The organism is Silvanigrella paludirubra, assembly GCF_009208775.1.
GTDB lineage: Bacteria > Bdellovibrionota_B > Oligoflexia > Silvanigrellales > Silvanigrellaceae > Silvanigrella > Silvanigrella paludirubra.
This window is the reverse complement of sequence record NZ_WFLM01000003.1, coordinates 349196-406866: the sequence shown is the minus strand read 5'-3', so window position 1 is coordinate 406866 and position 57671 is coordinate 349196. Positions and strand designations below refer to the sequence as shown.

Here is a 57671-nt window from a genome sequence, read left to right as displayed (position 1 = left end):
TTTTAAAGTTGCAGTTCCTTTAGCTGTATCTTGCATATTTATCTATATTATTTTTAATAACCCTACAAATGCTGCCCATAATTTATCTACAGATATGTTTAGCAGTGGTGTAGGCGGAATGCTCACAGCTATTTCAACTTGTGGCATAGCCTTTTCTTTTATTGGTTTTCAGACCGCTATATTTCTAGCAAATGAAACTGAAAATCCACAAAAAAACGTTCCCTATGCCGTTTTTGGTTCTATATTAATTGCATGTGTTATCTATTTATTAGTTCAAATTTCTTTTAACCTATCTATTCCTTCTGAGTATTTAAAAGGAGGGTGGGCGAATTTAAATTTTGCTGGAGATTCAGGTCCGATTGCAGGATTGCTTGCTATATTTGGATTTGCTTCTATTGCATTATTTTTATATGTTGATGCTGCAATATCTCCTTTTGGTACTGGATTAAGTTACAAAATTGCAGCATCACGTGTATTGAGTAACTTAGGGGAATCAAAAATATTTCCAAGTATTTTATCAAAAAGAAATAAATACTCTTCTCCATACATTGCAAATTCGATAAATTTTATTATTGGTGTGATTTTTATTTTTTCGGTTTCAGGCTGGCAAAATATGATTACAATTTTATGTGCCTTAATTATTTTAACCATGTCTTATGTCCCAATTTATGTAATTTATGCAAGAGTAAGCAATAATTTTAAAGGAACATTTAAAGTTAAAAACTATAATATTATTTCATTTTTAAGCTTTTATTTTTCAAATTTAATGCTTATTTGGTGTGGATGGAATGCTGTAAAAAATGCTTTAATTATATTTGTAGTATTTTTTGTATTTACAATAATAAAAGATATTTATAAAAAAACCTTTCAATTAAATTTAGTTTTTCATTTTATTATTCCTTTTCATATTGTTTCAATCGCCATATGTACATTTTTAAAAGCCAACTATGAATCCATTTATTTTGAATTAATAAGTCAGTTTATAATTAGCATTGCTATTTTATTTTTAATAAAAACTATAGTATTAAAAAATCATGTTTCTGAAAACAGAAATATCATTGGCATAAAAAATTAGGTTAGAAATATATTTATATGAATCAATTAGGCTATCTTTATATTATAATTTCTTCACTATCATTTGCTTTTATAGGTATTTTTTCTAAAAACCTATATGAAGTAAATACCAGTTTATCTGTCATATTAATTACAAGATTTATTATTTCTTTATTTGTTTTAATTCCATTTATTAAATTTTCTAAAAGGAATTTTATTCTTTATAAAAAAGATATTATTATGGGAGGTGGTTTATATTTTATTACAACTTTTACATATTTATCATCTCTGCAATACATTGGAGTTGGCCTTGCCGCAGTATTAGCTTATATTTTTCCCGTTTATATATTTATCTATAGCATTATTACTGGTGAAATTAAATTAAATTTAAAATCTTTATTATTAATATCGAGCTCTTTAACTGGCGTGATATTAATTTCATATCATAAATTTGGAAAAATAGATAACTTAATTGGAATATTTTTTGCAATTCTATCTGGACTCATATATGCAGTTTATATCATTTTAAACAAAGAAAAAAAGCAAAATAAGAACCAAATTGATATCGTTTTTTATCAACTCATCGGAGCATCAATTCTTTCTCTTCCCTATTTATTTATTTCTGAAAAAAACTTTACTTTAAATAACAATTTTATTTTTAATATGCTTGGAATATCTATTATTGGAACTTTATCTGCTATTTATTTTTTAATAAAAGGCATGGAAAAAATTGGAGCATTTAAGTCCTCTATTATTTCTTTAACTGAACCTGTTTTTGCAGTCATAATCTCCGTTTTATTTTTAAACGAAAATATGACAAAAATTCAGCTATATGGTTTAATATTAATTATTTTCTCTTGCATTTTCTCGTCAAGTATCAAAAATAATTTATCACAGAAAATGAATTAGCTCTGCAATGAAAGACAAATATCATTTTATTAAAAAGAAGTTAAAATTATCTAAAAACAATGTATTTATTAAAAATTGACAATGATTTTAAAATCTATAAGCTTTATCGTCTATTTATGTATTTTTTTCAACAATGGAATTAAATTTAAAAAATGAATACAAATATAGCTAAAATTCTTGTTCCTTTATTAAGTTTAACTTTACTCTAATGTAAAAATCGCAGCGGAAATTCAAAAAATAATAATAAAATAGAAAGTAACGATACTGAAAAACTTTCAATGGATATAAACTCCGAATTAAATGCGATTTTGAAAAAATAAGGTAAAGAGGGAGCTACTGGAATTGCCTTTACCTTGCAGTGCCCTAAATATAATAACGGAAATGCCACAACATATAATGTAGGTTTGCAAAAATTAAATGGAAAACCAGTTACAAACAGTAGCTTGTTTCAAATTGGGAGTAATTCAAAAGCATTTCTTGTTGTTGTTATGCTGCAACTTGAAGCCGAAGGAAAATTATCTTTGGACGACAAATTAAGTAAATTTTTTCCAAATGATTTTCCAAAATGGCAAAACGTTACAATTAAGCAAATGCTAATTATGACTTCTGGCATACCAGAATATACAAGTATTTTAATTAAATTATATAAAAATAATCCTAAAAGAATTTTTAGTACAGATGAAATTTTAAATGTTGTAAAAGAAAAAGATTTAAGTTTTTCGCCTGGAAGTCACTATTTCTATTCGAATACAAATTATGTACTTGCTAATAAAATAATTGAAAAAATTACAGAAAAGACATTAGCAACTGAAATTGAAAATCGAATATTTAAAAAGTTAAACTTAAGCCATAGTTTTTATATTAACCATATACCTAAAGAAGGCATTCCATCAAAGTATCATGATAATATCATGAGCAGATATTTATTTGATATTCCAGAAAATAATCAATATTACGGAATGGATATAATCGATTTATCAATGTCTTAGACAAATGGAGGAAGATCTATTACGGCATCATCAAACGATTTAAACCTTTTTATACGAAATTTATTTTCAGAACCATCTACAGATTCAACTAAAAATTTACTAAATGCTTCTCAGCTAAATAAAATGCTGAATTTTGTTTATCATGAAACAGATAAAAAACCCAAAAGACCCTGCACCACAAAATGTAGTTCCTAATATTATTAATGAGGGTTATGGATTAGGGATTGTAATAAATTATTTAAACTCCTTGGCAAATTATTCTCACACAGGTGGAACTATGGGGTTTTTAACGAAAATGAATTTTATTAAAGACAAAAATATTTCATATATTTATCTTACTAATGCAAAAAACAGTAAAACATTTAAATCTATAAATAAAATTGTAGAAAAATATATTTCGGAAAAATATTTATAATATTCAGTTCAAAGCGTTTCCTACATATTTGAATAAATTTTTTATTCAAAGATTTAATGTAACTAAAAAATTTTGCGCATTTGATGTGCAAAATTTTTTTTTATTCAAAATGATACTTAATTTATAAAAATATTTTCTCTTTTATTTTCATATTATTATAATTATTTTTAATTATTTTCAAAATTACTCTTGAATAAAATAAACTTTCTTGTTACTTTTTTCGTGTAGATTGGTTATTTTTTCTGATTTTAAAAAATTTTTTTTAAAAACTTAATAATATATTTTTTTAATGGATTATAATTATGATTATTTTTATGGTAGAAAAAGATCGTTTTCAAAAATTATATCCTAAATTAAAACATAAAGATTCAAATTTTCTTGATTATATGTTATCTAATGTTGAAGAAAAAAACAGATCACACACTTCAAATTTGGAAGATAAAAGAACTTTTATAAAAAATCTGATTAGCCTTAACACTGTTCAAAATATAAAAGTTTTTATAAATTCTGATTTAGAAAATCGTGACTTATTAAACCATTATTATTTTGTACCATGGTTTTATTTTTACTCAACATTTGAAAATTTTGGGGATTCTTTTTTATATTTTTTAAACAAAAATAAATCATATCTAGAAAGTATTTCAGTAAATATTGAAGACAATAACTTCAAGATAATTTGTGAAAAAGTTTTAGCAACTTATGCAAACCCTGTGCTTGGAAAAATTCCTTTATCTAAGTTTTCAGATACTGTGGTTAAATTAAAAGATGATTTTTTAGCCTATAAAAATACCAGTGAAAATTCCAAAAAATGGTTCGATTTTTTTAATGATTACAACTTAAATTCTTATAGTAAATTTTATATTAAATATACTGACGTTTTAAATGAAATAAAAAAAGTAAAGATACGAGAAAAAAACAAAGCTGAATATACAATATGTTATTCTTCAGAAAAAGAAGTATTCAATGATTTATTGTCAAAAATTATTTCAAAATATAAAGGAAATAGTTTAATACAAAAAAAATTAGCATTAATTTTAACAATTGATAAAAATAAATCATTATATTTATCTCAAAAAGAAATAATTGTTAATTATTTCAATTATATAAATATAGAAATCAAAAACATAGAATGCCTTTATAATCAATTTTTTTCTAACTTTAATAATGGGACTCTTAAAAAAATATCAGAAGATTTAGAAAAAAGTATTAATAATTCAAAACAGATAATTAAGAAGGTTACTAATAAAGTTTTAATTGATCAAGAGTTTAATTTAATATATAATGAATTTGAGCTTAATTTATTTAAAAATAATATTATTACATATTTTCTATTAACTAAATCTGATTCATCCGAATATTTTAAATATTTTTTATCCCAAACTGAATATAAAAATATTCTTGCTGAATGCCAAATAAAAAAATTTTCTCAATTTGTTTATTTTTTCCTAGAATATGAAAAAATACGTATTGATAAATTTCGTAGCAAAACAAATAATTTGTTACTTAAGTTTCCTCTGGTTTCTATAGGAGCTATGATTATAAACGATATCAGAAGGTGTATTCATACATTAAAAGATAATATTTCAAATAAAACAAAAACAAATAAAAACTCATTATTTTCAGAAGATAATTTATCTAATATTATAATAGGAAGTGGAGTAAATTCAAAAATTAATCGTGAAGAAAGTAAATACAATATGATAGGAAAAGCATCATACAATGTGCGATCTTATCAATTAGACAGTTCCAATGAAGACATTTCTTCTTATGTTTCAGATTTAGAAAAAGTTAAAGCACGTAATAGGTTTTTACATGACAAAGGAATAGAGCTTGGAAATGGTATTTCCGGTCATATTGCTGGAATAAAAAAAGAATTTTTAAAATCTAAAAATACTCTTAATGATAATGAATACAAAATTGAGGCAACAATAAATTGCAGCATGTTTTTATTTTGGTCATTATTTTATGATAAAACATCTACAGCGTCTCACTCTTATATAGAAGTTTTTGAATCCTCTTCAAATTCAAAGCAAGAGAATGTTATAATTGAATTTCCTCAGGATACATATCATATTTTTGAATATATATTGGAAATGTTTCGACTCAAAAATTTTGATGCCGTAGATTTTATTGATGAGCTTCAAAAAAATAATACTTTTAAATTAATAGAAAAGTCTCAATTAAAATTAAACTTAAACTTATATTCAATATAAAATTATTGATACCCATTTTAAAAAATTTAATTTTTAATTATTCATATTAAATTTTCATTAAAATCAATCCCAAAAAAACCTCCTTTAAAATAACATTTTTTATGTTGATTTTTAGAATAAATTAATATATATGAATTTTAAAATTAAAGATAATCATATTCTAATATAAAAGGAATTTTTATGAAAAAACTTAAATTTATACTTATGTTATTCAGTATATTATTATCCAAATATTCATTTTCAGCAAACTTTATTGATGATTCTATATTAATAAAAAATAGTGAACCTATATTTGAAATAAATAATCTAAATAACAATAACCTAAAATACAAAATAATTGAAGGAGATATTATATACGATCAAAATCAAATTTATAATAGAGATATATATAGTGCTCCTTTAAATTACTCAAAGAAAAAATGGAATAATGGAAAAATATATTACTCTTTTCATTTGTATAATCGAAGAAATAAAAATTTACAATTAAGAAAATTTAATCATTATGAAAAATCATTAATACGCAATGCAATGGATAAATTAGAAAACATTGCAGATATAAAATTTATAGAAGTATATCATAAACCTTTTCATAATTATTTAGAAATTATGGTGGATGAAGGCTGTTTTTCTGGAATAGGTTCTGACCATCCCCAGACTGTTTCATTAGGAGATGGTTGCTTATATCCAGAAATTATTCAGCATGAACTTATGCATGCTTTAGGATTCTTACATGAACAAAGCAGATCAGACAGAAACTACTATTTAAAAATTATTAAAGAAAATATCATTCCAGGAAAAGAAAATAATTTTGACTTAGGTCCATATTCAACCATTCAATTTGGACCTTATGATTATTATTCTATAATGCACTATGGATTAAATTCATTTAGTATAGATCCCAAAAAATACACAATGGTTCCACTCTTAAATGGTGTCTATTGGGAATATATTGGAAATGCAAAAACATTAAGTATTTTAGATCGAGAAGCTTTACAAAGAGCATATGGAAAAGTAAAAAATTGATAATTATTAGGCGCTGATATTTTCGTTATTTTCCACTTTTTTAGGTTGTAATATTTCTCTTTGAACCTGTTCTGTTTTTATAAAATCTTTGTTTGATTCATGGATAGGCACAGGAGTTGGATTTAATTTTACAACTTTTCTTTTCTTATTTATTTTTTTAGTAAGTTTAGCTACATGCTTTAATTCTTGAAGATATAAAGCATGATTTTGTTTCATTTCAGACTCCATAAGCTCTATCTTTTTAAATATTTTCTTTTCTAATTCAAAATCTTGCTCTAATAAATTTTTTCTATAATCCGTAGATTTTCTGCTGTAAAGTAACAGAACTGGGGCTTGAATTGCTCCCATCAAAGCAAGAATCGTTCTCAAACCGTTAAAAGGGTAGGGATCAAATCTTAAATTTTGATAAGGTATAAATTCGTTCCATAAAACACAGCCGACAACGATCCCAAAAAAGAAAAAAAGTGCCCACCATGATGTGGAAAACTCATAAAATCGGGAGCCTGATTTGTCTCTAATTTTGCAAAATGAATCAAGTTTTTCTTTTGTAAGCCTCATGACACTTCCTAGTCAGGTTTAGAATCAAAAATGAAAGAGCATTATCCATGATACAGGTTCGTCACTATTTTGTAAATATTTTGTGACAACGATGTGACAAATTTGTTTTAGAGTTTTTTAGAAGAAAACAAAAAACGAGCCTTAGAAAGCAAAATTAGCCTTATTTTATAGGAATAGACTTCCTCAATGAAATGTTCTTTGTTACAAAAGAGGTGGATTAATTTGCACTCTATTAATGTTTATTGTGCGTACACCACTTTAATTGTCGAGGAAATTCATGTCTTACCACCACAAGCAACTAGAACCATATTGGCAAAATCATTGGAAAAATAAAAATATTTTTAAAACTACAGAAGATAAATCAAAGCCAAAATTCTATGCTTTAGACATGTTTCCTTACCCAAGCTCTTCAGGACTCCATGTTGGTCACCCTATGGGCTATACGGCAACAGATATTGTTTCGAGATATTACAGAATGAAAGGATATAACGTCCTTCACCCTATGGGCTGGGATGCTTTTGGACTTCCTGCTGAACAACACGCTATTGATACAGGTGAACATCCTTCAAAAGTAACATATCGATCTATTAATAATTTTAGATCACAATTACAAAGCCTTGGCTTTTCTTATGACTGGGATAAAGAAATTGCTACATGTGATCCAAAATATTATCATTGGACTCAATGGATTTTTTCTCTTTTATATAAAAAGGGTCTTGCCTATCAAGCAGAAGTTTTTGTAAATTGGTGCCCCGCATTAAAAACAGTTCTTGCAAATGAAGAAGTCATAGATGGCAAAAGCGAACGTGGTAATCATCCTGTTTTCCGTGTTCCTATGAAACAATGGATGTTAAAAATAACCTCTTATGCAGATCGCTTATTGGAAGACCTTAATAAACTAGATTGGCCAGAATCTACAAAAGAAATTCAAAGAAATTGGATTAAAAAATCTGTTGGAGCAAAAGTAAAGTTTTCAATAAAAAATAATGACTCCGATAAAATAGAAGTTTTTACGACACGTCCAGACACTTTATTTGGCGCAACATATATGGTGCTTGCCCCTGAACATCCTTTAGTAAATAAGCTAACAACAACTTCACAAAAAGATAAAGTAACTGAATACTGTGAAGTTACTTCGCGAAAAAGTGATTTAGATCGCACTGAATTAAATAAAGATAAATCTGGTGTTTTCACAGGCTCATTCGCAATAAATCCATTAAATGGCGATGCAATAGAAATATGGATAAGTGACTATGTTTTAATGGGATATGGAACAGGAGCTATCATGGCAGTTCCAGCTCACGATACAAGAGATCATGATTTTGCGAAAAAATTTGGTTTAAAAATTATACAAGTTATTCAATCACCAGATAAAAACTTTGATATTGAAAAAGAAGCTTATACTGAAGATGGCGTTATTATAAATTCCGATTTTTTAAATAATTTAAATGTTGAAGAAGCAAAAGAAAAAATAATAGAACATCTTGTTAAAAATAAACTAGGTGAACAAAGTATTACTTATAAGCTTCGTGATTGGATATTTAGCCGCCAAAGATATTGGGGTGAACCAATACCAATTTTAAAAGATTCAAAAGGAAACATCATTCGTACGTTTAATGAAAATGAATTGCCATTAACGTTACCAGAAGTAACAAGTTACGAACCAACTGGAGATGGAAAAAGCCCTTTATCCGCAATCACAAATTGGGTACAAAGAAAAAATGAAAAAGGCGAACTTGAATTTGTTGAAACAGATACAATGCCAGGAAGCGCTGGAAGTAGCTGGTATTTTTTACGTTATATTGATCCTTTTAATCAAAAATCAATTGGTGATTATGAAAAATTAAAATACTGGATGCCAGTCGATCTTTATGTTGGCGGCCAAGAACATGCTGTAGGGCATCTTTTATATTCTCGTTTTTGGACTAAAGTTTTATTCGATGCTGGAGTTTGTCCTGTTGATGAACCTTTTCATAAATTAGTTCACCAAGGCATGATATGTAAAGATGGTGCTAAAATGTCCAAATCAAAAGGCAATGGCATAAATCCAGATGATGTTATTCGTGAATATGGCGCCGATTCCTTGCGTGTTTATGAAATGTTTATGGGACCACTTACACAGACAAAAGAATGGGACGATAGCAACTTAGCGGGTGTGCATCGCTTTTTAAGTAGAATACAAAGATATTATTTATCAGATGACGGAAAAAGTTTATTAAATAATGAGCCAGCTTCTCAGCAGGATTTAAAAATTCTTCATAAGACAATTAAAAAATTAACTGAAGATATCGAAAATTTAAGCTTTAATACTTCTATTGCTCAAATGATGATTTTTCTAAATACAATAGCAGAATCTCAATGTAAAAATAGAGAAATATTAGGTGAATTCTTAAAATTACTTTCTCCTTTTGCTCCTCACCTTGCTGAAGATTTGTGGTTTAAATGCATTTTAGAAGAAAAAATGTTACCTGAAGATAAAAATTATAAATTTATCTCTTTAGAAAACTGGCCTAAATTTGACCCCTCTTTAACTGTAGATAATGAAGTTAAAATTGGTGTTCAAATTAACGGAAAACACAGAGGAGAAATTTTAATTCCAATGAATGCTTCACAAGATGAAGCCGTTGCAGCTGCCATGGAAAATGCAAATGTAAAAGCAACTCTAGAAGGTAAAACAATTAAAAAAACAATATTTGTTGCAAATAGAATATTAAATTTTGTTGCGGTTTAAAAAATAGAATTAAAATTTCTATTGTTCCTCTTTATAAATAGAAAAATTTTTATAAGATTTTTCTATTTTTTTTATATATTTTATAAATTAAAACTATCATATTCAAAGATAAAAGCTATACTATTCTCATACTTTAATTTTCTTAATATGAAATATTTAATTTAAATTATATCAAATAATATTAACTAATAAATTTTATTTTTTTGCTTTAGTTTTTATTAATTGGAGTCTTTATGAATTCATTTGTTTTAAAAATACTATCCGCATCATTTGCATTATCTTTATCATTTATCGCCTCAGCAAAAGATACACTATATGAGGGAGAATCACTTTTTAAAGAACGATCATCTCTAATAATGGCTGATTCAGATTAACAATGCAAAGTGATGGTAATTTAAGAATTTTTGATGGTTATTCAGTTTTTATGTGGCATAGTAATAGCACAAGAAATTGTAATTAATATATCACTAAATAAAATTCATTTCTCATTCATTCCTTCCATATTTAAAACCTCACCTAAAGAATTTAAATAATATAATTTTTTTACTTTTCCTTGATTATCTTTAATAACAACGGATGAATGAGAATAATATCCTATTTGTATTTCTTCTGTTATTTGTTTGTTTGTTTCCATTCCTGATTTCAATAAGGCATCTTTAATAGGTACAGACCAGTGTCGATGACCGTTATATGAAAAATAATAATTTAATGCTAAGTTTCCTTCTAAAATCGCATCGTAATTAATAAGAATATCCATTGTTCCTTTATTAGCAATTAATTCTGCTGTAACAGTTTCGCCAGGATCTAAGTCTACAGTCACACCTGTCGTTGAGCCTATTGTTATTGTTTGTGACTGCATTCCTCCTTTTCCCCAAGTCCCTGTATAATTAAACCCCGATTCTCCGCCTAATCCAATTCCATTAAATTGAATTCCATAATTTATAGCTTGGCTAAAACTTAGTGAATGTGTAGTTGACCAATTTGTTTCTACGGTATTTGCAACTTCACTTGAAATTCCTGCATTAAAAGTTGCCCTATGACTGCTTTTATTTGATAGTGTTTTTGTATCAATAATAATAGGCTTTGTTGTTATTCCTTTAATATTTGCATTTTTTACTTTTAATGTAGATTCTACCTGCTGCCAACCATGGGTTTCATATATATCATTCCAAGATGAATCACTCCGCAAGTAAACTCTATTTGGTCTTTTTCCTATGTAATTTTCAGCAATATCCCTAAGAATATTTTCATTCCCAATTTTAAATGCAGAAGCTTCTTGATTTGTAATTACATGAAAATCATTTCCTGTTGCTGTCACACTTGATAATAATGCATTCATTCCCGCAATTATAAAAATAGATAAAGCCATTTTTTTCTCCAAATAAAAAAATAAAGAAATGCAAAATTATTTTACTTATTTAGAAAAATCTATTGTCAAAAAATTGCCTTAATTTTGAAATCAGCCCATCCAAGCTTCACGTGAAAAACGTGTCCACCAATAAATAAAAAATGAAAAAGAATATATAAAATAAAAAATTAATATATAATATTTATATTTAAAATTAAAGGCATTAAGCGTTTTTCCAATAACATAAAAAAACAATGGTAATGCAAAAATAAAACGAGAAGTACTAAAAAATAAATCATATGTTAAAAATTGCACAGCAGAGTGTGCGCAAGAAAATAATAAAGAAACCCAAAATATAGCATCAGATTGTATTTGATTTTTATCAGTAATTATGTTTTTTTTACTTATTAAAAATTTAATTATAACAGCTAAAAAAATGATAAGGGGAATCCAAAAAGCTTGAAGGTCCCAATTTAGAACATTATCGGATCCGCCTACAGAATGTGGATGAAATAATATGTCCCAATGCAAACCCAAAACTCTATTCCATTCATTTTGGGCTCTAAATGATGCTCCAAAACCAAAACCTTTTGTATAGGCATATAAAGCAAAAGTAGAAAAACCAGCAAATATTGAAATTAATGAAATTCCAAAAGGAAATAAATAATTTTTTATTTTTACTTTTAAATATTTTAATATAAAAAATGTTAAAATAATAGATAGAAATAACTGAACAAATAATGGCCTAGATAAACCAATACAATAGCTAATAAGTATTAATAATAAATACTCTATTTTAATCTTTAATAATGATTTTTTTATTTTAGTATTCATTATTCTATAAATTAAAACAAGCCAAATACTAAACTCTAAGGTTGTTAAACTTTCAGAATAACCAAATGAGTGAAATATAGAAAGAGGATTAAAAACAAAACATAAAAATAATAATAAAGCCATTCTTTTTTCAAATACATTTTTAAAAAAACTCCATAAAATAGGTAATGATATAAAAAAAAGAATTAAAGCCATTAAATTTGCTATTAGCATGTAATTTTCAGTGTAAAAAATACGTGAAACAATTTGAATTAGAAAAGGCCACAAAGGAAACATAGCAAAACTACCAATTGAATTATACCCATTTTTTGCTATATTAACATATATTTCTACATCAAATAAACCATCATTAATATAAAAATATTTATAAAAACCGTTACTTTTTACAAGACCAATCATCAAAAACATTACAAATATATATACAATAATTGAATAGAATATAATTTTAAATGAAGATGCTTTATCTATTGAATTTAAAATCTTTTTTCTAAGCATTATAAATCTCCAAACAAATTTTAAAGTCTATAGAAAGACTATAGACTTTATTTAATGAAATCAAGTTATTAAAATTTTTAGTCATTTAGATTTAAAAAAATAATTTTCAAGAAATCTAGCTACACCGTCATTGTCGTTCGTTTCTGTAATAAATTTGGCTCGCGCCTTTGCAAGTTGAGTTCCATTTGCCATGGCAACTCCGTAACCACAATTTGCAATCATGGTTTCATCATTATCACCATCACCAAAAGCAATAAAATCGGAAATATTTATTTTATGATAATTTGCATATTCTTGAACACCTAAAAATTTAGAAACACCAACAGCATTTATTTCTAAAGAATCAAATTTTGATAAAACAGAACTTAAATGGGGTAAATTTTTATTTAATATATTTAAAAACTCTTTTAAGATATTAGGATTAGAAACAAACATAATTTTTTCTGCTAAATTTGCTTTAAAAGCATCTTCTCCAATGACATCAGGAGAAAATCCAATTATTTTTATTTCTTCTTTTGCTTTTTCTGTGTGAAACGGAATAAGCCATTTAAAACCAGAATAAATATGCATCGTAATTTCATTTTTTGGATTTAAAGATAGATATTCCTTTAATAGTTCGCCTATTTTTAAAACATCATCTTTACTTATTGAATTTCGATAAGATATTTCATTCTCATTTTTTGCAATGATTGCTCCATTCCCCCCAATCATTGGTAATCCAGTTAATCCAATTTCAGCGGCGATATTAAGTACAGAACGAATAGGGCGAGCACTAGCTAAAACAATTCTAATTCCATTTTTATCTAATTTATTTAATATATTTTTCGTATAACTAGAAATTTGATGTTTTGAGTTTAATAAAGTACCATCTAAATCAATTGCAACTGCTTTCATATTTTAAATCTTTCCTATTTAATTTTTATTTAAAGATTTTAATAATGATTTAAATTTTTCGACTTGCCTTAGTGTACTCGATTCATTTGTATATAAATGTGCTTCTTGCATTGAAATCCATTTTAAATCTAAAGACTCTTCCGATATAACAATATTCTCTTTTTCATCCGCAATTAATAGATATCGAATGTCATAATGGAAGTGAGCTGGCTCATGGTTTCTTTCAGGAATTAAATGTATGTCAAGATCAAATGGAATAGGAGTATTTTTATTTATTTCATTATAATTATAGATGTTAGGAAATTCTAAAATATTTATAAAATTTAAATTTTTTAAACCTGACTCTTCTATTGCTTCACGCATAGCTGAGTTATGAATTAAATGTTCTCCATCACAATGCCCACCTAGTTGCAACCATTTTTTAAGTTTTGCATGGTAGGTAAATAGAATTTGTGTAAAATTTGAGTTTACAACAAAAGCAGAAGAAGTAACATGACCAAACAAATTTTCTCGCATAAAACAATTCGAATTATCTTGGATAAAACCACAAATTTGATCAAATGATTTTAATTGATCACAGTAAGAGTCAGGAATATCCTTAAAAAGATTATTTAATACCTTGTCTTTATAAATAGAAAGAGTTTCAAGAATTAAATTTCGATTTCCATAATTTCTGGAACTTAACATTTTTTACACCAAAACATTAATTCGTTTTAATTAAATTTTTTCCTAATTGAAAAAAATAAACCCAAACTACGGCGAATATAATTAAAAATCCTCCAAACAAAGACTTAGAGGTCATACTCTCGCTGAGTATCACATATCCAAAAAAGATAGCAAATACTGGTTCTAAAATATAAATGAGCGAAGCTCTTTCGGGCGTTGTTTTGCACTGATATTTTGCTTGCAAAACAGTTGTGCCAACCATTGATATTGCTCCTAAATAAAACAAAGCAATATAAGCACCTAAAGTTGTTGGTAATAAATGCGATGACTTTTCTGCTAACGGGAGAAATGTTGTTGCTAAAATACACATAAATAATATTTCTAAAAATGCAAATATTTTACTTTTTTGATATTTTTTAATAAATATTTGAAGAACATGAATATGAATAGAAAAAGTAATTGCACATAGAATTGTCCAAAAATCACCTTTAGACAACCCTTCTCCATCAAGGGGACTTGTTAAAAAAAACATTCCTACCAATGCAATTGCCATTGAAACAACGTCTTTAATAGTAGGAATTTGCTTTTGAAAAACGGGAGATAATAATGGAACAAAAACAATAGTTAAATTTGTCAAAAAAGCGCTTCGACCTGAATGAATTGTCTCAAGGCCAAAAACTTGGAATAAATGAGAAAAATAAATTAAAACACCTAAAACTATTCCTAATGGTAAATATTTTAAACAATCTTTTCTATCTTCTTTTTTTAAAAAAACAAAAGGCAATAAAACAAAAACGGCTAATAAAGATCTAAAAAAAACAAGAGCAAAAGAGCTCATTTCAGCAATGACCACACGAGTTATCGGAAAAGTTAAGCCCCAAATTACAGTTAATATGACAAGAGCAATTTCAGCCCGAAATCTTTGTGATGTATGCATTTTTTTTACCTAATTTTAGTTAATAATATCTCAAATTCAATTAGAAATTAAAATTATAATGGAGAACAATAAAATGCAAGATTAAATACAAAATAATTTTTTAATAAAACAATTCACAATTGTCTAAATCATATGTTAAATATCGTATGAAGATTGTTTCCGTATTCTTAATTTATAATAATAGGAGCTAAATCGATGTCTAACCTTGATACGCTTTTTAAAGAACATATTCAAATCCGAATGCGTTGTGCGGATAAAGCTTTAGAGGCTCTTAATTATCGTTCCTTAATTTTAGGTGCAGGAGAGCCTTTTGGCTATTTTGCAGATGATAACTATGCTCCTTTTAAAACAAACCCACATTTTGCACACTGGTGTCCAGCCGCAGGACCTCACCATGTTTTAAAATATGAAATTGGCAAAAAACCATTATTAATTTATTATTCCCCCGACGATTTTTGGCATTTACATGAAAGATTAGACAATCCATTTTGGGCTTCAAATTTTGATATTATTGAAGTTGGAACAAAAGAAAAAATTTGGGAATCGCTTGGTGATTTAACTTATTCTGTTTTCTTAGGTAACGAAACAAAATATGCCTGCGCAAAAAATATTAAAATAAACTGTGAATTAATGGAAGCCCGCTTAAATTGGCATCGTCGTTTTAAATCTGATTATGAAATTCATTGTTTATCAGAAGCCAATCGCATTGCCGCAAAAGGACATCTTGCCGCAAAAGAAGCTTTTTATAATGGCGAATCTGAATATGAAATTCATATGTCTTATTTAAAAGCAATGCAGTGCGTTGATACCGATTTACCTTATACTGGAATTGTTGCATTAGATAAAAATGGTGCCATATTACATTATCACGGAAGAGACAAAAAACGGAATGGAAATGTTTTACTAATAGATTCTGGAGCAACTTATAATAATTATGCTTCTGATATAACAAGAACCTACGCAACAAATAATTGTGACCCTGTTTTTATAGAGCTTCTTGCTCAAACAGAAAAATTGCAAAAAGAACTTTGCCAAGCTGTAAAACCAGGTCTCTATTACCCATCATTACATGAAACATGTCATTTAAAAATAGCAGAAATTTTAGAAAATGTTGGGATTTTAAAAATTTCAGGTGACTATCAAACAGCCTTAAAAGATGGAATTACAAAAGTATTTTTACCACACGGACTGGGTCATATGTTAGGAATTCAAGTTCATGATATTGGTGGTAAACAGCTTGATGAACAAGGCAATCCAGCTCCTTTAAATCCATCTAATATTTCTTATCGCTCATTAAGATTTGTTGGTACTTTAGATCAATCCGTAGTTGTTACTATTGAACCAGGAATCTATTTTATTCAATCTTTGTTAAGCCAATTTAAAGAAACAAATAAACATTCAGATAAAATAAATTGGAGTTTAATTGAAAGGCTAATGCCTTTTGGAGGCATAAGAATAGAAGATGATGTTGCACCTATGGGTCATGCGAATCGTAATTTAACAAGAGAATATTTACCTTAATATTCTCTTGTTTTCACATTCCATTTTGAACACGATGAATTGTAAATGTAATCAAATTAACAATTTCTTCAATATCACAATTTCGAGCTAGCACATTAACTGGTTTTTTCATTCCTGTTAATATAGGTCCAATAGATGTTGCACCACCTAATTTACTCAAAAGTTTATAGGCAATATTACCAGAAGTTAAATCTGGAAATATAAGAACATTTGCAGGTCCTTTTAAAGTAGAAAAACCATAGGAGCGTTCAAGAAGCTCTGAAGATAAAGCAAAGTCTGCTTGCATTTCACCATCAATTTCGATGTCTGGTCTCAACCTTTTAACAATATCAGTTGCTTTACAAACTTTATCTGACTCTGGATGTTTTGTACTTCCAAAGTTACTAAAACTTAGCATTGCTACTCTTGGTAATTCATTTAAATATATTTTAGCCATATCATGTGTCTGAATTGCAATTTGAGCTAATTGTTCTGCATTAGAATTAATATTTACAGTTGTGTCTGCAACAAATATGCTTTTATCTTTCCAAAGTAACATATAAATACCGGCTAAAACTTTATCCGCTTTTGTTCCAATAATTTGTAACGCAGGCCTTAAAGTATCGCCATAATTATGATGAACTCCAGAACAAAAGGCATCGGCCTCTCCTGAGTCTACCATCATAGAAGCAAAATAATGATGATCTCCTGTCATAAGCTCGTAGGCACCCATTCTAGTGACACCTTTACGAGCTCTTTTTTCTAATAAAAGCGATGCATATTTCTCTGTTCTCTTATCGTCACTTGGATCAATTATTTCAACTCCTGCGAGTTGTTTTTCCAATTTAATTTCTTGAATTAATTGTTTAATTTTTTCAATATTACCAATTAAAATAGGTTCACAAATTCCTTCAGATCGAACAATTTCGGCTGCCTTTAATATTTTAGGGCTTGTTCCTTCAGGTAAGACAACTTTTAATTTTTTTCCGTGAGTTCTGTTAGCTACAACAACATTTCTTTTAATTTTTCTTGTTACCGATTGCAAAATACCCAAACGAGATTCGAGTTGATCAACATACTGTTCAAGATCAATATTTTTTCGTGAAACTTTAGTATCCATTGCCGCTTTTGCAACAGCAGGCGCAACTCTAAGTAACAAACGAGGATCAAATGGTTTTGGAATTAAATATTCTCTTCCAAATCCAAGTTCCGAACTATTTGCATAAGATTTTGTTACGCTTTCAGGGATATCTTCTTTTGCTAAAGCAGCTATTGCATGAACCGCTGCCATTTTCATTTCTTCGTTAATACGTCGCGATAAAACATCCATAGTACCCCTGAATATATAAGGATAACCTAGAACATTATTCACTTGGTTTGGATAATCGGAACGTCCCGTTGCAATAATAGCATCTTGTCTAACCGACTTAATATCCATAGGAGAGATTTCAGGATCTGGATTTGCCATAGCAAAAATAATAGGATCTCTTGCCATTGTACTAACCATTTCTTTTGTAACAGCTCCAGCGACACTTAAACCACAAAAGAAATCGGCTCCTTCAATTGCTTCGGCAAGGGTTCTTTTACGCGTTTCATTTTCAAATCGTTCTTTATATTTATTCATACCTTCAGTACGACCTTTATAAACAACTCCTTTTGAATCACATAAAATTAAATTTTCTTTTTTTAACCCAAGATTAATATACATTTGTGCACATGCTATGGCAGCAGCCCCAGCGCCATTCACAACACACTTTACATCGGAAATATTTCTTCCGGTAATTTCGCATGCATTTAACAAGGCCGCTCCACTAACAATGGCTGTCCCATGCTGATCGTCATGAAAAACGGGAATATCTAATTCTTCGCGTAGTTTTTCTTCTACTTCAAAACATTCTGGAGCTTTTATATCTTCTAGATTAATTCCACCAAAAGTAGGTTCAAGCATTCGGCATGCAGATATAATTTCTTCAGGAGTTTTTGCATTTAATTCAATATCGTAACAATCAATATCAGCAAACATTTTGAATAAAACAGCTTTGCCTTCCATTACAGGCTTACCTGCCATAGGACCTATAGCGCCCAATCCAAGAACAGCCGTACCATTAGTTACAACCGCAACAAGATTTCCTTTAGCCGTATATTCATAAACTAAAGAGGGATCTCTTGCGATTTCTTTGCATGGCTCTGCCACTCCTGGTGAATAGGCGAGGGTAATGTCTTTTTGATTTTTACATTCTTTTGTAATGCCAGTTTCAATCTTACCTTTACGTCCCTTACTATGATAATTAAGGGCGTCTTCTCTTAAACCCATGTTACCTTCCTCCTCTAATGCTACGAGATGATGTCATGGGAACAACCATATTTAGGGTATCCTTTTAGAATACGGCTTGCAATGTGATAAGCTAACACTATCCTTTAAAATTGAGCTCCGAAATTTAAAGAGGTTAATATATAATGAAGGTTTTACTCATAGATGATGATGCTGATTTATTGGAAATGACAGTAAAAAGATTTAAGCGTAAAGGCTATGAAGCTGAATTTGCTCAAAACCTTTCATCGGCTAGAAATATTTTAAAAAACTCGACAGATATAAATAGTATTGTTTGTGATCTTTTTCTATTAGATGGAGAAAATGGAGTCGATTTTTTTGAAAATGAAGTTAAATCTACATTTAAAGGAAAATTTGTATTGGCAACAGGTGATGATACTGCTGACCCTAGAATTGAAAAAAATAAACACGATAATAAAAATTTTACCTGTTTTCAAAAACCCTACTCAATTGATGATGTTATAAAATTTATAGAGCAATAACATGGCTATTAAGTTAAAAAATAATCAAAAAATAAAAGAAGAATTAGGAAATTGGGTCAAACTAAATGATGCCGCACAAATTTTACAAGTATCTGAGATTACTTTACGAAGAAAAATAAAATCAGGTCAAATCAAATCTGAGCTTAGAGACGGAAAATACTTTGTACATATTAAAGAATCCCAATTAAAAGAAAAAAAGAATGATATTATAAATTTTGAAAAGTATTTAAATGAAAAAGAAATTGAAATTAAAAATTTAAAAACTCAATTATATGACCAAAAAATTCTTATTGATGCCTTAGAAGAGAAATTAACTTTTTTATTAAAAAAATCACTATAGCAATATTATTGACTTAAATTAAATTATAAATTGAGTAACTTTAAATAAATTTCAATTTTACCTCGTTATTCACTAAAAAAGTTGCAATAGTTTTAAATAACCATTAATATCTTTAACTATTAAATGGATAAATAAATTATCTATTTTTATATAATTTTCAAATTTAAAATCTATTTTTTAGAAGTGGTAATTCAAATGTGTCCCATAAAAAAGTTAGCTTATCTTTTTTTGACTTTTAACATAAATTCTTATGCTCAAGAACTAAATTCAAATAAAATCATACTATCGCTAGACCTTGAAAAAGCCATGGATATTGCAGAAAAAAACTCTTCAGAGGTAAAACTAACAAATACAGAGTTACAAAACTTTAACTCTCTACATACTTTATCCTTTTTTAAATTAGGCCCTTCACTAAGCGCCCAAGCTTCTACGAATTGGTATCCAAATCAAAATTCAAATTATAATTCATCCTCTCCTGACAGAAAAGCCGATGCATCTATAAGTTTAGAACAACCCATTACAGGACTTTGGCAAAATGCTTATAAAGTATCTGAGCTTTCTTCTAAAACCGATAGTGCTTCTTTTGATCTAAAGGGCGCTAAAATTAAAGCTCGTACCGAAGGGGCACAAACTTTTATCAATACTCAACAGGCATATAATGATTTAGAAATAAAAAAAGCTGCTTTCGAATATTCAACGTTACTTTACAAAGAGACAAGCATTTTATTTGAAACAGGAGACGAAACAAAAGATAAAATTGACCTATTACTTTCACAAGCAAATGCAGCAAAAAGTGAAATTGCCTACGAAAATGCAAAAAACGAATTTCAAAATAAAGTAGCAGATTTAAAAAAAGCTCTTAATTTAAATGAATATGTTTCTATTCAAATAAAAAATGAAGATAAATCCAATTGGGAAAAACAAGAAAATAAAATTCCAGAATTAAATACACTTTTAAATCAAGGTCAAAAAAACAGAAGTGAAATAAAAAGTCTCGACTCTAAAATAAAAGCAACAAATTCAAATATTGCCTATCAAAATTTTAATTTTCTTCCTACAGCAAGCATTGTATCTTCCTATTCCAATTCAGAATCTTTTGGAAATAACTCTAATACTATCGATCCCAACACGGGTACTTTTTCATCTGGCAATGATTTAAGCTTTGGATTAAAATTATCATGGACAATATGGGATTCTGGAATTTCACTTTCAAACCGTATTGAATCTTTGAATGAACTAGAAAAAAATAAAATAAATAAAGATAAAAAATTAATAGATATAACTAACGAGGTTATAAATGCATTTAATAATTTAAAAACGAGTATTTTAATTTTACCTCAATCAAAATTAGCGGCAGAAGTTTTAGAACAAGCCTATAAATTATCAAAAATAAAATACAAAACAGGTAATTTAACTGCCTCTGAGCTCATTAAAACACAAAACGAATTTATTAACTCTAAAATTGAATTATCTAAATTAAGAAGTGATATTGATAATAATTGGATTAAATTACAAGCAGCAATAGGAAAAAATCCTATCTCTTCAGACAAAAGGTGAAAAATGAAACTCACGAGTCATTTTAAAAATAAAATTATTTTTTTAATATTCTTTATTGCATTTGTATCATGTACAAAAAATGATAAAAACAAAGCATCTTTACCAGAGCAAAGTATAAACAAAGAAGAAAAAAAAGAGGAAAATCAAAAAAATTTAATAAAAGAAAAAGAACTACAACCAATTCCTTCTAAAAAAGAAGAAACAAGTACAATAAATACCTCTCTAGATTCCGAAAGTGTCCCAAGTATTCCTGCTTATATTAAAGCCGAAAATCAAAGTTCAATTGGTTTTTCAACTTCTGGAAGTATAACTCATATTTATTTTCGTTCTGGCGAAGAAGTAAAACAAGGACAAATTTTAGCTTCTATGGAAGATAACCAAGCTTCAATTGACGTAAAAACAGCCAAAATTGATGTCAGTTTAAAAAAACTAGCTCTTGATCAGCAAGAAAAAAATACACAAAGAATGGAAAAACAATTTAAAAGCGGCATTGTTAACTTAGCAACCTATGAAAAAGAAAAAAATTTATTAGAGTCTAAAAATTTGGAATATCAATCTGCACAAGCTAATTTGGCTGGTAAAGAATTTATTTTAAAATCAACTAAAATATTAGCTCCCTATAATGGAGTCATAACAAAAGTTGAAAAATCTGTTGGAGATTATGTAGCTACAGGTACCTCTGTTTTTCAAATCACCCAAAATAAAAATTTTAAATTATATGCACAAATTCCTATTACTTATTTTAATCAATTAAAAATTGGAATGAAACTTGAAGTCCGCAATCCAAATACCGGAAATAAAGGTGAAGCTATTATTAAAAGAGTTGTTCCTGTAGTCGATTCTGTTTCAAAAACATTTGATATATATGCAGACGTTACTTCTTTTAATGATAAATTGGCCCCTGGTATTTTTTTAGAAATTAAACTTAAAACAAAATAATAAAGAGCGAACCCCTATGTTTTTATCAAATGTTTCGATAAAAAGACCTTATTTTGCTTCAATGATAAATTTAGTGATTATTATATTTGGCCTTATTTCTTTTTCAAGAATGGGCATAGACCGTGAACCTAATGTTGAATTTCCCTATGCATCCGTTTCTGTTACTTATAATGGAGTCAATCCTAAAACGTCTGAAGAAATCCTTTTAAAACCTTTAGAAGATGCTTTAAAAGGTCTACAAGGGTTAAAAACAATGTATGGCTCTGCTTTTCAAGGTGGCGCTAGTATTTTTTTAGAATTTAATCTTGATACCGATGGCGATAAAGCAGTAAATAATGTTAGAAATATTATTAGTGCTGTTAATTTACCTAAAGATGCTGAAAAACCTATTGTTAAAAAAATAGAATCAAATAAAAAGCCAATCATGGAATTAGGTATCACATCTAAATCGTTATCTACTCAAGAAATATCTCGTTTTACTTTAGATGAAATAAAGCCAAGACTACAGCGAATAGAAGGTGTAGGTGATGTTCTTGTTTATGGTTATCAAGATCGTGAAATACATATTAATTTAAATTCATCTTTATTAAATGCAATGCAAATTAGCCCAAGTAGTTTAAAAGGGAATATTGAAAATCAAATTTTAAATAAACCTTCTGGAACATTACGAAGTACATTCATAAACATGGGCATTTCCACTTATAGTATTCCATATACAATTGACTCCATCGCTAAAATACCTATCAATATAAAAGATAAACCCCTAATTCGTATCGAGGACTTTTCTACTGTAACAAATTCTTTAGCGGAAGAAACTTCTTATTCGGAATACAATGGCGTTAAAACAATTTCGATTGCAATTAAAAAAGAATCAAAAGGAAACATTCTTCAAATTGCAACTAATATAAAAAAAGAAATTGAAAAATTAAATAAAGAGAATACAAATAAAATAGAAATTATTACACTTAGTGATGACTCTTTATATATTAAAGACTCTTTTAATGCAGTTTTATTTGATATTATTTTAGGAGCTTTTTTAGCCGTAGTTGTTGTTTTTATTTTTCTTCATGATTGGAAAAATACGTTCATTTGTTCTGTGGCAATACCTGCTTCTTTAATAGGTACGTTTGCTGTTATTCATTATTTAAAATTTACCTTAAATGATCTTACTTTGTTAGGCTTAACACTTTCAATTGGTATATTAGTAGATGATGCTATTGTTGTTATTGAAAACATTCATAGACATAAGTTAATGGGTAAAAGTGCTATTAAAGCAGCGATGGATGGGTCTGCTGAAATTGGGCTTGCCGCACTTGCCGTCACTTTAGCTATTGTTGCTGTGTTTGTACCAATTGCTTTTATGGAAGGTATTGTAGGACGCTATTTTTATGAATTTGGAATAACAGTCGCTACTGCTGTTTTAATTTCATTATTTGTTGCATTTACAATTGTACCTATGATGAGTAGTAAATTATTAAATGAAAATAATATTAAAAAAGAAAATAAATTTATAATATTATTTAATCAATTTTTTAATAAAATACAAAATAACTATCAAAATATTTTAAAAAGAATTTTAAATAGAAAAAAAACAACTATTTTAATTGGATTTATTATTTTTATATTGAGTGTTTTATTATTAAATTTTGTCCCAAAAACATTCCAGCCTGATATCGATGACAGTAAAGTTTATTTTAATTTTTCTTTATCCCAAGGAACACCACTAAGCACATCAATTCATAGAGCAAAAGAAATTCAAGAATTTATTCGAAAATACCCCGGTGTTGAAAACGTTTCTATGAACGTAGGAGCAGGTGAAACAAATTCAGTAAGCACCATAAATTTCACAATTATGCTTGTAAAACCAAATAAAAGAAATTTTACTAAAAATGAATTTACGGATCATATTACAAATGATGCTAAAAAGTTTATTCGTAGCGATAAAGAAAAAATTGGATCGGGTGACAGTTATAAACAAATCCAAGTGAATTTAATTTCAAGCAACAAAGATGCCCTAAACTCGTATTCAAAAAAATTAATCGAATTTATCAATACCATTCCTGAAGCAAAGGGAGCAACAAGCTCACTTCAAGATCCTGCATATGAATTAAGAGTGTTACCAAATAGATTAAAAGCGGCTTCATTTGATGTCAGTTTAAATGATATTGCAGACACCATTGAATTATTATTTAAAGGAGTAAAAGTTGGCAATTTTTATGCTGATGGAAGATTTTACGATATTAAAATTATGCTACCAATAAAAATAAATCAAACAATGAATGATTTAACGGGAGTGCTTGTCCCAAATTCAAAAGGCGGACAAGTATTATTATCCAGTGTTGCTACCATAGAAAAAGTACCCATTGATCCTGTCATTGAACATATAAATGGAAATAATAATTTAAATGTTAGCGCTGATTATTATGGAAAAGATTTAGAGTCAGCAGTTCATAAAATAGAATCTTTTATAAATAAAACAATTCCTTTTGGTGTTACGCACGGACTGGACGGAAATTCTGAGTTTTTTAAAGAAACAATTAAAAATATTTCAAGCGCCTTATTGTTAGCTATTTTATTTATTTTTATGGTTTTATGCGCTCAGTTTGAAAATATAAAAGCACCACTTTCCATTATGCTTAGTGTTCCCTTAGCTTTTTCTGGTACGTTTTTGGCACTTCTTATTACCAATGAAGCTTTATCCATAGATTCCATGATAGGAATTATATTATTGATGGGTCTTGTTACCAAAAATGCTATTTTGTTAGTTGAATTTGCTCAACAAAAAATGGCAGAAGGTATGAATGTAGAAGAAGCCCTTTTAGAAAGTGCGGTCGTTCGATTTAGACCCATTATGATGACAACCCTTACTATGATTGCCGGTATGTTACCTTTAATTTTAAGCTCTGGAGCAGGAAGCGAAGCAAGAGCAAATATGGGTATTGCGGTTATGGGAGGCCTTATTTCTTCTACTATATTAACTTTAATTATTGTTCCGTGTGCTTACAGCCTCTTAGTAGGTTTTAAACCACAAACTATTAAAGCAAAACTCCACTTCCGTAAAAAACATAAGCTAAAAAATTCCTAATAAGTAGAAAATTTGGGCTCAATTTTTTTAAAACAACTCATAAACTCTTTATATTATTAACATAACTTAAAGAGTATTCTTTTTTATAAATAATTATAAATATATTTTAAGATAAAAAAAAATATTCCGAAAAAAAAAAGATTGATTTTAAATTTACGGGAGTATGATCAATGGGAAATAAAAGCCTATCCTTTAAAATTATAACCTCTATCTCCATCTTGGTAGCTCTTATTCTATTTTCATGCGTTTACTGCATAACCATGATCAATAAAACTCAAGTTTATGCGCAAGATACCGCTACAAGTTGGCTTCCAAGCATTGAAGCTATGGGAAAAATGAATAATATTTTTGGCAGCTTATCACGTCGTGAAGTTCTTGTGATTGCAAACAACCTTGCAAATCAAACAGAAGAAGAGGAAAAAAACAAAAACGATATTGCAAAGTTTAAAGCTGATTTAGATAAATTATTAAAAGATTACATAACAAATGGATTACTTGCTCCTGGCGAACAACCATATTATGATGCCTCTTTAAAAAGCTATAACGAGTATATAAAAGCAGCTGAAGAAGAGTCAGAATTAGCAAAAAATGGCAAAGCAGCAGAAGCCTTAACTCATTACAAAAATATTGGTAGAAAATTTGCCTTAGAATTTCAAGCAAATATTGAAAAAGAAACTCAGTTTAATTCGGAGGGAGCAACAAACTCTACAAAACAAGGTGCAAATTTAACAACAATTACAAATTGGACAATGGCTACAGTTTTAATACTTTCTGCAATTATTAGCTCAATTATTGTTGTTATTATTTTAAAACTGACAAATACCATTAAAAATTCCATTGAAAGTTTAAAGAAACAAGGTGACAACACCATGAAAATTTCTAAAACTTTAATGCATAGCTCACAGTCTTTATCGGAGTCCGTAACGGAACAAGCGGCTTCCGTCCATGAAACTACGGCTGCCATTAACGAAATTACAAGTATGGTAAATAAAACTTCAGAAAATGCACAAGAGTCTACGAATGTAGCAAAAAGTGCGTCACAAAAGGCAGAAAGCAGCCAAGAAACTATGAAAAAATTGGTCAATAGCATGGAGACCATTCAAGAATCCAACAGCCAATTGCAAAATATTGCTGAAATTATTAATCAAATTCACGCAAAAACTTCGGTAATAAATGACATTGTTTCTAAAACAGAACTTTTATCATTAAATGCTTCCATTGAGTCAGCCCGAGCAGGTGAATACGGAAAAGGATTTGCTGTGGTTGCTGAAGAAGTGGGGAACCTTGCTAAAATTAGTGGAAAATCGGCGCATGAAATTCAAGAACTAATTGTTAAAAGCCAAGAAGAAGTCAATAAAATATTAAACATAACCAAAGAGCGCGTTGCCGAAGGTAAAACGGTAACAACGGAAGCACAAGAGTCTTTCGTACATATTTCTGAAGACATTATTAGTATGGTGTCAGTTATTGAACAAATATCTGCAGCCACAAAAGAGCAAGACATTGGGGTAAGACAAATTACCACAGCCATGTCTGAAATTGACAGAGCAACACAAAAAAATCAGCAATCGGTTAACGAAACAGCGCAGTCTTCAAATGAATTGGTCGAACAGGGTGAAAAATTAATTCAAACCACAAGTGAAATAGAAGTTTTAATATTAGGAGGAAATAAGGCTGCGTAAGCCTTATTTTATTTTCATGGAAGGTTATTTATGAACAACAAAAGTTTATCATTTAAAATTATAACCTCAATTTCTATACTGGTGTCTCTTATTCTTTTTTCTTGTATTTACTGCATTACAATGATCAATAAAACCCAAGTTTATGCTCAAGACACAGCAACAAGCTGGCTTCCAAGTATTGAATCATTTGCAATTATGAATAGAGAAATAGGAAATATTTCAAGACGAAGTTTATATATTTTAAATTCAAAATTTGCAAATGATCCCAAAGAAATGGATAAAAAACTTGAGGGATTAAATGATTTCAAAGCAAAACTAGATAAAGAAATAAAAGGCTATATCACAAATGGTTTAATAGGACCAGGTGAACAGCCCTTTTACGATATTACTTTAGCAGCTTATAATGATTATATAAAAGCATTAGACGAACAAATAAGTTTTGCAAAAGAAAACAAAACTCAAGAATCCTATGAAACATATATTAAAAAAGCGAACCCTGCTTTACAAAAATTATTAGATGCTGTTAACAAAGAAAGTCAATTTAATTCAGAAGGCGCTATTAATTCTACGAAACAAGGATCTAATTTAACATCTATTACAAATTGGACTATGACTCTTGTATTAATTAGCTCTATAATAATAAGCGCAATTATTGTTCTTATTATTTTAAAAATTACAAATGCAATTAAAAATTCCATTGAAAGTTTAAAGAAACAAGGTGACAACACCATGAAAATTTCTAAAACTTTAATGCAAAGTTCACAATCTTTATCAGAATCCGTAACGGAACAAGCTGCTTCTGTCCACGAAACAACGGCTGCTATAAACGAAATTACAAGTATGGTAAATAAAACTTCAGAAAATGCGCAAGAGTCAACAAATGTAGCAAAAAGCGCGTCACAAAAAGCGGAAAGCAGCCAAGAGACCATGAAAAAATTGGCGAATAGTATGGAGACCATTCAAGAATCCAACAGCCAATTGCAAAATATTGCCGAAATTATAAATCAAATTCATGCAAAAACTTCAGTCATTAATGACATTGTTTCTAAAACAGAACTTTTATCCTTAAATGCTTCGATTGAGTCTGCGCGTGCAGGTGAATACGGAAAAGGGTTTGCCGTGGTTGCCGAAGAAGTAGGAAACCTTGCTAAAATTAGTGGAAAATCGGCTCAAGAAATTCAAGATCTTATTATAAAAAGCCAAGAAGAAGTCAATAAAATATTAAATATAACAAAAGATCGAGTTGCAGAAGGAAAAGTAGTGACAACGGAAGCACAAGAGTCTTTCGTTCATATTTCTGAAGACATTATTAGTATGGTCTCTGTCATTGAACAAATTTCTGCTGCCACAAAAGAGCAAGACATTGGGGTAAGACAAATTACTACAGCAATGTCGGAAATAGACAGAGCAACACAAAAAAATCAACAATCGGTTAACGAAACAGCACAGTCTTCTAATGAATTGGTAGAGCAGGGTGAAAAATTAATTCAAACAACAAAAGAAATAGAAGTTTTAATTTTAGGAGGAAATAAGGCTTCTTAAGCTTTATTTCACTTGGGGTTATTTATGAACAACAAAAGTTTATCTTATAAAATTATAACTTCAGTCTCTATATTGGTTTCACTTATTTTATTTTCCTGTATTTACTGCATTTATATGATCAATAAAACTCAAGTTTATGCACAAGACACCGCTACAAATTGGCTTCCAAGCATTGAAGCATTTGCGAGAATTAATAAAGAAATAGGAAATATTTCAAGAAGAAGTTTAAGTATTATGGCCTCAAAATTTGCAAATGATTTAGAGGGAATGGACAAAAAATTTGCAGGTTTAACTGATTTTAGAGAAAAACTAGATAAAGAAATAAAAGGATATATTACAAATGGCCTAATTGGCCCAGGTGAACAACCTTTTTATGATGCCACTTTAGCTTCTTATAATGAATATATGAAAACATTAGACGAACAAATTGGTTTATTAAAAGAAAATAAAATGATTGAATCCTACCAAGTATATGCAAATAAAGGGCTTCCTGCTTTGTTTAAATTTATGGATGCTGTTAGTAAAGAAACACAATTTAATTCGGATGGGGCTTTAAATTCTACAAAACAAGGCTCTAATTTAACTTCAATTACAAACTGGACCATGATAGCGGTTTTATTATGTTCCTTTATTATAAGCTTTATTATTATTTTTACTATTTTTAAACTAACAAATACAATAAAATATTCCATAGAAAGTTTAAAGAAACAAGGTGACAGCACCATGAAAATTTCTAAAACTTTAATGCATAGCTCACAGTCTTTATCGGAATCTGTAACAGAACAAGCTGCTTCTGTTCATGAAACAACAGCAGCAATTAATGAAATAACAAGTATGGTAAATAAAACTTCTGAAAACGCACAAGAGTCAACTAACGTAGCAAAAAGCGCGTCACAAAAAGCAGAAAGCAGCCAAGACACCATGAAAAAATTGGTGAACAGCATGGAGACCATTCAAGAATCCAATAGCCAATTGCAAAATATTGCTGAAATCATAAACCAAATTCACGCAAAAACTTCGGTCATTAATGACATTGTTTCTAAAACGGAATTACTTTCCTTAAATGCTTCGATTGAGTCCGCTCGTGCCGGGGAATATGGAAAAGGATTTGCCGTGGTTGCTGAAGAAGTAGGGAACCTTGCTAAAATTAGTGGAAAATCGGCACATGAAATTCAAGAACTAATTGTTAAAAGCCAAGAAGAAGTGAATAAAATATTAAATATAACGAAAGATCGTGTTGCAGAAGGAAAAGTAGTTACAACAGAAGCACAAGAGTCTTTCGTACATATTTCTGAAGACATTATTAGTATGGTGTCTGTCATTGAACAAATATCTGCTGCAACAAAAGAACAAGACATTGGGGTAAGACAAATTACTACAGCAATGTCTGAAATAGACAGAGCAACACAAAGAAACCAAACTTCCGTGAACGAAACAGCCCAATCTTCAAACGAATTAGTTGAACAAGGTGAAAAATTAATTCAAAACACAAATGAAATAGAAGTTTTAATCTTAGGAAGAAAGAATAAGGCAGCATAAACCTTATTCTTTCAGGGATATTTATGAATAATAAAAGTTTATCTTTTAAAATTATAACCTCGATTTCTATTTTGGTAACACTTATTTTATTTTCTTGCATTTACTGTATTTTGATGATCAATAAAACTCAAGTTTATGCTCAAGACACAGCATCAAGTTGGCTTCCAAGCATAGAAGCATTTTCAAGTATTAATCAAGAAATTGGGCGTATTACAAGAAGAAGTTTAAATATTATGGCTTCAAAATTTGCGAATAATGAAGAAGGTATGGAAAAAAATTTAGCAGGTTTGAATGAATTTAAAACAAAAATTGATAAAAAATTAAAAGATTATTCAAAATTATTAGCTCCAGGTGAACAGCCATTTTATGATATTACATTAGCCTCCTATAATGAATATATTAAAGCATTAGATGAACAAATGAATCTATTAAAAGAAAATAAAACCATTGAATCTTACCAGATTTATGTAAATAAAGGGCTTCCTGCGTTAACTAAATTCATGGATGCAGTTGATAAAGAGTCACAATTTAATTCAGAAGGTGCCACAGGCTCTACCAAACAAGGCTCCAATTTAACATCAATTACAAACTTGACCATGACAATCGTATTAATTTGTTCTCTTATTATAAGCACAATTATTATAATTGTCATTTCAAAATTAACAAATACAATTAAAGATTCTATCGAAAGTTTAAAAAAACAAGGCGATAGTACTATGAAAATTTCAAAAGTATTAATGCAAAGTTCTCAATCGTTATCGGAATCTGTAACAGAACAAGCGGCTTCTGTTCATGAAACAACTGCAGCAATAAATGAAATTACAAGTATGGTGAATAAAACTTCAGAAAATGCTCAAGAATCAAATGTTGTTGCAAAAGATGCTTCTCAAAAAGCAGAAAGCAGCCAAGAGACCATGAAAAAATTAGTAAATAGCATGGAAACCATTCAGGAATCCAATAGCCAATTACAAAATATTGCCGAAATTATAAATCAAATTCATGCAAAGACATCTGTTATTAATGACATAGTTTCTAAAACAGAATTACTTTCCTTAAATGCTTCGATTGAGTCTGCGCGTGCAGGGGAATATGGAAAAGGTTTTGCTGTGGTTGCTGAAGAAGTAGGGAACCTTGCTAAAATTAGTGGAAAATCAGCACATGAAATTCAAGAACTTATTGTGAAAAGCCAAGAAGAAGTTAATAAAATATTAAATATAACAAAAGATCGAGTTGCAGAAGGAAAAGTTGTTACTACAGAAGCACAAGAGTCATTCGTTCATATTTCTGAAGACATTATTAGTATGGTATCTGTTATAGAGCAAATATCTGCTGCCACAAAAGAACAAGACATTGGGGTAAGACAAATTACTACAGCTATGTCTGAAATTGATAGAGCTACTCAAAGAAACCAAACTTCCGTTAACGAAACAGCACAGTCTTCGAATGAGTTAGTGGAACAAGGCGAAAAACTAATTAAGACTACCGATGATATTGAAATTTTAATTATGGGCACAAAAAGTAAAGCAGCCTAATTTATAAGGTCACCAAAATACATTAAATTAATAAATAAAAAAAAACTAATATTGCTTGAAATAAATATAAAAAAAAATTAAAACTTAATTTCCAATCATTTAGGAGTAACTATGCTTTCTCGTATATTTATTATTACCGCATTATTATTCTTTATAAATCATTCGTTTGCAAATATTCAATTTAAAAATGCAAGCAAAGATAAAACAGCTCAAAATTTATTTGATAATGGAATGCTTGCTTTTTATGGTTACTTGTATTCACAAGCTGAGTATAATTTTAGACAAGCTTTAATTTATGATCCTAACTGTGCTGTTTGCTACTGGGGTTTAGCATTGGCTAAAAAAAAACAAGCATTAGAACTCGGCCTTCCATTTAGTAAAGTAGGATACAATGACATTATAAAAGCAAAAATTTTAGTAAATTCGAATAATGAATTTTATTATGATTTAATACAAACAGCAGAGCAAAGTTTTACCTTAAACAACACGTCTTCTAAACAATTACAATTAAATTATATTAATTCCTTAAAAAAATTATATGAAAAGTATAAAACGAACGAAGATTGGCATATAGAAACTCTTGCATTATATGTAGACGCTATCGCTTATTATAGCAATGTAGATGACAACACAAGTATGGACTCTCACTGTGGAAATATATCGAATAATGTATTAAAACAACAAGCTTTAACTTTAATGGAACCTATTTTAAAAGATAGTAAATACCCAGATCACCCTGGAATATTACACACCTATATTCATATGGCAGAACAAAATTTAGAAGATCCGTTAGGATTGATTGCAGCCGAAAAACTTTCTAAATTTTCTAATAATATAGTTGCACATTATACACATATGCCTAATCATATTTATTGGCGCCGTGGAATGTATGAAAAAGCAATTGAAGCAAATTTAAATGCAATCCAAATTGACGAAAATTATTTTAAAAATAATGGTGCTGGTTTAAATTCATATTATTATGAATATCACTATTTACATTCTCATCATTTTCTAACTATTTTAGGATTTTTGACAAATAATTACGATCTTTCCATAAAATATGCTCGTGAAATTAAATACAAAATGGATCCGAGTAGAATGGAAACCTTAGTAAATTATCGTGATACTTTTTTAACATTAGAACACCTTATTTTAGCCCGTTTCGAAAAATGGAATGATATTATTTTACTAGAAACACCAGAACAACTTGGTCAGCTTGGAAATTTATTTGTAGATTTTTCAAGAGCACTTGCCTATTTAAATTTAAATAAAAAAGAAAATTTCAAAAAATTAAGCTTAAGTATAAAAAAGAAAAAATCATTAAACAAAGGAACGGTCGAAATTCAAAAATTAATAGAGACATATTTACAAGCTTCAGAAATGGCTTTAAATAAGCAGCCTCTAAAAAATATTGAAAATTTATTTTACAGAAATGGAGTTCATAAAATAGAAAAAAATTTATTTTCCTATAATCCTCCATTGTGGATTTTCCCATATCAACTTATGTTATCCAACGAAGCAGCAAAAAGAAAAGATGATATCAATTCAAAAAAATACTATGCTTTATACCAAAATATATATCCAAAATCCGAATTTGGAAAAATTTATACAATTCAAAAGTAAATATTTTATATTCATATATACAAAATTGTCATATTTTTGGCACTTTTTTATGAATATATTTAAAGCACGTTAAAAAGAATACAATTTTAAATAGGTATTCTTTTGGAGTGTTCAAATGGGAAATAAAAGCCTTTCTTTTAAAATAATTTTATCTATATCTATCCTAGCATTTTTAATTTTATTTTCATGTACGTATTGTATTTATATGATAAATAAAACACAAGAGTATGCAAACGATACCGGAACAAATTGGATGCCAAGTATCGAAATTATATCCAAAATCAACCTTGCACTTGGAAACCTTTCTAGAAGAGAAGTTTTAGTCATTGCAAATTCTGTAGCGAATCAAAGAGAACAACTCTCAAAAAATTTAGAAGATCTTAAAACATTTAAAGAAGATTTAGATAAAGAATTTGAAAATTATTCAAAATATATCGGTCCAGGAGAAAAAGAATATTATGACGCAACAATTGCAACCTATAAAGAATTTATAAAAAATTACAACGAAGAAATTAATTTAGCTAAAGAGAATAGGGGCATTGAAGCTTTAAATCATTACAATAAAATTGGGAAAAGCTCTTTATTCAAATTTTTAGACGCTTTAACTAAAGAAGAAAATTTTAATATTGAGGGTGGCAGAAATTCTACAAAACAAGGAGCTAATTTAACAAGTATTACTATTATTACAATGACAACTGTTCTAATTATATCTATTTTAGTATGTTTATTAATCATTTTTTCTATTCTTAAATTAACTAAAAATATAAGTAAATCGATTATAAGCCTTAAACACCAAGGCGATGCGACTATGGAAATATCAAATGTATTGATGAAAAACTCTCAAGGTTTATCGGAATCTGTTACAGAACAAGCCGCTTCTGTTCATCAAACAACGGCTGCTATAAATCAAATTACAAGCATGGTGAATAAAACTTCCGAAAATGCAACTCAATCAGCATTAGTAGCAAAAGATGCTTCTGTGAAAGCGGAAGGAAGTTTAAGAACCATGAAAAGATTAACGAACAGCATGGACACCATTCAAGAGTCTAATAACCAACTCCAAAATATTGCAGAAATTATCAATCAAATTCACGCAAAAACTTCTGTCATTAATGATATTGTTTCAAAGACAGAGTTGTTGTCCTTAAACGCATCTATTGAGTCTGCTCGTGCTGGTGAATACGGAAAAGGATTTGCCGTCGTTGCAGAAGAAGTTGGTAACTTAGCAAAAGTGAGTGGAAAATCGGCAAAAGAAATTCAAGATCTTATTTTAAAAAGCCAAGAAGAAGTGAATAAAATTTTAGGGGTAACAAAAGTTAGGGTAACAGAAGGAAAAGCAGTAACAACAGAAGTTCAAGAATCTTTTGTCCGCATTTCTGAAGATATTATTAATATGGTTTCTGTTATAGAACAAATTTCATCTGCAACAAAAGAACAAGAAATTGGTGTTAGACAAATCACAACAGCTATGACAGAAATAGACAGAGCAACTCAAAAAAATCAAACTTCAGCAATTCAAACTTCATCATCTGCAAATGAACTTATTGACGAAGGTGAAAAACTAATAAAAACAACAAAAGAAATAGAACTTCTTATTTTAGGTGTCTCAAATAAATTAGCTAAAGCTTAGACTTTTCTTTATATATAAAATTCCAAAATATAATTTGATAAATAAAAAATAAAGCAGTTGTTACAAATTGAAAATAAATAATATTTTTAACAATTATAGAATTAAAATTTTCTAAGCCACTGAAATAAGACTTAGTAAAAGAAGACCACGATAAAAATAGAATAATTAAAAGTATTGGATGAAATACGAATAAAATAGCATGTAAATAATTTTCTTTGATACAACAACTTTTAGCATGAATAAATTCGTCTTTTACTATTATCAAACTAGAAATAAAAGATAATATAAAAAATAGAATAACCGTTAATTTTGTCATTGGAAAAAATAATACAATTAGAAAACAGAAGAAAAAAAATAAAGTATCAATAGGATGACCTAGTCTTTCCCATTTAGGGAGCTTTCGTTTATGATGAAAATAAAATTCATCTAAACACATAATCATACCATGAGTCATAATAATAATTATAGAAATAATTTCAAAATAAATCATACTATTCTCATAATAGAGCCAGAAATTGTTAATCCTGGTCCAAAAGCAAGACTATAAACAAAAGTACCTTTTTTGGGATTTGAATTTAAAACGGATTCCCAAATGTGAGGAAGAGTAGCAGAAGACATATTTCCATATTTTTTAAGAACTTTTTCACTGTTTTTAATTGATAATTCATTTAAAACTAAAATATCTTTAATAAATTGAATTATTTTGGGTCCACCTGGGTGTATTGCAAAAATGGCATTATTTTTAACTTCATTAAAATCAAGTCCAATTTTTGAACTCATTTCTATAATATATTTTTCTATATTTTCAGCAATAATAGAGGGAACTTTACCTGATAATTCCATTAGAAAACCATGATCATCTAAATCCCATGACATGGCATCTGTACTATGTGAAAGAATTTCTTCGTGATTAATTAATACTTGTAGTCCATTTTTAAAGCCTGAATTATTAAAATAATTTTCATCAAATAAAGAATAATGTATAAACCCATCTGCAAATAAACTTTGCACTACTATTTGACTTGGATCATGTAAAGAAGGATTAAAATGCAAAGTACACAATTCCGTATGAATAATATCTATTCTATTATTTTTAATCTCTTCATTATTAAATAACGAGAATTGATTTTCCTGCAAAATAAAGCCATGTCCAATTCTTAAAGCAGGCAAAGAAGCGTAACAGCCCATATGATAAGCATGAGTTACTTTTGTTTTATTTCCCCAACCTTTATTTGAAACCAACCGCTGTGCAGATGAAGGCGATGAATAACCAGTACAGGTAACGTGAATTAAATGGGCTGGTGGTATTTCTATTTCATTATAAAACTGAACAACAATTTCATTCACAACCTGAGAATAAAATTCCATTCTTTTATGCAAAAAGGCTCCTGATATATTTTTTTTTAAATCAAAAAAACTCATTTCTTCCCAGTTTTGATGAGAGTAATCGTCAATTGAAGTGCCTCTATTTTCAATTTTATCTGGCTTACAACCAAATCGATTTATATAATTTTCCATATATATTTTTAATTCGGGTAATGTTTTTTTATTTTGCAAAAAACTATTTTCTAAATGTTTTGATAATGCATGTGCTTGCGTTATCCAGTTTAAACCATCTACCTGGGAAATTTCATATTTTGGTCTTAAAATACGAAAATTACCAATTATTGGCTGCATATAAATCCCCTTATTCAAAAAATTGAGGCACTATCTTTTCAACAGATTCTACCAAAAGATCAGGAGAAAGCTCACGCATACAGCGAAAATGTTTTTTAGGACATTCTTTCGAACCATGAGGAGAGCATGGATGACAAGACAAATTGTTCCCATATTGGTCTTTATAAGTTAACGTTACACTTTTTTCAGAAGTTGGAAAAAATCCGAATTTCCAAGTTGTCGGACCAAAAATAGCAACCACAGGAATATTAAAACCAGAAGCAATATGAATAGGACTAGAATCGTTTGCAATGACAAAAGAGGATTTAGACACAAGAGCCATAAACTCATTTAAAGGTAAATAGCTAGAGGTATCTATTATTCTATTTGCCAGTTCTGGAAAAGGAGAAAAAAAGTTAAATATTTCATTAATATCTTTTTGATCATCAATAGTACCTGAGACAATACATTTTATATTTTTATTTTTATTTAATAATAAAAATATTGCTTTTGCGAATTGAACTGCCGGGTATTTTTTTGTAGGCCAAACAGAACCTGGACTTACTATAAAAAAAGGTATGGATTCATTAAAATAGTTAGGATTTTTAGATAAAAATAGATCTAATTTATTATTGGAAATTAAAATAGGTCTCGCTATTTTTTCTACTTGCGACATAGTTTCTTTATTCACAAGCCAATCTGGAGCTATATACAAACATCGTAAGCATTCATGAAGATCTTTTTTAAATTCTTGAAAATGAGTAAAAGGCATTTTAAAAGAGGTATCGTTATATGCTACTTTTTTTGGTACTTTAGTTAATAAAGAAATTAGAGCTGTTGTATACGATTTATGTGGTACCAACAAAACATCAAGATTTAAAGCATCTATTTGTTTTGCTATATTATATATGGATTTTACTTTTTCAATTCCTTTTTTTTTGTCTGCAATAATACAGCCTTTTAATCTATAATCATCTTTATATAATAATGAAGCCATTTTTTTTGTAATTAAAAATACTTCATGTTTTTCTCTGTATAATGCTTCAATTAAAAGACTTGCTAATGCAATATCTCCTAAAAATGCTGTGTGAAAAATACCTACTTTCACAATATTTTCTCCATAATAAAAGCATCTTCTTTACTTTTATAATAATTTTTTCTTTCTGAAATTTTTTTATAACCTAGTTTATGATACAAATTAATGGCGGGTTCATTTAAAGCACCTACTTCAAGTAAAATTTTATCAATTTTCGAAAAATTCTCTTGTTTGCAAATAGTTTCAAACAAAGAAATAAGTTGAAATGAAATGCTTTTTCTTAAAAACTTTTTATCAACGCAAATATAGTCTATTTCAGCATTATCAAAAATAATATTTACATTTAAATAAGCTGCAAAAATATTATCATATAAATAAATAAAAAATGAAGAAAAGTGCTCATTTGCAGTTTGTATGTAAGATTTATTACAAAATTCCTCTAAAGAATTTAAACTGGAAGCGTATTTATCCTCTTTTGATATTTGGTTCATTTCTTTAGGCAGTGAAGTTTCTTTAAAATAAGAATCAAATTCAGTTTTTGTGATTTTTTGTATAGTAGAATTGCCATCATTTAAATTATATTTAAATAAATTGCCTTTCCATATAAATAAAATTTCTTTTTTAATTATCATTCTCCTTGGGTTCAACATCGTTTTTTTCTTTAGGCTGAATACTTGTTGTAACGGGGACACGCCACGAAAAAGAAGTTGCCCATAATGTTGGATTTTTATTAAATCCCCCACGAACAGTATAAAATGTATTTGCTCTAAGAACTAAATAAACAAAATCCTTAATAGTTAATTGCGAAAAAGCATCGATCCGTTCCGAAACTTTCTTGGGCAGTACACTCCAAGGTTTTTTCTTCATAACATTATTTGTAATATCATCTAATGCATCATTAGAAATATTAAATAATTTTAAGCGGAAACTTTCGTCCCAGGTAAGACATAAAAAGATTATTCTTTGGACATCAGGGGGATAATTTAAAAATTCTTTTTCATTTAAAGAACCAGTAGAATTTGAATTTATTGTTGGAGAAAAGATGTCCCAATTTGTTTCTAAAGGAGTTTTTTCTGAAGTTAACATATTAGAAATAGATAAAACAGCCTGAATTTCGATTGAGGAATAGACAGATAATCCCGTTCTTTCTCCACAACTCATAATGGAACGATTCAATGAAATTAAAGTTGCTTCTGGGATTTTTTTTCCAACAGGATTTGTCAAAACAATTTTTTGAGCAAATGCATTTAAATTAACAAATAAAAATAAAAATACAAATTTAGATATTATCGACATCTCCAAATACCAACTCCAAACGATAAATTTGAGCGGAAACATCTGAGGTCTGAACACCTCTCCAATTTTCAAAAGATGCTCTTACCGCAAAAGATTTAGGTAATGTAACACGAAAACCTACACCATATGTTATTGAAGCCTGCCCTAATGATGTTTTTGATTGAACCGCAGACCAAGAGCGTCCACTAAAAAATAAAGTATATCCGACACCTCCTGTGAAAAAGGGTTGAAATACTTTTCCCCAATAGTCTCCAACTAAGGACTGAATGGGCGGATCTCCCTCAATTTTTGAAAAAATAGACAATGGGCTTAAATCGGGGTTTTGTTGAGTATTATTTGAAACCCAATCTGCCCAACGAATATCAAGTCCACCTTTCCACATTCCTCTTATTTGATGCTGCATTCCTAAAGAAAAGCCATACCCTGGTGAAGTATAATTTGATTTAGTTGTATTTGTTAAAACTTCGTTATAAATGCCAAATGAAAATACTGTCCTAGGGAAGGTAATATTTTCGTTTTTTAGAGGAACGAGCTGGGCAGAGATTCCGTCTACCATGGGGTAATTTACATTGATATTTTGTTGTTCTGGTGGCAAATCTGCTAACATTCAATTACTCTTTCCCTTTTACATTTTAAACAAATTGCGTTTAAAATGACGCAATTTAATGAAAGTTAAATATTTATGTCTTCACAAGTAACACTTTACACAGATGGTGCATGTTCTGGAAATCCAGGACCAGGAGGTTGGGCTTGTGTTTTATTGTATCATGATCTCAAGCGCCGAATATCTGGTTATGAGAACCATACAACGAACAATAAAATGGAGCTCATGGGTGTCATTCATGGTTTGGAAAGCCTTACACGTCCTATGCCTGTTCTTATTATCACTGATAGTCAATATGTCAAAAATGCTTTTACGGCAGGTTGGCTTGAAAATTGGCAAAAAAATGGTTGGAAAACAAAGTCGGGAGAGCCTGTAAAAAATCAAGACCTTTGGCTAAAGTTAAGTCTATTACAAAGAAAACACAATTTATCGTGGCAATGGGTTAAAGGACATTCAGGAAATGAATACAACGAAATGTGTGATGAATATGCTCGAAAAGCAATAATTAATAAAAGTGGAATAGACGAAAAATTTTAGAAAAAATCCTTAAAAAAAATTAAAAAGCATTAATTTTTATTTATAAAGTTCGATATAATCCTCAAAGGATTATACATGTCAGAAGTTAATAAAAACATAAAAAATCTGTTTATCCAAGAAATTATTACAAGTTTTGGATATTTAGCGCCATTAAGCATGCTTGCTATTTTCTTGAGTGAAAATAAAGATATTCATACAGATAAAATAGGTTTTGCTATGTTAATTAGCTCCATAACAGCAAGATGGGGTAGATTATTATTTTCTCCAATATTCGATAAAATAAAAGCAAATATTTTATTATCCATAATGCAATTTGCTGGTGCGATTGGTTATTATTTATTAAGTTTTTATCAAAATTATTCAGTGATTATTTTATCTTTAACATTAATTGGACTTTTTTATGGAAGCAATTCTATTATAACTAGAGTATTAACGTCATTTTTAGATACAAATAATAATAATTCAACAAAAAAATTTTCTATATTGCATATTGGCACAAATATATCTGCAACAATTGGACCAATAATAATAAATCTAATTTATATTTATTTTAATAAAAATTTTGCATTTTTATTCATGGCAATATTTTTGACTATATCAGGTTTTTTTACATTTTTTTCAATGAAAAATATCAATATCCCAGTTCAAAAAAACTTAATAAAAACAATATTTCAATTAATTTTTAGAAAATCTCTTTGGCATATTTATTTTCTTATACTAATTAGCTGGTTTTTTTGCGCTCAACTCTATTCACTTGCACCTATTTTACTTTCACATATTCTAAAAAACAATTCATATATTTGGATAATATCAGCAATTAATGGAGCTTTAGTTATTTTTATTTCATTAAAAGTAAATACAATAATGAATAATTATAGTAAAAATTACTATTTTCAAATTTCTATTTCTTTAATTTTATCTATTCTTGGTTTTTCATCTTTAATTATTTATCATTCCGTATTTAATATTGTTTTAGGGGTATTATTTTTAACATTTTCAGAAATATTATTCATACCAGCCTTTCAAGCACTTTTAGCTGAATATGTTCCAAATGATTCTCGAGTAGCAATATTTGCAATTTATGCCTTATTTATGGGTATTGGGGAGGGGACTGGCTATTTTTTTGGAACAAAAAGTCTCGATTTTTTAAATACTGACTATACATGGTATAACAATTCTCTTTATTTCTTAACAATATTTATTATAATAGGAATCATTATTTCCATTAGAAAAACATCTTTTATTAAAAATAATGAAGAATTATAATTTAAAGTTACTTAGAATAAGGTGGCAATTTAATATTACGATAAAAGTCATATTTTGGTATTTCTTCAATTAAATCATCATATTCTTTATTTTTTTCAAGAAAAACTGGTTTTAATCTTGTAATGCCACACAATTCATCGGTACTATATTTAAAAAATATGTTTGAATTTATAAGTAATTTTTCATTTCTTAGTTCATTTATTTCAGAAGAATTACTTTTTAAAGGAATATCAAAAGGCAAATTAGATTTTAAGAATTTTTCTTCAATTTCAGCGCTCCATTCTAACGAACTGGAATCTGGATTTGTAATTACATTTGAAGCAATAACATATGCTTTATCATTACCGTGAGTCTTATTAGGAGATGGGTCTAAAGAATCTGTAATCACCTGAGTTCTATTTGGGAAGGATTGAATCAAATTGGTAAATAAAATTTCTTCTTTTCCGTTTGATTTTTTATCTACTAAAAATATTTGATAATACCCTGGTTTTAAGTTGTAAATAAAACCATTCAAATAATTTTGATTAGAATTTATAATTTTTAAATCATTTAGACCATTGGTTGAAAAATCATTATCACTTATAGAAGTATCATAAACTTCATTTCGATAATAATCTCTACTAACAGAACTCCGAACTAGTGCTCCATAGAAATTACGAACTTCTAATTTTACAGAATCAAATTGCGAATTGTATCTTGATAAATCTAAACTAATAAAGGCTGATCCTGTATTTGTGTTATATAAAGGAGCTAAATACTCTTTATTTAAATTTAAAGCATTTGGATCAAATACTCGGACATTTACAATGTTTTTCTTATCAACAAATTCCATTCCAGGATGATATTCATATTTAAACATATCTGACGTAAATAATTCTGAGGTCGGAATTAATTTAAAATATCTATCTGATTCCGTTGCTGAAGTTTTATAATTTATTTTAACAATATCGTCACCAACTGGAAAATATTGAAGCCCTTTTATTGAATCATTATTGGTTAAATTATTTGTCATGTTTACTTCAACATAGTTAGTTTTAACCCATTCATTAGTATTAAAATCTTTAATGGCATAAAAATCTAATGGTCTATAAACAGCTGCTTTTAAATCAAAAATACTATTATCGGAGAAAGTACGATCTGGAATAATAATATCAAATGATTTAGATTCTCCATTTTTTAAATTAAAATTAATTTTATAGTTTGCATTATCTGTACAATTAGATTCATTTTCATCACAAGAATTTAAATTAAATACACAAAAATGGCCGCTCATAGAAAGTCTTGAGAAATTAGATGATGGTAAATTGTTATTATTATAATACTTCGCCTTAAATTTTTTCCCTTTAGAGTTTTCAATTAAGATTTTAGTTCCTAAAATATCACCAGGCGACATACCAACTGCGTAACCACACATGCCTGCGTTATTTAATGATTGAGTAGAAGGCTCTGTCTGAATTTCATCATTATCAGAATTAAAAGGATCTAAATTTTCATTTATTTTTTTATCAAATGCATCAGAAGTGTAAATTACATCTTCAAATGGGATAATACTTATGTCATAATAGTTCGTTTTTAAACCAACATAAGCATTTATTGTTTTGTAGTAATATTTTGAATTTGTATCCCAAATATATAATAAAATAGAACTTCCAATATGAAAATTATTTTTAATTGAAAAACAACCTTCTTCATCTGGATAATATTCATATAAAATACTATTTGGATCGGAATAGTTTATTCCTGATACCCGAATAACAATATTTTTATAATAATCAGGGTTAAAATATTTTGTATCAAATATATTAATTCTTCCCGAAATGGATCCTACTCTTGGACATTCTTTTTTTCCTGCAGAAATATCATTTCCAGATAATGGTAAAGGAACAAACATTTCACGGTTTGCAAAGTTAAACTCTGAATACAAAGCAATAAAAACTAGGACATATAATTTGAAAAACTGTTTACGATTCAATATATACCAACCTTTTTCATATTACATTAATGCTATTGCTCAAGAACAATTTCTAAGGAACACATAAAAACATTTTCAAAAGCTTTTTTTTCAATAGCCGCTTCATACATTTCCAGTTCAATATCGTGAGTTGCTCTTAAATGAACTGCTAAACTCATTTTGGAAGATGAATTTTCTTTCACGATTATCTCTTGTATTTTACCTTGACGACCTCTATCTAGCGAAACTGCAAGTCGTAAAATTGCCGCGCAAATATTTACTGCCTTCTGAATTTCTTTATCAAAATCGCAATAAACTTCATCATTATCTCTTGGCATACGCTTACGGTGATAACGCACGATAGTAGCAATAATTTGCATTTCACGCGTTGTAAAGCCTGGTAGAGAAGCATTTCGAATAAAATAAAAGGTATGCTTATGATGCCCTGTATGCCCTATAAATAACCCACATTCATGTAAATATGCGGCAGAACGCAAGAACTCACGCCATGCACTTGGCAAAGAATGTTTAAAAGTTAATTGATCAAAGAGACTTACAGCAAAAGAAGTAATATGGAAGGCATGAGCCTCATCAACATGAAATTTTTGACCAAAAGATCTTACAGAACGCCATCTAACATCACTCGTATCACCTTGAAGCCAAACACCATCTCTCAGCATGGTATCAAATAAAATACCTTCTCTTAGCGCTGTTAAAGAAATAGTCCATTCTCTTATCCCAAGTATTTTTGTAATTGAACTTAGTACAAATAGCCCTGCAACAATGATATCGGCTCTTTTTGAATCAAGACCAGGTAATTGCTTACGTTCTTTAAGGGAACGCGCTCTTAATAACGCTTCTTTTGCAGTCCATATTTCTTTTGCCGTTAATGTTGAACCATGCATAGTTTGTAAAGGAGGCGTGTTTGTTAATCCAAGAACTAATGATTTTATGGATTTAATTGTTCCAGATGAGCCCACGGCACAGTCAAATCCAATTCTCTCAACCTCAGATAAAACGGGCTCAAGCCTTGTATTAATATAAAGTTCCAAAGCCCTTAAATGATCATCACCTAAAGGGTCCGTATGAATAAATCCTTGAGTTAAACGGACACATCCTAGTTTTAACGAGGTTGCAAAACGTTCTTCTCCCCACTGACCCACGACAATTTCTGTTGAACCACCACCAATATCAACAATTAGAGTCGATTTTCCTTGAATGGGAAGCCCTTGTTGAACTCCTAAGTAAACAAGCCTAGCCTCTTCATGACCAGAGATAATTTCAATATCTATTCCTGTTTTTTTATAAAGTTTTGCAACAAAATCAGTACCATTTTTAGCTTCTCTTAGAGCACTCGTTCCAACTGCTCTAATTTGAGCTCTTAATCCATCAGCAATTTCTTTCATTTTTTTTAAGACTACAATTGATTTATTCAGAGCTTCATTTGTTAAATTGCCATTTTCGTCTATTGAAGCCGCTAATCTTACTTGATCTTTTTCAGAGGCAATGATTGTAAATGAGTTGGTAGACTCCATATCAACAACTAACATATGGACACTATTAGACCCAACATCAATGGCAGCTATTCTTTTTTTTTCAAATATTTTTTTATTAGGCAAATTTAACATTATTTTTTCTTCTTTTTCTTGAGGCTTTTAGGTTGTATTTCTTCAACAACCAAAGAAGGAATAAATCTTTCAGGAATACGATCAAATTCCTTTTTATCAAATAATGGTTTTATTGCCTGATCATAGGCAATTGACTTTATACCATAACGACGAGCATATTCAATGAATTTATCCTGACAACGTAACATTTTTTCGCCTGAAGCAGGTTGATTTCTAACATATGAGCCATCACTCTGCATTTCATGACTTTTACAATTATCTATTAAAAAATTATTTAAAATTGCTGTTAACTTAGACTTTAAATCGGAACTTTCAATAGGCCAAACCACTTCAATTCGTCTATCCATATTTCGTTCCATTAAGTCAGCACTACCACAATAAATAATGGGATCTCCACAGTTTTTAAACCAATAAATACGAGAGTGTTCTAAATATCTATCAATAACACTTACAACACGAATATTCTCTGAAACACCTGGAATATCGGGTCTTAAAATACACACACCTCTTACTATTAAATCAATTTTCACTCCTTTTTGACTTGCCCTATATAAAGCTTGACAAATTTTTACATCAACAAGTGAATTCATTTTTAATATAATATGTGCTTGGTTATCATGAGTATTTTTTCTTTTTTCGTTTTCTATCATTTGAATAATTTGTTCACGAAGACGAAAAGGTGCTACTTTAATTTTTTCAAAATGAGGTATTCTCATTTGAGTTAAATCTTGATCTCTCAAAATATTAAAGCCTGTTATAAAATTAAATACGTTCGCAATATCATCACATAATGCAGGGTCTGTTGTTAAATGGCCAATATCTGTATAAAGTTTTGCAGTTGAACTATTATAATTTCCTGTAGATAAATGTACATATTTTTGGAGATAGTTATTTTTTTCTTTTCTTACAACAAGCGTACATTTAGCATGAGTTTTTAAATCAATAAATCCAAAAACAACATGCGCTCCTGCTCTTTCTAATCGTTTTGCCCATTCAATATTATTGGCTTCATCAAATCTAGCTTTCAATTCGACAACAACAGTAACTTGTTTTCCTCGTTCGGCTGCATTCACAAGAGCTTCAATAATAGGTGAGTCACCACCAGAACGATATAATGTTTGTTTAATTGCAAGAACTTTATCATCTTTAGCGGCACTTCTTAAAAAATCGAGAACACTTGCAAAAGAGTCATAGGGATGATGCAATAAAATATCTCGTTCACGAATAACATCAAAAATATCTCTATTTGCATCAACTAAATTAATATTTAATCTTGGATTAAATGCGGCATCTTTTAAACTAGGATCTAAACGTTCTATTTTTAATAAGGGAGCTAAATCTCTCATATTAATCATGCCATCAATTTCATATAAATCAGAAGAATCTAAATCAAGGACTGTTGCTAGTTTGTTACGTAACCAATCGGGCATATTTTTTTCATATTCTAATCGGACTACTGTTTTTTGCTCTCTATCTTTTAATTCATATTCAATGGATTTCATTAAATCTTTAACTTCATTATCTAATAATTGATAATCAAGATTTCTTGTTACTCTAAAACCATAAGCTCCTGTAACTTGTGTCCAAGGAAATAACGAAGGCATATAATTTTTAATAAGTTCATCTAATAAAAAAAAGCGATGCTTATTTGCTTTTTGAGAAATAGGAATAAGTCTTAATATTTTTTGCGGTATTTCAACTAATGCTAATAAAGGCTCTCCATTTTCGGAGATTCCTTCAAAAGTAACAGCTAAATACAAAGATAAATTTGAAAGATAAGGAAAAGGATGCGCTGGATCAACAGCAAGAGGTGTTAAAACAGGAAAAACTTGACTTTCAAAATGTGAGTCTAATTTTTCTTCTTCTGATCGAGTTAACTCGGAAAATTTGGGAATAGAAATATGATTTAACTCTAATTCAGGTAAAATTTGTGAATGTAAACATTTTGAAATGCGTTTTAATAGTTCTCTTACTTTTATTGCAACTTCATCGAGGGTTTCCTCTGACTCTTCTTCATCATAAATTGTTGTATGATGTTGAGCTACAAGTCTTAATAAACCAGATAAACGCACCATAAAAAATTCATCTAAATTAGAAGCAAATATAATACAAAATTTTACGCGCTCTAATAAAGGAACATTTTTATTTTCTGCTTCTGTTAAAACTCTTTCATTAAATGATAACCATGAAATTTCACGATTCATATAAAGATCAGGGTCATCTAAATGAATATGTTTATGTTGTGTTTGAATTTCTTTATTAAAATGATTTGTGATCGTAGGGGGTAAAGATTTTTGAATATTTCTTTCAGAGTTTATTAACTTGCTCATTTAGGTTATCCATTAAAAAAGATCTTGCTTGCTGAACGTCCTTGGTTATTTGTTCCTTTAATTGATCTATTCCTGTAAATTTCATTTCACCACGTATAAATTTTTTCAAATGAAATTTTACTTTTCTTGAATAAATATCATCTGAAAAGTCTAGAATATGAGCTTCAATTTGCAATTTTAATCCACTCGCAATTGTTGGGCGTACTCCACAATTCATAACTGCAGGCAATAAAATTCCGTTAGAATCAATTTCAACATAACAAGCATAAACACCATATTTTGGAACAACAAGAATGTCATCTAGCTCGATATTTGCTGTTGGAAATCCCATTAATCGTCCACGTTGGTCGCCTTTAACTACCACTCCGGGAAGAAAATAGGGACGACTCAGTAATTTTTCTGCATCTTCTGCATTTCCATCAGATAAAACTTGTCTTACAAAAGAAGAGGAAACTACTTTATCATCATATAACTTAAATGGCTGTGTTTGCCTAATTTCCCAATGCTCTTTTTCTGCAAACAATTTCATATGATCAAAATTACCCTTCCTTTGCTTGCCATAACAAAAATCATGTCCAAGCATGACTGCCTGAATATTAAAATTATCTTTTAACCAAAGACAAAATTCATCTGCAGTAAGCATAGCAAAATCATTGGTAAACTCTTGAATAATTACCGTATTTACTCCAGATTTTAATAAAAGCGATACTTTATCAGAAAGTGTATTTAATAATGGTTTTGCAACTCCACCAGAAAAAAAAGTCGCAGGATGTGGATCAAAAGTAACAACAACAATGGGAATATTTTTAGACATTTTTTTTAACTCTTGAATTAAATAAAAATGTCCTTCATGAACTCCATCAAAATTTCCAAAAGTAATTGCAATTGGTTTTTTATTTTCAATTGCATCTTTATCACCAAAAACCTGATAACTATTTTTCAAAGTCATATTACTGTACCTGAATTAAAGAAAAGTCGGCTACGTCTTCGTAAAGGGAACATATCTTCTTTAAAAGAGACAGTCGATTTCTTTTTAAATTTTCATCAGGATCATTAACCATTACAGCATCAAAAAAGGACGCCATTGGTTGTGCTAATGTTGCCAACGCGATTAGCAATTCATTATATTCTGCATTTTCTATATTTCTTTTAATTCGGATTTCTAGACTATTTAATTTTTCAAATAAGGAAATTTCTTCCGCTGTTTTAAACAAAGAAGAATTTACTTCAGTTGATGTCCATTCCTGTGTTAAATTTTTTGCTCTTTTATATGGAATTAAGGCCTCTAATAACGATCCTTTTCCAGATTGTGTTAATGCAATAGCAATTTTTTCGGCAAAATTACGAACTTTATGAAGTGGCTCTTCTTTTAGTTGTCTTATGAGAGCCTCTACAGAACGAGGATCATATTCTCCCTCTAATGCTGCTTTCATACGATCTAAAATAAAGGAATATATTTTTTCTTTGTGTTCATTTGTTACTTTAGATTTTTCTTGAATAACAGTTAAACAAATTTCTACTACTGTTTTTAAAGAAACAGAGATACTATTTTTTTCATCTTTTATACCTAATAAACGAGCAACTCCCAAAGCAAGTCTTCTCATACCAAAAGGATCTTTATTGCCTTTTACTTCCGCACCATGGCAAATCATCATGCAAAGAGAATCGAGTTTATCTGTTAAGGAAAGAATGACGCCCTCATACGTAGAAGGCAATGGAGAATTCGCACCTGCAGGCATATAGTGCTCTTCAATTGCTTTTGCAGCTATTAAAGAACAATTTGTGTCATTAAAAATATTTTGTTCCCTTACAAGAACCCCTCCCATAAAACCTTGCATTTCATCTGGAAATTCTTGAACACAGCCTGTTTTTAAATCGGCCTTACAAAGCTCTGCTGCTTTTTCAATAATATTTAAATCTGTTTTTTGCGATAATTGATTTGCAATTAATGCAGCTATTTTTTTAAGACGTTCTGTTTTTTCAAATAAAGTACCCATTCCTGCTTGGAATAATTGATCCTTTAATCGATCACGAAACTCAGAAATAGGAGTACTTAAGTCGGTGTCATAATAAAAAGCGCCATCTTCAAGTCTACCAATAACAACAGTTTTTGTTCCTTCGATCATTTCTTCAATATTATTGCATTTATAATTTGCTGAACCTATATAATATGGCAATAAATTATTTCCATCTAGAGTTTCAACAGAAAAATAATTCATATGCTCACGCAATACACTTGAAATAAGAGGCTTTGGTAAACGCAAATATTTTTTATCAAATTCAGCTATAAATAAAGTCGGGTTTTCAAATAAACCGACACATTTATTTAATAAGGAATCATCATTTTGAAGTTTCCCATTTTTGCTTTGAGCAAGTTTGTTTGCTTCAAACGAAAAAATAGCTCTACGATTTTCAAGCGAAGGCTCTACAAATATTTTCTCTAATGTTTTTTCATATTCATTTGCATGATTTAAAGTAACTTCTTCAGGATGCAAAATTCGTTGTCCACAAGTTTTACGACCCGAATTTAAGCCAAACATTTCTAATGAAATAACTTTGTCCTCAACCAACGAAACAATCCAACGAACAGGGCGAATAAACTGTGGACTTATTTCTGCAGGTAACCATTTCATTTTAAGTGGTGCGGAAAGACTATAACACCATTCTTTAAATTTTTCTGCCAAAAGAGTAGGGAAGTCACGTCCTACTACATGTTTTTCGGCATAAATAAATGTTCCATCCGATTTTGTTTTAAAACTAATATTTGAAGGATCTAAATTATTTTTTTTGCAGAACCCAAGACCAGCTGGAGATAAAGAACCATCAGCAGATTTAGCAATACGCTCAACAGGTCCCCAAATTTCAACTGTTTTTGAGTTTTCCGATTTTGGAATATTTTTAAATTGTATGCTTAAACGACGTGAAGAAATATCTACTTTATATCCACCATTGTTTAAATTTTCTTTTGTTTCATTTTTAAATGAAACCCAATTTAAATTTTCTATATTCACAAAAGAATGAATTTTTTCTTCTAACTCTGCTTTTGCACTTAATTGAAAATTTGGTGGCATTTCTTCAACACCAAGTTCAAATAAAACATTTAATTTTTCTTTATTTGAAAAATCGGAAATATTTTTATAGACATTTGTTTCTTTATTTTCTGTTACGTTATGAATAATGCCTTTTGGATAAATAGGTTTCCGCGCATCGGTATCGAGACGATTTAACATAGGATAACCAAGTTTTTCACGTGCGGAACGATATTGAACTGCGCATTTTTTTGCACAATCACGAACACGCCCAATATAGCGCTGTCTTTCACTTACAGAAATAGCACCACGAGCATCTAATAAATTAAATGAGTGAGAAGCCTGTAAAACATAATCATAGGCTGGTAAAACTAAACCTTTTTCGCAAAGTTGAGAAACTTTTTCTTCGCATTTTTCAAAATGTCTAAAGAGCTCATTTGTATCTGCTTCTTTAAAATTAAAATGAGAAAATTCAAATTCATTTTGATAAAAAATATCGCCATAAGTAAAATGATCATTAAATGGCATATCTAAAGCATTTTTGTATCCTTTAGAATACATAAATAAACGCTCTAAACCATATGTAATTTCACCACAAACGACATCAATATCTAAACCGCCGAGTTGTTGAAAATAAGTAAATTGTGTCACTTCTTGTCCATTGGCGCGGACTTCCCAACCTAATCCCCAAGCACCAAGAGTGGGTCCTTTCCAATCATCTTCAAGAAGACCAATATCGTTGTCTTTTAAATTAACGCCAACATGTTCAAGGGATTTAAGAAAAATATCTACTATATTTGATGGCGATGGTTTTAAAAGCACTTGCAATTGATAATAATGTTGAAAACGATAAGGGCTTTTTCCATAACGCCCATCAACAGGTCTTCTACATGGTTGTACATAAACAGAACGCCATGGCTCAGGCCCAACTCCTTTTAAAAATGTATGCGGATGAAAGGTCCCAGCTCCCATATTTGCATCATAAGGTTGGCTCCAAATACAGCCATGATCCACCCAATAATTGCAAAGAGCGATAATAAATTCTTGAAAATTCTTAATTTCCACTGGGTTCACCTTTCACACGAAAAATATCTAAAACGAGCCTCGCAAAGATTGTTTACACTAAGAAAAAGATTAAGAAAAGAAAGTTAAGCAATCTGTTAGTATACTTCTTTGAAAAGCCGAATTTTAAAACTTTATTTAAAATAATTCAAAACTTCCTTGCTTTGAAAGAATTCAGATATTAATGGTGACAATTCGGGTAATTCAACTACAGCGCGTCCTACTTTTGTAGGAGTGAGGAAAGTCCGGACTTCATAGAGCAAGATGCTGGTTAACGGCCAGGCGGGGAAACTCGACGGAAAGTGCAACAGAGAATACACAGCCGAAGCCGCAAGGCTGGCAATGGTGAAAACGTGAGGTAAGAGCTCACGGACATGGCTGGTGACAGTCGGTTTGGCAAACCCCATCTGAAGCAAAGCCAAATAGGGGTGGAGAGTTGGCTCGGCTCACTGACACTCGGGTTGGCTGCAAAGAATGCTACGGTAACGTAACATCAAGAGAAATTGTAGTTTTAAACAGAATCCGGCTTATGGGTTACCCGAATTTTAATTTAATGTTACTTTTATTTAATCAATTAAAGTTAACCACTCTGCAGCGGTTGATATGAAAGGAAATAGAATATGTTTCAACGCTCGCTCACATTAAATTCTTCTTCTCCAGAAATTACTTACTTCACATCCGAAAGCGTTAGTGAAGGACATCCTGATAAAGTAGCAGACCAAATTTCTGACGGAATTCTTGATGAACTTTTATCATTTGATCCTAAAGCAAGAGTAGCATGCGAAGCTCTTTGCAAAACTGGATTAGTAGTTATTGCTGGTGAAATTACTTTAAATCCAGAAACTGTTCACGCAAATGAACAAAAACAAAAACGCAAAATGAAAAGTTATTCTGAAATAGCTCGTAACGTTATTAAAGAAATTGGATACGATGATCCTAACAACGGCTTTGAATATAGAAGCTGCGGTGTTATTGTTGCCGTTGATCAACAATCTCCAGATATCGCTCAAGGTGTAAATGAAGGCGAAGGTTTACACAAAGAACAAGGTGCTGGTGACCAAGGCATGATGTTCGGTTATGCTACTAACGAAACACCTGAGTTTATGCCTGCCACAGTTCAATATGCTCACTCTATCTTACGTAATCTTTCAAAAGCACGTAAAGAAGGTAGTGCAAATTGGTTACGTCCAGACGCAAAATCTCAAGTTACAGTTGAATATCATAATGGAAAAATGAAAAGAGTGGATACAGTTGTTGTTAGTACAATGCATACTGATGACGTAACACAAGACACCATTCGTAATTTTGTAATTGAAAATGTAATTAAAAATACAATTCCTTCAAATTTACTTGATTCCAATACAAAATATCACATTAATCCAACCGGTAAATTTGTTATTGGTGGACCTCAAGGTGACTGTGGATTAACAGGACGTAAAATTATTGTTGATACATACGGTGGACATGGAGCACATGGCGGCGGCGCTTTCTCTGGAAAAGATCCTTCAAAAGTAGACCGTTCTGCTGCTTATATGGGAAGATATATTGCTAAAAATATTGTAGCTGCAGGTCTTGCTGACAAAGCTCTAGTTCAAATTGCATATGCAATTGGAGTTGCTCAACCCGTTAGTATTAATGTGAATACATATGGAACTGAAAAAGTAAATCGCGTTAAAATTGAAGAAGCTGTTCAAAAAGTATTTAACATGACACCATCTGGAATTGTTAAAACATTTGATCTATTAAATCCTCAGAAAAATGGATTTACTTATCATGAAACTGCTTCCTATGGACATTTTGGACGTAATCATTTTCCATGGGAAAAATTAGATAAAGTTGAAGATCTTAAAAAGCTTGTTTAATTTATCAATTCATAAATAAATCAATTCCTTCCTTTATTTACAGTGCTCAAAAAAAAATATAATCTGCCAGTTCTGAGTCTTTTCATTCTGGCAGGAGCATTTATGATTATCACAAAAAATTTGAAATTATTATTTGGTATTTTTATTTCATTTAATTTATTTAGCAATATATCTTACGCACAAAACGACTCTGCTATTAAAGATAAAGAAACAGTCTCTGAAAGCACTAAAGAAACAAACACAATCGCTAAAGAAACCTCTGAAGACCAAATAAATATTAAAATTTTAGATAAACTATGGGATAATCGTGAAACAAATGAAGGCGAGCAAGAAATTATAAATTTCTTTAAAAAAGAAGTTAAAGTACCTAACGATTTCAATATATCTTGGAGAACTTCTCGCCTTGTTTATTATTATGGTAACTTTATGCAAGTAGAAACTCTTACTAAAAGTGAAAAAACAAAAATATTTAAATATGGTTATGAGGCCGGAGAAATTGCAAAAAAATTAGAACCCAAACGTGTTGAAGGATTTTATTGGTATGCAATTAATTTAGGATCGTATGGACTTTCTAAAGGAATATTTTCAGCATTAAATAATGCAAAACCTGGAAGAGATGCCTTAATAGAAGCATCAAAAATTGACCCAAAGTACCAATGGTGTGGCCCATTAAGAATCCTCGGAAGATATTATCAAGAAGTACCTGGTGGTCTGATATCATTTGGTGACAAAAAAATAGCGGAAGAATATTATAATAAGGCTATTCAAAGTTGTCCTGAATACCGTTTAAATACAATGTATTTGGGAATTCTTAAGAAAAAAGCGGGGGACAAAAACGTTGCTCTCGAATTGTTTAAAAAAGCCCAAACTTTACCTGATGTTGATGGCAAAATTGAAGAAAAGCGCTATGCTAAAGAACTTGCTGAAAATATTAAAAGTGTGCAGAATATGTAAGCTGTACTTGATTCGCCCTTCTTAAGTGCATAAGAAGGATTGGGTATAATTTTTTATGCGTTTAAAGGAGTTTTTATGTCTTCTGGAAAATTTATTATTGGCGGAATTTTTATAGCTGCTGCCGTTGTTGGCTCAATACCACTATTTTTTCATGATTATAAAAAAATTGCAAATAACTTAACTGGACAAACATCGTCAACAGTCTCAAGCAGTTCAAAAACCGCAGCGGGAACAGAAGTCATTGGAAAATATAATAATGTTACCTTAAAACGCTCTGATCTTACGACTCAAGAGTTACAAACACTTTTTGATGCTGAAAGTCAATCTTATAAAGCCATAGAAAATATTTTAGCTAAAAGATATTTTGATAATCTTATAAAAGAATATATGAAAAGCAAAAATATTTCTAATACAAATACAGCTGAACAAATGTTTATTCAAGAAAAATCTACTGTAACAAATGAACAAATAAAACAATTTATAAAAGAAAATGCTGAAAATCCTCAATTAAAAGGGAAAACAACAGAGCAACAAGAAGCTCTTGTTAAACCTTACTTACAAAATCAAGCAGCAGGTTCTTATTTTAGAGCACTTGTAGCACAAGCGCTTTCAAAAGGTGAAATAGAAGTATTAGGTGCATCAAAACCAGTTTCTCCTAAAATAAATGTAGAAATTGGAAATTCTCCTTCAAAAGGTCCCGCAGACGCTCCTGTTACGATAGTAGAATTTGCTGATTTTCAATGCCCATTCTGCGCTACAGCACAACCAATTGTTGAAGAAGTATTAAAACAATACAAAGGAAAAGTTCGTTACGTATTTAAAAACTATCCATTAGTACAAATACACCCAGAAGCTATTCCTGCAGCTATTGCTGCTGAGTGCGCAAATAAACAAGATAAATATTGGCAAATGCATGATGCTTTATTTGAAAATCATAAAAAATTGGGTGATGAAACATATACTATGATTGCTCAAAAAATTGGATTAAAAATGGATGAATTTAATTCATGCAGAAAAGATCAAGCAATACATGATAAAATCAATGCAGAAATGGAATATGGTCAAAGCTTAGGAATTAATGCAACACCAGCATTTTATATTAATGGAGTTCAATTAATGGGAGCCTTACCAAAATCAGAATTTGAAAAGGTAATTAATAATGAACTTTCAATAAAGAACTAATAACAAAATTTGATAGATTATTTCAAATAGAGTAAAAAAGCCGTAGGTTGAAACCTATGGCTTTTTATTTTTGGAGAAATTTTATGACAGAATCTTTAACACACTTAGAAATAAATGGAAAAAAAGCAACTCTTCAAATCAACAGACCAAATCAATTGAATGCACTAAATAAACAAGTTCTTGAAGAAATCCATAATCATTGTCACTTTCTAAATGAAAATAAACAAATTAAAGTATTAATTATTTGTGGCTCAGGGGACAAAGCATTTGTTGCTGGCGCAGATATAAAAGAAATGCAAGACTTTAATTCCCCAGAACGAGCCACTCAATTTTCAATTTTTGGCGCTAAAACATTTAGCATGCTTGAAAATTTACCTCAAATCACAATTGCACGTGTTCAAGGGTTTGCACTAGGAGGCGGTCTTGAGCTTGCCCTCGCTTGTGATTTCATAATAGCTTCTGAGAAAGCAAGATTTGGACTTCCTGAAGTGACGTTAGGGCTTATTCCAGGTTTTTCTGGTACGCAACGCTTGACAAGACGCATAGGAGCGTCAAAAGCTATAGAATGGATATCTACAGCTGATAAATATTCCGCTGCAGAAGCCCATTTGCATGGTTTGGTAAATCATGTGACAAAACATGATGAGCTTGAATCTTTTACAGATCAAATATCTGATAAAATAATAAAAAATGCTCCTCATGCAATTCAAGTTGCAAAAAAAGTGATTAAGCAAGGCATTGAATTGCGTTTTGAAGAAGGGTGTTCATTGGAATCATCCGAGTTTGGACTATTATTTGTAGGCTCAGAAGCTAAAGAAGGCATGAAGGCATTTATTGAAAAAAGACCCGCAAATTTTTGAACGCTTGAAAGTGAAATAAATGGACCAACAAACTCCTCCTCTTCAAAAAGATTTGTCAAAATCTGTAAAAATAATTTTGCTTAATAAATCTGGACACAAAATTGATGAATTTTTCATGAGAGCAGGAGCTAATTTATGGGTCTTTATTAGAAAAAGAGGGTTGCCAATTGGGGCAGCCTGTTCGGGAGTAGGTGTTTGTGGTGCTTGTAATATTAAAGTAATAACTAATAATCCCAATGCTATTTCTGAACAAAATGATTTTGAAAAAAATACGTTATTGAAAAATAATAAATTAACTGAAAACCGTCTTGCTTGTTTATGCCGTGTTTTTTCAGACTTAACCATACAAGCTGATTACTGGTAAAATTACGATTAAATAAACATATTAGGAAAATCGAAAAACATGTTTAAAAAAACTTTATTTATATTAAGTTTATTTTTATTTTCTTCTTGTAGCGAAAATCCAAAAGAAAAGGAAAAAGAACTTTCGTGCTCCGAATTATTAGATCAATTTCATAACAATAAAAATTCAACTCAATACATTGTAAATTCATGCGCTGGTTATGATAAGGAAAAAAATATACCGGGATACGAATCTACTGTTTATATTGCTGGAAATTTTGGTATATGCACAGGAGTAGCAATTGCAGATAAAACAATTTTAACAGCTGCTCACTGCTTTTATAAAAAAGATGATAAAGGTGTTTATAGTAAAGCTACTAGAAGTGATGTTTTTGTTTTTAATGAAAAACCCTTAAGTTATAAAACAGATAAAAAAATTACAGTTAGACATATAATTTATAATAATATTTATAATCCTAGCAATAAAGATAATATTCCTTTTGCAGATATTGCTATTTTGAAAACTACAGAATCCATAAGTAAACTAAATATAAAACAAGCTCGAATTGCAAAAGAATATTTTGATGGAGAAAAAACTCTTTTTGTTGGATTTGGACAAACAGGAGAATTTGAAGATAATTCAAAAGGCATTATAAGATGGGCTGTTGCCACATTAAGAAAGCCAAATCATAATATTTCGTATAATAGCGATGAACTTTTATCATTTCAAAATGCAATTAATAAGGGAGTGATTGATATATCTAAAGCACCATCTATGAAAGATACTTTTATTATAATGAAAAAAGAACATATGTCTTATGGTCAAACTTGTCAGGGAGATTCAGGTGGTCCTCAGTTTGTAAAACGTGGAAATTTTCATTCCTTAATTTCAATTACACAAGGAACACATCATAGATTAGTTGGCCCACAAAAAGTAACTAATAATGATAAATGCACTGCAGAAGATTCAAATAATACTTATATATATCCTTATCTTTCATGGATTGTGGATAAATTAGATGCTGGTGAAAAATTGTTATATTAGATTTCTCTAAATAAAATTCTTTTAAAAATCAATTATATTTTTTTTATAATTGATTTTTTTTATTATTATCTATACTTTATTTTTATAAATATAAGGAGAGATGATCATGGAAAAAGCATTTTCTCAGACTAGTGAAAAAATTTCAAATTATGCAATAGATACTTTCAAACCAGAAGACTCTAT

At 29.5% G+C, this 57671-nt stretch carries 47 protein-coding genes and 1 other RNA gene (2 of these 48 running past the window's edge); 30 read left to right on the top strand and 18 right to left on the bottom strand.

Translation table 11 applies throughout. The features are described 5' to 3' along the window. The 6 genes from GCL60_RS09360 to GCL60_RS09335 form a co-directional block, all read left to right on the top strand. Positions 1 to 1075 carry the 3' portion of an APC family permease gene (locus GCL60_RS09360; RefSeq protein ID WP_153420394.1) on the top strand. Its footprint begins 470 nt before the window's first position, so 1075 of the gene's 1545 nt are visible here — the last part of the coding sequence; its start codon lies off the left edge, out of view; the stop codon is at positions 1073 to 1075. A 17-nt stretch (positions 1076 to 1092) separates the two neighbouring features. Continuing rightward, complete coding sequence (locus GCL60_RS09355; protein WP_153420393.1) at positions 1093 to 1962, top strand: DMT family transporter; 870 nt, start codon at positions 1093 to 1095, stop codon at positions 1960 to 1962. Positions 1963 to 2315: 353 nt separating this feature from the next. Beyond that, a complete protein-coding gene (locus GCL60_RS09350; RefSeq protein WP_161998153.1) occupies positions 2316 to 2951 on the top strand; it encodes a serine hydrolase domain-containing protein in 636 nt (211 codons plus the stop codon). A gap of 142 nt (positions 2952 to 3093) precedes the next feature. Continuing rightward, positions 3094 to 3366 (top strand): hypothetical protein, encoded by a 273-nt coding sequence (locus GCL60_RS09345; RefSeq protein WP_153420391.1) that lies wholly within the window; start codon positions 3094 to 3096, stop codon positions 3364 to 3366. A gap of 302 nt (positions 3367 to 3668) precedes the next feature. Continuing rightward, positions 3669 to 5579, top strand: coding sequence for a hypothetical protein (locus GCL60_RS09340; RefSeq protein WP_153420390.1), 1911 nt, complete (start codon positions 3669 to 3671; stop codon positions 5577 to 5579). Between the two features lie 180 nt (positions 5580 to 5759). After that, a complete protein-coding gene (locus tag GCL60_RS09335; protein WP_153420389.1) occupies positions 5760 to 6602 on the top strand; it encodes a M12 family metallopeptidase in 843 nt (280 codons plus the stop codon). Between the two features lie 6 nt (positions 6603 to 6608). Here the strand turns inward: GCL60_RS09335 and GCL60_RS09330 are convergent, their stop codons facing one another. After that, a complete protein-coding gene (locus GCL60_RS09330) occupies positions 6609 to 7160 on the bottom strand; it encodes a DUF1003 domain-containing protein (RefSeq protein WP_153420388.1) in 552 nt (183 codons plus the stop codon). Between the two features lie 277 nt (positions 7161 to 7437). On the opposite strand from GCL60_RS09330, the gene leuS reads away from it, so the two are divergent. Further along, positions 7438 to 9891 carry a leucine--tRNA ligase gene (leuS, locus tag GCL60_RS09325; protein ID WP_153420387.1) on the top strand — a complete coding sequence of 818 codons (2454 nt, stop codon included), beginning with the start codon at positions 7438 to 7440 and terminating at the stop codon, positions 9889 to 9891. Positions 9892 to 10124: 233 nt separating this feature from the next. Then, entirely contained in the window at positions 10125 to 10265 is a 141-nt protein-coding gene (locus tag GCL60_RS09320; protein WP_153420386.1) for a hypothetical protein, read from the top strand. 104 nt (positions 10266 to 10369) lie between these two features. On the opposite strand, the gene GCL60_RS09315 is transcribed toward GCL60_RS09320, so the two are convergent. From GCL60_RS09315 to GCL60_RS09295, 5 genes are all read right to left on the bottom strand, one after another. Further along, complete coding sequence (locus GCL60_RS09315) at positions 10370 to 11260, bottom strand: follicular epithelium yolk protein subunit (protein ID WP_153420385.1); 891 nt, start codon at positions 11258 to 11260, stop codon at positions 10370 to 10372. Between the two features lie 90 nt (positions 11261 to 11350). Next, on the bottom strand, positions 11351 to 12568 hold the full coding sequence (locus tag GCL60_RS09310; RefSeq protein ID WP_153420384.1) for a glycosyltransferase family protein: 1218 nt from the start codon (positions 12566 to 12568) through the stop codon (positions 11351 to 11353). A gap of 81 nt (positions 12569 to 12649) precedes the next feature. Continuing rightward, positions 12650 to 13462 carry a Cof-type HAD-IIB family hydrolase gene (locus GCL60_RS09305; RefSeq protein WP_153420383.1) on the bottom strand — a complete coding sequence of 271 codons (813 nt, stop codon included), beginning with the start codon at positions 13460 to 13462 and terminating at the stop codon, positions 12650 to 12652. A gap of 18 nt (positions 13463 to 13480) precedes the next feature. Beyond that, complete coding sequence (locus GCL60_RS09300) at positions 13481 to 14149, bottom strand: NUDIX hydrolase (RefSeq protein WP_153420382.1); 669 nt, start codon at positions 14147 to 14149, stop codon at positions 13481 to 13483. A gap of 16 nt (positions 14150 to 14165) precedes the next feature. Next, on the bottom strand, positions 14166 to 15065 hold the full coding sequence (locus tag GCL60_RS09295) for a DMT family transporter (protein WP_153420381.1): 900 nt from the start codon (positions 15063 to 15065) through the stop codon (positions 14166 to 14168). A 195-nt stretch (positions 15066 to 15260) separates the two neighbouring features. Between GCL60_RS09295 and pepQ the strand changes: the two genes are divergently transcribed. Next, positions 15261 to 16586: a Xaa-Pro dipeptidase gene (gene pepQ / locus GCL60_RS09290; RefSeq protein WP_153420380.1), complete on the top strand. Its 1326-nt coding sequence runs from the start codon at positions 15261 to 15263 to the stop codon at positions 16584 to 16586. A 13-nt stretch (positions 16587 to 16599) separates the two neighbouring features. On the opposite strand, the gene GCL60_RS17465 is transcribed toward pepQ, so the two are convergent. After that, a complete protein-coding gene (locus GCL60_RS17465; RefSeq protein WP_153420379.1) occupies positions 16600 to 18879 on the bottom strand; it encodes an NADP-dependent malic enzyme in 2280 nt (759 codons plus the stop codon). A 143-nt stretch (positions 18880 to 19022) separates the two neighbouring features. On the opposite strand from GCL60_RS17465, the gene GCL60_RS09280 reads away from it, so the two are divergent. From GCL60_RS09280 to GCL60_RS09230, 11 genes are all read left to right on the top strand, one after another. Next, the gene (locus tag GCL60_RS09280; protein WP_153420378.1) at positions 19023 to 19379 is read left to right on the top strand and encodes a response regulator; all 357 of its coding nucleotides are present in this window, start codon (positions 19023 to 19025) and stop codon (positions 19377 to 19379) included. A gap of 1 nt (position 19380) precedes the next feature. Beyond that, positions 19381 to 19719 (top strand): MerR family transcriptional regulator, encoded by a 339-nt coding sequence (locus GCL60_RS09275; protein ID WP_153420377.1) that lies wholly within the window; start codon positions 19381 to 19383, stop codon positions 19717 to 19719. A gap of 195 nt (positions 19720 to 19914) precedes the next feature. Then, positions 19915 to 21276 (top strand): TolC family protein, encoded by a 1362-nt coding sequence (locus GCL60_RS09270; protein WP_153420376.1) that lies wholly within the window; start codon positions 19915 to 19917, stop codon positions 21274 to 21276. 3 nt (positions 21277 to 21279) lie between these two features. Beyond that, a complete protein-coding gene (locus GCL60_RS09265) occupies positions 21280 to 22215 on the top strand; it encodes an efflux RND transporter periplasmic adaptor subunit (protein WP_153420375.1) in 936 nt (311 codons plus the stop codon). 16 nt (positions 22216 to 22231) lie between these two features. Then, positions 22232 to 25300, top strand: coding sequence for an efflux RND transporter permease subunit (locus tag GCL60_RS09260; protein ID WP_153420374.1), 3069 nt, complete (start codon positions 22232 to 22234; stop codon positions 25298 to 25300). Positions 25301 to 25470: 170 nt separating this feature from the next. Continuing rightward, complete coding sequence (locus GCL60_RS09255; RefSeq protein WP_153420373.1) at positions 25471 to 26982, top strand: HAMP domain-containing methyl-accepting chemotaxis protein; 1512 nt, start codon at positions 25471 to 25473, stop codon at positions 26980 to 26982. A 30-nt stretch (positions 26983 to 27012) separates the two neighbouring features. After that, positions 27013 to 28524, top strand: coding sequence for a HAMP domain-containing methyl-accepting chemotaxis protein (locus tag GCL60_RS09250; RefSeq protein ID WP_153420372.1), 1512 nt, complete (start codon positions 27013 to 27015; stop codon positions 28522 to 28524). Positions 28525 to 28548: 24 nt separating this feature from the next. Further along, positions 28549 to 30063, top strand: a complete 1515-nt coding sequence (locus GCL60_RS09245; protein WP_153420371.1) for a HAMP domain-containing methyl-accepting chemotaxis protein — start codon at positions 28549 to 28551, stop codon at positions 30061 to 30063. A 23-nt stretch (positions 30064 to 30086) separates the two neighbouring features. Further along, positions 30087 to 31595, top strand: coding sequence for a HAMP domain-containing methyl-accepting chemotaxis protein (locus GCL60_RS09240; RefSeq protein ID WP_153420370.1), 1509 nt, complete (start codon positions 30087 to 30089; stop codon positions 31593 to 31595). Positions 31596 to 31706: 111 nt separating this feature from the next. Next, positions 31707 to 33218: a hypothetical protein gene (locus tag GCL60_RS09235; RefSeq protein ID WP_153420369.1), complete on the top strand. Its 1512-nt coding sequence runs from the start codon at positions 31707 to 31709 to the stop codon at positions 33216 to 33218. A 115-nt stretch (positions 33219 to 33333) separates the two neighbouring features. After that, positions 33334 to 34848: a HAMP domain-containing methyl-accepting chemotaxis protein gene (locus tag GCL60_RS09230; protein ID WP_153420368.1), complete on the top strand. Its 1515-nt coding sequence runs from the start codon at positions 33334 to 33336 to the stop codon at positions 34846 to 34848. On the opposite strand, the gene GCL60_RS09225 is transcribed toward GCL60_RS09230, so the two are convergent. The 6 genes from GCL60_RS09225 to GCL60_RS09200 are packed head-to-tail and all read right to left on the bottom strand — an operon-like array spanning position 34838 to position 39443. Then, positions 34838 to 35338, bottom strand: coding sequence for a hypothetical protein (locus GCL60_RS09225; protein WP_153420367.1), 501 nt, complete (start codon positions 35336 to 35338; stop codon positions 34838 to 34840). The two genes, GCL60_RS09230 and GCL60_RS09225, sit on opposite strands and share 11 nt — an antisense overlap. Then, complete coding sequence (locus GCL60_RS09220) at positions 35335 to 36525, bottom strand: beta-ketoacyl-[acyl-carrier-protein] synthase family protein (RefSeq protein ID WP_153420366.1); 1191 nt, start codon at positions 36523 to 36525, stop codon at positions 35335 to 35337. The genes GCL60_RS09225 and GCL60_RS09220 overlap by 4 nt, the downstream gene beginning before the upstream one ends. A 10-nt stretch (positions 36526 to 36535) precedes the next feature. Further along, positions 36536 to 37612 carry a glycosyltransferase family 9 protein gene (locus GCL60_RS09215; protein ID WP_153420365.1) on the bottom strand — a complete coding sequence of 359 codons (1077 nt, stop codon included), beginning with the start codon at positions 37610 to 37612 and terminating at the stop codon, positions 36536 to 36538. Then, entirely contained in the window at positions 37609 to 38172 is a 564-nt protein-coding gene (locus GCL60_RS09210; protein WP_161998152.1) for a GNAT family N-acetyltransferase, read from the bottom strand. The genes GCL60_RS09215 and GCL60_RS09210 overlap by 4 nt, the downstream gene beginning before the upstream one ends. Then, positions 38162 to 38836 carry a hypothetical protein gene (locus GCL60_RS09205; RefSeq protein ID WP_153420363.1) on the bottom strand — a complete coding sequence of 225 codons (675 nt, stop codon included), beginning with the start codon at positions 38834 to 38836 and terminating at the stop codon, positions 38162 to 38164. Before GCL60_RS09205 ends, GCL60_RS09210 begins: the two co-directional genes overlap by 11 nt. Then, positions 38820 to 39443 carry a hypothetical protein gene (locus tag GCL60_RS09200; RefSeq protein WP_153420362.1) on the bottom strand — a complete coding sequence of 208 codons (624 nt, stop codon included), beginning with the start codon at positions 39441 to 39443 and terminating at the stop codon, positions 38820 to 38822. The genes GCL60_RS09205 and GCL60_RS09200 overlap by 17 nt, the downstream gene beginning before the upstream one ends. Before the next feature lie 75 nt (positions 39444 to 39518). Here GCL60_RS09200 and rnhA point away from each other — a divergent pair, with 75 nt between their 5' ends. Together rnhA and GCL60_RS09190 are read left to right on the top strand one after the other, a co-directional pair. Beyond that, positions 39519 to 39977, top strand: a complete 459-nt coding sequence (gene rnhA / locus GCL60_RS09195; protein WP_153420361.1) for a ribonuclease HI — start codon at positions 39519 to 39521, stop codon at positions 39975 to 39977. Between the two features lie 75 nt (positions 39978 to 40052). After that, the gene (locus tag GCL60_RS09190; protein WP_153420360.1) at positions 40053 to 41243 is read left to right on the top strand and encodes an MFS transporter; all 1191 of its coding nucleotides are present in this window, start codon (positions 40053 to 40055) and stop codon (positions 41241 to 41243) included. A 7-nt stretch (positions 41244 to 41250) separates the two neighbouring features. Here the strand turns inward: GCL60_RS09190 and GCL60_RS09185 are convergent, their stop codons facing one another. From GCL60_RS09185 to glyS, 5 genes are read right to left on the bottom strand one after another with little or no spacing between them, the layout of a single operon-like run. Further along, a complete protein-coding gene (locus tag GCL60_RS09185; RefSeq protein ID WP_153420359.1) occupies positions 41251 to 43215 on the bottom strand; it encodes a hypothetical protein in 1965 nt (654 codons plus the stop codon). Between the two features lie 32 nt (positions 43216 to 43247). Continuing rightward, positions 43248 to 44822 (bottom strand): Ppx/GppA phosphatase family protein, encoded by a 1575-nt coding sequence (locus GCL60_RS09180; protein ID WP_153420358.1) that lies wholly within the window; start codon positions 44820 to 44822, stop codon positions 43248 to 43250. Beyond that, complete coding sequence (gene ppk1, locus GCL60_RS09175; protein ID WP_153420357.1) at positions 44822 to 47152, bottom strand: polyphosphate kinase 1; 2331 nt, start codon at positions 47150 to 47152, stop codon at positions 44822 to 44824. The genes GCL60_RS09180 and ppk1 overlap by 1 nt, the downstream gene beginning before the upstream one ends. Further along, positions 47130 to 48101, bottom strand: a complete 972-nt coding sequence (locus GCL60_RS09170) for a bifunctional riboflavin kinase/FAD synthetase (RefSeq protein WP_153420356.1) — start codon at positions 48099 to 48101, stop codon at positions 47130 to 47132. Before GCL60_RS09170 ends, ppk1 begins: the two co-directional genes overlap by 23 nt. 1 nt (position 48102) lies before the next feature. Continuing rightward, the gene (gene glyS / locus GCL60_RS09165) at positions 48103 to 51246 is read right to left on the bottom strand and encodes a glycine--tRNA ligase subunit beta (RefSeq protein WP_161998151.1); all 3144 of its coding nucleotides are present in this window, start codon (positions 51244 to 51246) and stop codon (positions 48103 to 48105) included. A 192-nt stretch (positions 51247 to 51438) separates the two neighbouring features. Between glyS and rnpB the strand changes: the two genes are divergently transcribed. From rnpB to GCL60_RS09125, 8 genes are all read left to right on the top strand, one after another. Next, an RNA gene (gene rnpB / locus GCL60_RS09160) (RNase P RNA component class A) lies at positions 51439 to 51789 on the top strand. 74 nt (positions 51790 to 51863) lie between these two features. Next, on the top strand, positions 51864 to 53105 hold the full coding sequence (metK, locus tag GCL60_RS09155) for a methionine adenosyltransferase (RefSeq protein WP_153420354.1): 1242 nt from the start codon (positions 51864 to 51866) through the stop codon (positions 53103 to 53105). A gap of 102 nt (positions 53106 to 53207) precedes the next feature. Further along, the gene (locus GCL60_RS09150; protein WP_153420353.1) at positions 53208 to 54059 is read left to right on the top strand and encodes a tetratricopeptide repeat protein; all 852 of its coding nucleotides are present in this window, start codon (positions 53208 to 53210) and stop codon (positions 54057 to 54059) included. A gap of 75 nt (positions 54060 to 54134) precedes the next feature. After that, positions 54135 to 55241 carry a DsbA family protein gene (locus GCL60_RS09145; RefSeq protein WP_153420352.1) on the top strand — a complete coding sequence of 369 codons (1107 nt, stop codon included), beginning with the start codon at positions 54135 to 54137 and terminating at the stop codon, positions 55239 to 55241. Positions 55242 to 55324: 83 nt separating this feature from the next. Beyond that, complete coding sequence (locus GCL60_RS09140) at positions 55325 to 56101, top strand: enoyl-CoA hydratase/isomerase family protein (RefSeq protein ID WP_153420351.1); 777 nt, start codon at positions 55325 to 55327, stop codon at positions 56099 to 56101. Positions 56102 to 56120: 19 nt separating this feature from the next. Further along, positions 56121 to 56465: a 2Fe-2S iron-sulfur cluster-binding protein gene (locus GCL60_RS09135; protein ID WP_153420350.1), complete on the top strand. Its 345-nt coding sequence runs from the start codon at positions 56121 to 56123 to the stop codon at positions 56463 to 56465. A 39-nt stretch (positions 56466 to 56504) separates the two neighbouring features. Beyond that, a complete protein-coding gene (locus GCL60_RS09130) occupies positions 56505 to 57488 on the top strand; it encodes a trypsin-like serine protease (RefSeq protein WP_153420349.1) in 984 nt (327 codons plus the stop codon). A gap of 106 nt (positions 57489 to 57594) precedes the next feature. Beyond that, a protein-coding gene (locus GCL60_RS09125; RefSeq protein ID WP_161998150.1) for an O-methyltransferase crosses the window boundary here: on the top strand, positions 57595 to 57671 show its beginning. The gene runs 592 nt beyond the window's last position; only the first 77 of its 669 coding nucleotides appear in the window; it begins with the start codon at positions 57595 to 57597; the stop codon falls past the right edge of the window.

What these genes read in the sequence shown, in the direction of transcription:
- GCL60_RS09130 (WP_153420349.1), top strand. Translation starts at nt 56,505, where the DNA reads ATGTTTAAAAAAACTTTATTTATATTAAGTTTATTTTTATTTTCTTCT.
- GCL60_RS09190 (WP_153420360.1), top strand. Translation starts at nt 40,053, where the DNA reads ATGTCAGAAGTTAATAAAAACATAAAAAATCTGTTTATCCAAGAAATT.
- GCL60_RS09335 (WP_153420389.1), top strand. Translation starts at nt 5,760, where the DNA reads ATGAAAAAACTTAAATTTATACTTATGTTATTCAGTATATTATTATCC.
- GCL60_RS09220 (WP_153420366.1), bottom strand. Translation starts at nt 36,525, where the DNA reads ATGCAGCCAATAATTGGTAATTTTCGTATTTTAAGACCAAAATATGAA.
- GCL60_RS09275 (WP_153420377.1), top strand. Translation starts at nt 19,381, where the DNA reads ATGGCTATTAAGTTAAAAAATAATCAAAAAATAAAAGAAGAATTAGGA.
- GCL60_RS09305 (WP_153420383.1), bottom strand. Translation starts at nt 13,462, where the DNA reads ATGAAAGCAGTTGCAATTGATTTAGATGGTACTTTATTAAACTCAAAA.
- GCL60_RS09310 (WP_153420384.1), bottom strand. Translation starts at nt 12,568, where the DNA reads ATGCTTAGAAAAAAGATTTTAAATTCAATAGATAAAGCATCTTCATTT.
- GCL60_RS09240 (WP_153420370.1), top strand. Translation starts at nt 30,087, where the DNA reads ATGAATAATAAAAGTTTATCTTTTAAAATTATAACCTCGATTTCTATT.
- GCL60_RS09150 (WP_153420353.1), top strand. Translation starts at nt 53,208, where the DNA reads ATGATTATCACAAAAAATTTGAAATTATTATTTGGTATTTTTATTTCA.
- leuS (WP_153420387.1), top strand. Translation starts at nt 7,438, where the DNA reads ATGTCTTACCACCACAAGCAACTAGAACCATATTGGCAAAATCATTGG.
- GCL60_RS09265 (WP_153420375.1), top strand. Translation starts at nt 21,280, where the DNA reads ATGAAACTCACGAGTCATTTTAAAAATAAAATTATTTTTTTAATATTC.
- GCL60_RS09280 (WP_153420378.1), top strand. Translation starts at nt 19,023, where the DNA reads ATGAAGGTTTTACTCATAGATGATGATGCTGATTTATTGGAAATGACA.
- GCL60_RS09260 (WP_153420374.1), top strand. Translation starts at nt 22,232, where the DNA reads ATGTTTTTATCAAATGTTTCGATAAAAAGACCTTATTTTGCTTCAATG.
- GCL60_RS09210 (WP_161998152.1), bottom strand. Translation starts at nt 38,172, where the DNA reads ATGATAATTAAAAAAGAAATTTTATTTATATGGAAAGGCAATTTATTT.
- GCL60_RS09300 (WP_153420382.1), bottom strand. Translation starts at nt 14,149, where the DNA reads ATGTTAAGTTCCAGAAATTATGGAAATCGAAATTTAATTCTTGAAACT.
- GCL60_RS09205 (WP_153420363.1), bottom strand. Translation starts at nt 38,836, where the DNA reads ATGTCGATAATATCTAAATTTGTATTTTTATTTTTATTTGTTAATTTA.
- GCL60_RS09230 (WP_153420368.1), top strand. Translation starts at nt 33,334, where the DNA reads ATGGGAAATAAAAGCCTTTCTTTTAAAATAATTTTATCTATATCTATC.
- GCL60_RS09345 (WP_153420391.1), top strand. Translation starts at nt 3,094, where the DNA reads ATGAAACAGATAAAAAACCCAAAAGACCCTGCACCACAAAATGTAGTT.
- GCL60_RS09225 (WP_153420367.1), bottom strand. Translation starts at nt 35,338, where the DNA reads ATGATTTATTTTGAAATTATTTCTATAATTATTATTATGACTCATGGT.
- GCL60_RS09170 (WP_153420356.1), bottom strand. Translation starts at nt 48,101, where the DNA reads ATGACTTTGAAAAATAGTTATCAGGTTTTTGGTGATAAAGATGCAATT.
- GCL60_RS09320 (WP_153420386.1), top strand. Translation starts at nt 10,125, where the DNA reads ATGAATTCATTTGTTTTAAAAATACTATCCGCATCATTTGCATTATCT.
- GCL60_RS09295 (WP_153420381.1), bottom strand. Translation starts at nt 15,065, where the DNA reads ATGCATACATCACAAAGATTTCGGGCTGAAATTGCTCTTGTCATATTA.
- pepQ (WP_153420380.1), top strand. Translation starts at nt 15,261, where the DNA reads ATGTCTAACCTTGATACGCTTTTTAAAGAACATATTCAAATCCGAATG.
- GCL60_RS09315 (WP_153420385.1), bottom strand. Translation starts at nt 11,260, where the DNA reads ATGGCTTTATCTATTTTTATAATTGCGGGAATGAATGCATTATTATCA.
- GCL60_RS17465 (WP_153420379.1), bottom strand. Translation starts at nt 18,879, where the DNA reads ATGGGTTTAAGAGAAGACGCCCTTAATTATCATAGTAAGGGACGTAAA.
- GCL60_RS09270 (WP_153420376.1), top strand. Translation starts at nt 19,915, where the DNA reads ATGTGTCCCATAAAAAAGTTAGCTTATCTTTTTTTGACTTTTAACATA.
- GCL60_RS09340 (WP_153420390.1), top strand. Translation starts at nt 3,669, where the DNA reads ATGATTATTTTTATGGTAGAAAAAGATCGTTTTCAAAAATTATATCCT.
- GCL60_RS09255 (WP_153420373.1), top strand. Translation starts at nt 25,471, where the DNA reads ATGGGAAATAAAAGCCTATCCTTTAAAATTATAACCTCTATCTCCATC.
- GCL60_RS09355 (WP_153420393.1), top strand. Translation starts at nt 1,093, where the DNA reads ATGAATCAATTAGGCTATCTTTATATTATAATTTCTTCACTATCATTT.
- GCL60_RS09245 (WP_153420371.1), top strand. Translation starts at nt 28,549, where the DNA reads ATGAACAACAAAAGTTTATCTTATAAAATTATAACTTCAGTCTCTATA.
- GCL60_RS09200 (WP_153420362.1), bottom strand. Translation starts at nt 39,443, where the DNA reads ATGTTAGCAGATTTGCCACCAGAACAACAAAATATCAATGTAAATTAC.
- GCL60_RS09250 (WP_153420372.1), top strand. Translation starts at nt 27,013, where the DNA reads ATGAACAACAAAAGTTTATCATTTAAAATTATAACCTCAATTTCTATA.
- GCL60_RS09330 (WP_153420388.1), bottom strand. Translation starts at nt 7,160, where the DNA reads ATGAGGCTTACAAAAGAAAAACTTGATTCATTTTGCAAAATTAGAGAC.
- metK (WP_153420354.1), top strand. Translation starts at nt 51,864, where the DNA reads ATGTTTCAACGCTCGCTCACATTAAATTCTTCTTCTCCAGAAATTACT.
- GCL60_RS09135 (WP_153420350.1), top strand. Translation starts at nt 56,121, where the DNA reads ATGGACCAACAAACTCCTCCTCTTCAAAAAGATTTGTCAAAATCTGTA.
- GCL60_RS09140 (WP_153420351.1), top strand. Translation starts at nt 55,325, where the DNA reads ATGACAGAATCTTTAACACACTTAGAAATAAATGGAAAAAAAGCAACT.
- GCL60_RS09235 (WP_153420369.1), top strand. Translation starts at nt 31,707, where the DNA reads ATGCTTTCTCGTATATTTATTATTACCGCATTATTATTCTTTATAAAT.
- ppk1 (WP_153420357.1), bottom strand. Translation starts at nt 47,152, where the DNA reads ATGAGCAAGTTAATAAACTCTGAAAGAAATATTCAAAAATCTTTACCC.
- GCL60_RS09180 (WP_153420358.1), bottom strand. Translation starts at nt 44,822, where the DNA reads ATGTTAAATTTGCCTAATAAAAAAATATTTGAAAAAAAAAGAATAGCT.
- GCL60_RS09145 (WP_153420352.1), top strand. Translation starts at nt 54,135, where the DNA reads ATGTCTTCTGGAAAATTTATTATTGGCGGAATTTTTATAGCTGCTGCC.
- rnhA (WP_153420361.1), top strand. Translation starts at nt 39,519, where the DNA reads ATGTCTTCACAAGTAACACTTTACACAGATGGTGCATGTTCTGGAAAT.